At 70.6% G+C, this 57,671-nt stretch carries 39 protein-coding genes, 2 tRNA genes and 2 pseudogenes (1 of these 43 running past the window's edge); 22 read left to right on the top strand and 21 right to left on the bottom strand.

Annotated features, from left to right (window positions below):
• Window positions 1–95: 95 nt before the first annotated feature.
• A pseudogene (locus AB0K09_RS00735) lies at window positions 96–1,448 on the top strand (amidohydrolase family protein); the annotation flags it as partial.
• A 215-nt stretch (window positions 1,449–1,663) separates the two neighbouring features.
• Window positions 1,664–3,211 (top strand): APC family permease, encoded by a 1,548-nt coding sequence (locus AB0K09_RS00740; RefSeq protein ID WP_366063011.1) that lies wholly within the window; start codon window positions 1,664–1,666, stop codon window positions 3,209–3,211.
• A gap of 6 nt (window positions 3,212–3,217) precedes the next feature.
• On the opposite strand, the gene AB0K09_RS00745 is transcribed toward AB0K09_RS00740, so the two are convergent.
• A complete protein-coding gene (locus tag AB0K09_RS00745) occupies window positions 3,218–4,717 on the bottom strand; it encodes a CehA/McbA family metallohydrolase (protein WP_366063047.1) in 1,500 nt (499 codons plus the stop codon).
• A 191-nt stretch (window positions 4,718–4,908) separates the two neighbouring features.
• On the opposite strand from AB0K09_RS00745, the gene AB0K09_RS00750 reads away from it, so the two are divergent.
• The 3 genes from AB0K09_RS00750 (at window position 4,909) to AB0K09_RS00760 (ending at window position 9,706) form a co-directional block, all read left to right on the top strand.
• Window positions 4,909–5,766 (top strand): TIGR03619 family F420-dependent LLM class oxidoreductase, encoded by an 858-nt coding sequence (locus AB0K09_RS00750; RefSeq protein WP_366063012.1) that lies wholly within the window; start codon window positions 4,909–4,911, stop codon window positions 5,764–5,766.
• 111 nt (window positions 5,767–5,877) lie between these two features.
• On the top strand, window positions 5,878–8,493 hold the full coding sequence (locus AB0K09_RS00755) for a bifunctional FO biosynthesis protein CofGH (protein WP_366063013.1): 2,616 nt from the start codon (window positions 5,878–5,880) through the stop codon (window positions 8,491–8,493).
• 70 nt (window positions 8,494–8,563) lie between these two features.
• Window positions 8,564–9,706, top strand: coding sequence for a hypothetical protein (locus tag AB0K09_RS00760; RefSeq protein ID WP_366063014.1), 1,143 nt, complete (start codon window positions 8,564–8,566; stop codon window positions 9,704–9,706).
• Window positions 9,707–9,837: 131 nt separating this feature from the next.
• Here the strand turns inward: AB0K09_RS00760 and AB0K09_RS00765 are convergent, their stop codons facing one another.
• The 3 genes from AB0K09_RS00765 to AB0K09_RS00775 form a co-directional block, all read right to left on the bottom strand.
• Window positions 9,838–10,041, bottom strand: coding sequence for a DUF397 domain-containing protein (locus AB0K09_RS00765; RefSeq protein WP_366063015.1), 204 nt, complete (start codon window positions 10,039–10,041; stop codon window positions 9,838–9,840).
• Between the two features lie 172 nt (window positions 10,042–10,213).
• Window positions 10,214–11,071 (bottom strand): helix-turn-helix transcriptional regulator, encoded by an 858-nt coding sequence (locus AB0K09_RS00770; RefSeq protein ID WP_366063048.1) that lies wholly within the window; start codon window positions 11,069–11,071, stop codon window positions 10,214–10,216.
• Between the two features lie 302 nt (window positions 11,072–11,373).
• The gene (locus AB0K09_RS00775; protein WP_366063016.1) at window positions 11,374–12,141 is read right to left on the bottom strand and encodes a GPP34 family phosphoprotein; all 768 of its coding nucleotides are present in this window, start codon (window positions 12,139–12,141) and stop codon (window positions 11,374–11,376) included.
• A gap of 417 nt (window positions 12,142–12,558) precedes the next feature.
• Between AB0K09_RS00775 and AB0K09_RS00780 the strand changes: the two genes are divergently transcribed.
• From AB0K09_RS00780 to AB0K09_RS00795, 4 genes are all read left to right on the top strand, one after another.
• Window positions 12,559–14,898, top strand: a complete 2,340-nt coding sequence (locus AB0K09_RS00780; protein WP_366063017.1) for a D-alanyl-D-alanine carboxypeptidase — start codon at window positions 12,559–12,561, stop codon at window positions 14,896–14,898.
• Window positions 14,899–15,275: 377 nt separating this feature from the next.
• Window positions 15,276–16,994: an MFS transporter gene (locus AB0K09_RS00785; protein ID WP_366063049.1), complete on the top strand. Its 1,719-nt coding sequence runs from the start codon at window positions 15,276–15,278 to the stop codon at window positions 16,992–16,994.
• Window positions 16,995–17,181: 187 nt separating this feature from the next.
• The gene (locus AB0K09_RS00790; protein ID WP_366063018.1) at window positions 17,182–17,787 is read left to right on the top strand and encodes a hypothetical protein; all 606 of its coding nucleotides are present in this window, start codon (window positions 17,182–17,184) and stop codon (window positions 17,785–17,787) included.
• A 69-nt stretch (window positions 17,788–17,856) separates the two neighbouring features.
• Complete coding sequence (locus AB0K09_RS00795; protein ID WP_366063019.1) at window positions 17,857–18,603, top strand: class F sortase; 747 nt, start codon at window positions 17,857–17,859, stop codon at window positions 18,601–18,603.
• Between the two features lie 39 nt (window positions 18,604–18,642).
• Here the strand turns inward: AB0K09_RS00795 and AB0K09_RS00800 are convergent, their stop codons facing one another.
• Both AB0K09_RS00800 and AB0K09_RS00805 read right to left on the bottom strand, forming a co-directional pair.
• A complete protein-coding gene (locus tag AB0K09_RS00800; RefSeq protein WP_366063020.1) occupies window positions 18,643–18,960 on the bottom strand; it encodes a hypothetical protein in 318 nt (105 codons plus the stop codon).
• Window positions 18,961–19,041: 81 nt separating this feature from the next.
• Window positions 19,042–25,038, bottom strand: coding sequence for an RHS repeat-associated core domain-containing protein (locus AB0K09_RS00805; RefSeq protein ID WP_366063021.1), 5,997 nt, complete (start codon window positions 25,036–25,038; stop codon window positions 19,042–19,044).
• Between the two features lie 954 nt (window positions 25,039–25,992).
• Here AB0K09_RS00805 and AB0K09_RS00810 point away from each other — a divergent pair.
• Window positions 25,993–28,731: a VCBS repeat-containing protein gene (locus AB0K09_RS00810; RefSeq protein ID WP_366063022.1), complete on the top strand. Its 2,739-nt coding sequence runs from the start codon at window positions 25,993–25,995 to the stop codon at window positions 28,729–28,731.
• 57 nt (window positions 28,732–28,788) lie between these two features.
• Here the strand turns inward: AB0K09_RS00810 and AB0K09_RS00815 are convergent, their stop codons facing one another.
• The gene (locus tag AB0K09_RS00815; RefSeq protein ID WP_366063023.1) at window positions 28,789–29,277 is read right to left on the bottom strand and encodes a MarR family transcriptional regulator; all 489 of its coding nucleotides are present in this window, start codon (window positions 29,275–29,277) and stop codon (window positions 28,789–28,791) included.
• Window positions 29,278–29,330: 53 nt separating this feature from the next.
• Between AB0K09_RS00815 and AB0K09_RS00820 the strand changes: the two genes are divergently transcribed.
• Window positions 29,331–30,461: a hypothetical protein gene (locus tag AB0K09_RS00820; protein ID WP_366063024.1), complete on the top strand. Its 1,131-nt coding sequence runs from the start codon at window positions 29,331–29,333 to the stop codon at window positions 30,459–30,461.
• Here the strand turns inward: AB0K09_RS00820 and recQ are convergent.
• Both recQ and AB0K09_RS00830 read right to left on the bottom strand, forming a co-directional pair.
• Window positions 30,418–32,337 carry a DNA helicase RecQ gene (gene recQ, locus AB0K09_RS00825; RefSeq protein WP_366063025.1) on the bottom strand — a complete coding sequence of 640 codons (1,920 nt, stop codon included), beginning with the start codon at window positions 32,335–32,337 and terminating at the stop codon, window positions 30,418–30,420. The two genes, AB0K09_RS00820 and recQ, sit on opposite strands and share 44 nt — an antisense overlap.
• Window positions 32,338–32,397: 60 nt before the next feature.
• Window positions 32,398–34,437 carry a restriction endonuclease gene (locus AB0K09_RS00830; RefSeq protein WP_366063026.1) on the bottom strand — a complete coding sequence of 680 codons (2,040 nt, stop codon included), beginning with the start codon at window positions 34,435–34,437 and terminating at the stop codon, window positions 32,398–32,400.
• Between the two features lie 345 nt (window positions 34,438–34,782).
• Between AB0K09_RS00830 and AB0K09_RS00835 the strand changes: the two genes are divergently transcribed.
• Complete coding sequence (locus AB0K09_RS00835) at window positions 34,783–35,976, top strand: helix-turn-helix transcriptional regulator (protein ID WP_366063050.1); 1,194 nt, start codon at window positions 34,783–34,785, stop codon at window positions 35,974–35,976.
• A 160-nt stretch (window positions 35,977–36,136) separates the two neighbouring features.
• Entirely contained in the window at window positions 36,137–36,595 is a 459-nt protein-coding gene (locus AB0K09_RS00840) for a hypothetical protein (RefSeq protein WP_366063027.1), read from the top strand.
• 282 nt (window positions 36,596–36,877) lie between these two features.
• Here the strand turns inward: AB0K09_RS00840 and AB0K09_RS00845 are convergent, their stop codons facing one another.
• A complete protein-coding gene (locus AB0K09_RS00845) occupies window positions 36,878–38,011 on the bottom strand; it encodes a phage tail sheath subtilisin-like domain-containing protein (protein WP_366063028.1) in 1,134 nt (377 codons plus the stop codon).
• A gap of 155 nt (window positions 38,012–38,166) precedes the next feature.
• Between AB0K09_RS00845 and AB0K09_RS00850 the strand changes: the two genes are divergently transcribed.
• The 3 genes from AB0K09_RS00850 to AB0K09_RS00860 all read left to right on the top strand — a co-directional run bounded on the left by AB0K09_RS00850 (window position 38,167) and on the right by AB0K09_RS00860 (window position 40,565).
• Window positions 38,167–38,604, top strand: a complete 438-nt coding sequence (locus tag AB0K09_RS00850; RefSeq protein ID WP_366063029.1) for a GNAT family N-acetyltransferase — start codon at window positions 38,167–38,169, stop codon at window positions 38,602–38,604.
• Between the two features lie 74 nt (window positions 38,605–38,678).
• Window positions 38,679–40,067, top strand: a complete 1,389-nt coding sequence (locus AB0K09_RS00855) for an FAD-binding oxidoreductase (RefSeq protein WP_366063030.1) — start codon at window positions 38,679–38,681, stop codon at window positions 40,065–40,067.
• 90 nt (window positions 40,068–40,157) lie between these two features.
• Window positions 40,158–40,565 (top strand): ATP-binding protein, encoded by a 408-nt coding sequence (locus tag AB0K09_RS00860; RefSeq protein WP_366063031.1) that lies wholly within the window; start codon window positions 40,158–40,160, stop codon window positions 40,563–40,565.
• A 19-nt stretch (window positions 40,566–40,584) separates the two neighbouring features.
• Here AB0K09_RS00860 and AB0K09_RS00865 read toward each other — a convergent pair whose 3' ends face one another.
• A complete protein-coding gene (locus AB0K09_RS00865) occupies window positions 40,585–41,862 on the bottom strand; it encodes a serine hydrolase domain-containing protein (protein WP_366063032.1) in 1,278 nt (425 codons plus the stop codon).
• A gap of 155 nt (window positions 41,863–42,017) precedes the next feature.
• Between AB0K09_RS00865 and AB0K09_RS00870 the strand changes: the two genes are divergently transcribed.
• A complete protein-coding gene (locus AB0K09_RS00870) occupies window positions 42,018–42,659 on the top strand; it encodes a hypothetical protein (protein ID WP_366063033.1) in 642 nt (213 codons plus the stop codon).
• A 65-nt stretch (window positions 42,660–42,724) separates the two neighbouring features.
• On the opposite strand, the gene AB0K09_RS00875 is transcribed toward AB0K09_RS00870, so the two are convergent.
• Window positions 42,725–42,802: transfer RNA gene (locus AB0K09_RS00875), tRNA-Arg, on the bottom strand.
• Window positions 42,803–44,023: 1,221 nt separating this feature from the next.
• Between AB0K09_RS00875 and AB0K09_RS00880 the strand changes: the two genes are divergently transcribed.
• Entirely contained in the window at window positions 44,024–46,189 is a 2,166-nt protein-coding gene (locus AB0K09_RS00880; protein WP_366063034.1) for a hypothetical protein, read from the top strand.
• 98 nt (window positions 46,190–46,287) lie between these two features.
• Here the strand turns inward: AB0K09_RS00880 and AB0K09_RS00885 are convergent, their stop codons facing one another.
• The 5 genes and pseudogenes from AB0K09_RS00885 to AB0K09_RS00905 all read right to left on the bottom strand — a co-directional run bounded on the left by AB0K09_RS00885 (window position 46,288) and on the right by AB0K09_RS00905 (window position 49,669).
• Window positions 46,288–46,899, bottom strand: coding sequence for a DUF4145 domain-containing protein (locus AB0K09_RS00885; protein ID WP_366063035.1), 612 nt, complete (start codon window positions 46,897–46,899; stop codon window positions 46,288–46,290).
• Window positions 46,900–47,212: 313 nt separating this feature from the next.
• Complete coding sequence (locus tag AB0K09_RS00890; RefSeq protein WP_366063036.1) at window positions 47,213–47,593, bottom strand: hypothetical protein; 381 nt, start codon at window positions 47,591–47,593, stop codon at window positions 47,213–47,215.
• Between the two features lie 13 nt (window positions 47,594–47,606).
• Window positions 47,607–47,955, bottom strand: a pseudogene (locus AB0K09_RS00895) (ATP-binding protein); the annotation flags it as partial.
• 346 nt (window positions 47,956–48,301) lie between these two features.
• A tRNA-Arg gene (locus AB0K09_RS00900) sits at window positions 48,302–48,374 on the bottom strand.
• Between the two features lie 11 nt (window positions 48,375–48,385).
• Window positions 48,386–49,669 carry a M6 family metalloprotease domain-containing protein gene (locus AB0K09_RS00905; protein ID WP_366063037.1) on the bottom strand — a complete coding sequence of 428 codons (1,284 nt, stop codon included), beginning with the start codon at window positions 49,667–49,669 and terminating at the stop codon, window positions 48,386–48,388.
• Between the two features lie 167 nt (window positions 49,670–49,836).
• Between AB0K09_RS00905 and AB0K09_RS00910 the strand changes: the two genes are divergently transcribed.
• Together AB0K09_RS00910 and AB0K09_RS00915 are read left to right on the top strand one after the other, a co-directional pair.
• Window positions 49,837–50,478 (top strand): helix-turn-helix domain-containing protein, encoded by a 642-nt coding sequence (locus AB0K09_RS00910; protein ID WP_366063038.1) that lies wholly within the window; start codon window positions 49,837–49,839, stop codon window positions 50,476–50,478.
• A 157-nt stretch (window positions 50,479–50,635) separates the two neighbouring features.
• On the top strand, window positions 50,636–52,144 hold the full coding sequence (locus AB0K09_RS00915; protein ID WP_366063039.1) for an MFS transporter: 1,509 nt from the start codon (window positions 50,636–50,638) through the stop codon (window positions 52,142–52,144).
• Between the two features lie 158 nt (window positions 52,145–52,302).
• On the opposite strand, the gene AB0K09_RS00920 is transcribed toward AB0K09_RS00915, so the two are convergent.
• Window positions 52,303–52,836 carry a MarR family transcriptional regulator gene (locus AB0K09_RS00920; RefSeq protein WP_366063040.1) on the bottom strand — a complete coding sequence of 178 codons (534 nt, stop codon included), beginning with the start codon at window positions 52,834–52,836 and terminating at the stop codon, window positions 52,303–52,305.
• Window positions 52,837–52,948: 112 nt separating this feature from the next.
• Here AB0K09_RS00920 and AB0K09_RS00925 point away from each other — a divergent pair, with 112 nt between their 5' ends.
• The gene (locus AB0K09_RS00925; RefSeq protein WP_366063051.1) at window positions 52,949–53,704 is read left to right on the top strand and encodes a class III extradiol ring-cleavage dioxygenase; all 756 of its coding nucleotides are present in this window, start codon (window positions 52,949–52,951) and stop codon (window positions 53,702–53,704) included.
• 38 nt (window positions 53,705–53,742) lie between these two features.
• Here AB0K09_RS00925 and AB0K09_RS00930 read toward each other — a convergent pair whose 3' ends face one another.
• Window positions 53,743–54,804 carry a questin oxidase family protein gene (locus AB0K09_RS00930; RefSeq protein WP_366063041.1) on the bottom strand — a complete coding sequence of 354 codons (1,062 nt, stop codon included), beginning with the start codon at window positions 54,802–54,804 and terminating at the stop codon, window positions 53,743–53,745.
• A gap of 501 nt (window positions 54,805–55,305) precedes the next feature.
• Window positions 55,306–55,749 (bottom strand): hypothetical protein, encoded by a 444-nt coding sequence (locus AB0K09_RS00935; RefSeq protein WP_366063042.1) that lies wholly within the window; start codon window positions 55,747–55,749, stop codon window positions 55,306–55,308.
• Between the two features lie 437 nt (window positions 55,750–56,186).
• Here AB0K09_RS00935 and AB0K09_RS00940 point away from each other — a divergent pair, with 437 nt between their 5' ends.
• Complete coding sequence (locus AB0K09_RS00940) at window positions 56,187–57,224, top strand: sigma-70 family RNA polymerase sigma factor (protein ID WP_366063043.1); 1,038 nt, start codon at window positions 56,187–56,189, stop codon at window positions 57,222–57,224.
• Window positions 57,225–57,328: 104 nt separating this feature from the next.
• Here AB0K09_RS00940 and AB0K09_RS00945 read toward each other — a convergent pair whose 3' ends face one another.
• Window positions 57,329–57,671: the 3' end of a YafY family protein gene (locus tag AB0K09_RS00945; RefSeq protein ID WP_366063044.1), read on the bottom strand. Its footprint extends 635 nt past the window's final position; only the last 343 of its 978 coding nucleotides appear in the window; its start codon lies beyond the right edge, outside the window; it ends in the stop codon at window positions 57,329–57,331.

A 57,671-nucleotide genomic window follows, 5' to 3' on the forward strand; every position in this document is an offset into this window, starting at 1 on the left:
CGCCGGGGTGGCCGCCTGCCGCTGCGGGTGCCGCTGCTGTGCGCCGGAGTGGGACCGGCCACGCTGGGCACGTGGGGCGGCTGGCTGCCGGCCGTGCGCCCTGGGACTGGCGCTCCTTCGGCGACTACCTCGACGCGCTGGAGGGGCGCGTCGCCGTCAACGCCGGCTTCATGGCCGGCCACTGCGCCCTGCGCCGCCACGTCATGGGGCCGGACGCCATCGGCGGCACCCCGGACGAGGAGCAGTTGCGCGCCATGACCGCGCTGCTGCACGAGGCGATGGAGGCGGGCGCCTGGGGCCTGTCCACGACCCGCTCGGACACCCACTCCGACGGCGACGGCAACCCCGTCGCCTCCCGGCACGCCCACCCCGGCGAATTCCTCGCCCTCGCGCGCGCGGTCGGCGAGCACGAGGGCACCCAGCTGGAGGCGATCGTGCCGGGCTGCCTCGACCGGTTCAGCGAGGAGGAGATCGGCCTGCTGGCCCGGCTCTCGGTCACGGCCGGGCGCCCGCTGAACTGGAACGTCTTCACCATCGACTCCGCCGTCCCGGAACGCGTGCCGAACCAGCTCGCCGCCAGCGAGCGCGCCCGTGCCGCGGGCGGCCGCGTCGTCGCGCTCACGATGCCCATCCTGACGCCCATGAACATGTCGCTCGGCACGTTCTGCGCGCTCAATCTGCTGCCCGGCTGGGGCGAGATCCTCTCCCTGCCCGTCCCCGCGCGCATCGACCGGCTGCGCGACCCCGCCGTCCGGGAACGGCTGCTGCGCGGCGCGCACAGCGAGGAGGCGGGCACCTTCCGGCGGCTGACCGACTTCGCGCACTACGTCATCGGCGACACCTACGCCAAGGAGAACGACGGCCTCACCGGCCGCACCGTCGCCGACATCGCCGCCGAGCGCGGCACGGACCCCTTCGCGTGCCTGGTCGACATCTGCGCGGCCGACGAACTGCGGACCGTCCTGTGGCCCACACCGACCGACGACGACCCGGCCAGCTGGGAGCTGCGCCGGCGCACCTGGGAGCACGAGGACGTGCTGCTCGGCGGCTCGGACGCGGGCGCCCACCTCGATCGCATGTGCGGCGCGCCCTACACCACGCGCTTCCTGGGCGACTGCCTGCGCGGCCGCCGGCTGGTCACCCTGGAGCGGGCGGTGCGGATGCTGACCGACGACCCGGCCCGGCTGTTCGGCCTGCGCGACCGCGGCCGCGTCACCGAGGGCCACCACGCCGACCTGGTCCTCTTCGACCCCGAACGGATCGACGCCGGCCCGGCCACGCTCGTCCATGACCTGCCGGGCGGGGGCCCCCGCCTGGACTCGCGGGCGGTGGGCGTGGTGAGCGTACGGGTGAACGGCGTGGAGACCGTGCGGCACGACGTGGTGACGGGAGCCCTCCCGGGCACCGTGCTGCGGTCGGGGCGGGACACCGAGACGGTGGGGACCTGAGGCCACGGGAAAATTTCGAACCGGGACAAAAGGGGCGGGGCTACGGTTCTCGCAGCGCCCGCCACGCCCCGTACACCCACGGTGTTACCTGGCGTAACCGTCGAAACGCCTTCGATCGACAGTTCAACACTCGTCGGGCAGGCTGGAATTCAAGATTCGAGGCGGCGGAGCCGGATCCACCGGCTGCGGAAACAGCAGAACCTAACGTCCTGCCCATGGTTGAGGCGGACCCGCGGCCCAGGGCCGGAGGAACGACAGGGCGCGTCGCGCCGGGCGACGGCGGCGACCTGCGCGCGAAGGGGCTCGGCGGCGATTCCGTCGGCCTGCTCGGCAGTGCCGTCATCGGCGTCTCCACCGTCGCGCCCGTCTACTGCCTGACCTCCACCCTCGGCCCCACCGTCGGCCAGGTGGGCGTGCGCACCCCCGCCGTCTTCCTGGCCGGCTTCCTGCCGATGCTGCTGGTGGCCTTCGCCTACCGCGAGCTGAACCGGGCCGTGCCCGACTGCGGCACGTCCTTCACCTGGTCCGTACGGGCCTTCGGGCCCCGCGTCGGCTGGATGTGCGGCTGGGGACTCGTCATCGCCACCATCATCGTCCTGTCGAACCTCGCGGGCGTCGCCACCTCCTTCCTCTATCTGCTCCTCGCCCGGCTCACCGGCAGCGACGCCGTCGCCGCCCTCGACGGGAACCGGCCCGTGCACGTCGCGACGTGCCTGCTCCTCATCGCCGTCGCCACGGCCGTCAGCTACCGGGGCATGACCGCGACCAAGGGCCTGCAGTACGCGCTCGTCGGGCTCCAGCTCGCCGTCCTCGCCGCGTTCGTCGCCCTGGCGATCGCCAAGGCGCGCTCGGGCGCCGTCCCCACCGCGATCGGCTTCTCCTGGTCCTGGCTCAACCCCCTCGGGGTCGGATCCCTCAGCGCCTTCACCGCCGGACTGTCCCTGTCGATCTTCATCTTCTGGGGCTGGGACGCCTGCCTGACGGTCAACGAGGAGACGGCCGGCAGCGAGCGCACGCCCGGCCGTGCGGCGCTCCTCGCCATGGCCGTCCTCATCGGCTCCTACCTGCTGACCGCGATCGCCGCCCAGATGTACTCCGGCACCGGCGAGGAGGGCCTCGGCCTCGGCAACCCCGGCACCGCCGGCAACGTCTTCGCCGCCCTGGCCGGCCCGGTCATGGGCCGCGCCCTGGGCATCCTGCTCTTCGTCGCCGTGCTGGCCTCGGCCGCCGCCAGCCTCCAGACCACGTTCCTGCCGGTGGCCCGCACGGTCCTCGCCATGAGCACCTACGAGGCCCTGCCGCCGTCCTTCGCCCGCGTCCACCCGCGCTTCAAGTCCCCCGCCCGGGCCACCGTCTGGGCTGGCGCGGCCACCGGCGTCTTCTACGCGGCGATGAGCTTCCTGAGCGAGAACGTCCTCATCGACACGGTCTACGCCCTCGGTCTGATGATCTGCTTCTACTACTCGATCACGGCGTTCGCGTGCGCGTGGTTCTTCCGCGCTGACCTGCGGAGGTCGGCACGGGACGCGCTCTTCAAGGGCGTCTTCCCGGTCCTGGGCGGCCTGCTGCTGGCGGCGGTCTTCGCCAAGACGCTCGTCGACATGTGGGACCCGTCCTACGGGAGCGGAAGCTCCGTGCTGGGGGTCGGGTCGGTGTTCGTGATCGGGGTGGGGCTGCTGGTGCTCGGCGGCGCGCTCATGCTGGCGATGCGGCGGCGCAGCCCGGCGTTCTTCCGGGGCGAGGTGCTGCCCCGGTCGCGCTGAGAGCCCCTACCCCTTCCCCAGGAACACCGGGTTCGTCAGCGCGACCATGGCGCCGTCCGGCTTCCGCACCTCCGCCCGTACGTACGCCGCGTACGACGGCGTCGTGCGCCACTCCAGCCGTCCGCCGGCGGGGAGGGGTGCGGTGAAGAGGCGGCCCTGGTCGGTGATGAAGGAGGCCGTGCAGTCCTTCGGTACACCCGAGACCTCCAGGCGCGCGGTGACCGCCGCGTCGGGCGCGGCGCGCAGCCGGTCGCCGATGCCCGCGTGGCCGCCCCGGCCGTCCACCGTCGTGAAGGACAGGGACACCGCCGAGGACTCCGCGATCCAGCTGCGGCCCGCCCGCAGGGCGGCGAGGAGGGCCGGGCGGGAGAGGTCGTCGGCGAGGACGACCGTCTGGGGGAGGCCCACGACCTGCGGCTCGCGGTGGGCGTCGCTGTTGCCCATGGCCGGCAGCCAGCGCCCGTTCCCGCCCCGCACGGCGGCGACGAGCAGCGCGTCCCAGGCGGCGACGGCCATCTCGTCGTCGGGAGTGTAGGGGCCGTTCCAGACCTCGACCAGGTCCGCGTCGTCGAAGCCGAACTTCCAGTTGCAGCCGACACAGGTGGCGAAGGGGTGGGCCGGGACGACCAGGCCGCCCGCGGCGCGGACGCGGCGCGCGAAGCGGGGGAAGACACCGTCGCGGGCGCGGTAGCGCCAGTCGACGAGGACGCCGGGGTCGGTGCCGAGGGCGAGGACGTGGCCGTTGCGGGTGGTGATCTCCTCACCGGTGAGGATCAGCAGTTCGCCGTCGGGGTGGGGGCCCCAGAGCCCCTGCCAGGCGCCGTGCGCCGAGGTGGTGTTGTGCTCGGTGGTGGTGATCCAGTCGAGCCCGGCGGCGCGGGCGGCGGCCGCGATCTCGGCGGGGGTGCGTCTGCCGTCCGAGTGGACGCTGTGGAGGTGATTGTCGCCGCGGTACCAGGCGCGGCCCCGGCCCTTGGCGCGCTGGGGCGGGTAGACGGGCCTCGGGGTGGTGCCCCGGGGCCCGTACCGCAGGGTGACGGTGACCTCGTAGGCCATGCCCTGCGGCGCCACCGTGTACGGGCCGAGGACGACGTGCCAGGTGCCGGGTCCGATCGGGCCCGCGAGATAGCCGGGCGTCGCCCGCTCGGCGCTCAGGGCGAACTCCGTGCGCGCCCCGCCGGACCAGCCGCGGAAGCCCTCGCCGCCCAGCTGCGTGCCGCGCTCGTCGAAGATGCCGATGTCACAGGCGTTGCCCTGGGTGCCGGGCGGCACGTCGGGCCGGTCGTAGGTGTAGGAGACGGCGATCTCGCGGACCCCCGGCGGCACTTCCACCGGCAGGTGGACGAAGTCCGGTGCGCCGGTCGGCAGCCGTCCGGTGACCTTGCGGGTCTCCTCATGGCCCGGGCCGCCGGCCGCGCCGGCGTGTGCGAACGTCACGGGTTCGAGGGTAAGCACCCCCGCCGCCCCCGCGACGGCGGTCAGCCTGAGCATGTCGCGCCGGTGCATCCACGCCCCCCAACGGGTCGGAATCACGGGTCGGAAGTGTCGCGATGGCAGTGTTGTACCCCCGGGTGGCGGCGAGGGGAACGCCGTCTTTCGTTCGTCTGTTGTGTGTCGGCCGGTTGTCGAGTGGCGCATTACGGCGCGTCAGGGCCTACCGTGGACCAGGGTCACATGCGACGACGAGGAGCCCCCGCATGCGCATCGCCACCACGATCTTCCTGACCGACGAGACGATCAGTCCGGTCCGGCTCGCCCGGGAGCTGGAACAGCGGGGGTTCGCCGGGCTCTTCCTGCCGCAGCACACCCATATCCCGGTCAGCCGTGCGACCCCGGCACCGATGGGCGAGCCGCTGCCGCGCGAGTACGGGCGCTGCCTCGACCCGTTCCTCGCGCTGGCGCAGGCCGCGGCCGTCACGCACCGGATCGGGATCGGGACGGGCGTCACGCTCGTCGCGCAGCAGGACCCGATCGTGCTGGCCAAGCAGGTGGCGACGCTCGACTTCCTCAGCGGCGGCCGCTTCACCTTCGGCATCGGCCACGGCTGGAACGTCGAGGAGGCGGCCGACCACGGCGTCGAATGGCGCACCCGGCGCCGGCTCGTCCGGGACCGGATGGCGCTGATGCGCGCCCTGTGGGCGAAGGAACCGACGGCCTACGAGGGTGAGTTCGGTTCCGTCCAGGAGAGCTGGGCGTTCCCCAAGCCGGTGCACCCGCCGCGGGAGCGCAAGGACGCCGAGCCGCTGCTGGGCCCGCGCACGCTGCTGGGCGGATCGCCCGGGCCGCGGCTGTTCGCCGAGATCGCGGAGTTCGGGGACGGCTGGCTGCCGATCGGCGGCGGGGGACTGCGGGAGTCGGTGCCCGCCCTGCGGCGGGCCTGGGAGGAGGCGGGCCGGCCGGGCGAGCCGGTCGTCGTGCCCTACGCCGTGCACCCCTCGGCGGAAAAGCTCGCCCACCTCGCGGACCAGGGCATCGAGGAGGTCGTGGTGGGGCTGCCGTCGGCCGGCGAGGCCGAGGTCCTGCGGGCGCTGGACGCCCACGCGGAGTTTCTGTAGAGCCTGCCCCCGAATCGTCCGGAGGCTGCCTCCGTCTGACGTGACGAGAGGCACACGGACCTGGAGCTTCCGGTAACTGGCGCCGTCGGCGTCCGCTCGTATGCTCGGACAATGACTTCGAGCGCACCACGACCCGAGCAGCCGGCAGCCCCGACCGCCAGCGCCATGCGGCGCGCGCTCCGCCGTGCCCGCGACGGCGTCGCGCTGGACGTCGCGGAGGCCGCCGTGCTGCTGCGGGCGCGCGGCGCGGACCTGGAGGACCTCTGCGCCTCCGCCGCCCGCGTGCGCGACGCCGGCCTTCGGGCCGCAGGCCGCCCCGGCGTCATCACCTATTCGAAGAGCGTCTTCATCCCCCTCACCCGCCTCTGCCGCGACAAGTGCCACTACTGCACCTTCGCCACCGTCCCCGGCAAGCTGCGCCGCGCGGGCGAGGGGATGTTCATGTCCCCGGACGAGGTCCTCGCCGTCGCCCGGCGCGGCGCGGAACTGGGCTGCAAGGAAGCACTGATCACGCTCGGCGACAAGCCGGAGGACCGCTGGCCCGAGGCCCGCGAGTGGCTGGACGCGCACGGGTACGACGACACCATCGCCTACGTCCGCGCCGTCTCCATCCGCATCCTGGAGGAGACGGGGCTGCTGCCGCACCTCAACCCGGGCGTGATGTCGTGGACGGACTTCCAGCGCCTCAAGCCGGTCTCCCCGTCCATGGGCCTGATGCTGGAGACCACCGCCGAGCGGCTGTGGAGCGAACCCGGCATGCCGCACCACGGCTCCCCCGACAAGGAGCCCGCGGTCCGCCTGCGGCACCTGGAGGACGCCGGCCGCAGCTCCGTCCCGCTCACCAGCGGACTCCTCATCGGCATCGGGGAGACGCCCGAGGAGAGGGCCGAGTCGCTGTTCGCGCTGCGCCGTGTCGCCCGCGCCTACCACGGCATCCAGGAACTGATCATCCAGAACTTCCGCGCCAAGTCGGACACGGCGATGCGCCGCATGCCGGACGCGACCCTCGACGACCTGGTCGCCACCGTCGCCGTGGCCCGCCTGATCATGGGGCCCGGTGCCTGCCTCCAGGCCCCGCCCAACCTGGTCGAGGGAGAGTTCGCGCGGCTCATCGGGGCCGGCATCGACGACTGGGGCGGCGTCTCCCCGGTCACCCCCGACCATGTCAACCCCGAGCGGCCCTGGCCCCGGATCGAGGCGCTCGCCGAGCACTCGGCCGCCGCCGGCTTCACCCTGAAGGAACGTCTCGCCGTCTACCCGGAGTTCGTCCAGCGCGGCGAGCCCTGGCTGGACCCCCGGCTGCTGCCGCACGTCCGCGCCCTCGCCGATCCCGAGACGGGCCTGGCGAACGAGCGGGCGGAGGTGCGCGGCCTGCCCTGGCAGGAGCCCGAGGACGTCTTCGTCCCCACCGGCCGCACCGAGCTGCACCGCACCATCGACACCGAGGGCCGCACCGCCGACCGGCGCGACGACTTCGACGACGTGTACGGCGACTGGGACGCCCTGCGCGAGGCGGCGGCGCCCGGCATGGCCCCCGAACGCATCGACGGCGACGTCCGCGAGGCACTGCGCACGGCCGCCGCCGACCCCACCCGGTTGACGGACGACCAGGCGCTCGCCCTGCTGCACGCCGACGGCCCCGCGCTGGACGCCCTGTGCCGGATCGCCGACGACCTGCGCCGCGCGACCGTCGGCGACGACGTCACCTACATCGTCACCCGCAACATCAACTTCACCAACGTCTGCTACACCGGCTGCCGCTTCTGCGCCTTCGCCCAGCGGCGCACCGACGCCGACGCGTTCACGCTCTCGCTGGAGCAGGTCGCCGACCGCGCCCAGCAGGCGTGGGACGTGGGCGCCGTCGAGGTGTGCATGCAGGGCGGCATCCATCCCGACCTGCCGGGCACCGCCTACTTCGACATCGCCCGCGCGGTGAAGAAGCGCGTGCCGGGCATGCACGTGCACGCCTTCTCCCCGATGGAGGTCGTCAACGGCGCCACCCGCACCGGCCTGTCGATCCGTGAGTGGCTGACCGCCGCCAAGGAGGCCGGGCTCGACACCATCCCCGGCACGGCGGCCGAGATCCTCGACGACGAGGTCCGCTGGGTCCTCACCAAGGGCAAGCTGCCGACGTCCACCTGGGTCGAGGTCGTGAAGACCGCGCACGAGCTCGGCATCCGCAGCTCCTCGACGATGATGTACGGACACGTCGACCAGCCGCGGCACTGGCTGGGCCATCTGCGGCTGCTGGCCGAGATCCAGCAGGCCGCGCTGTCCAAGGGCGTCGGGGGCTTCACCGAGTTCGTGACCCTGCCCTTCGTGCACACCAACGCCCCCGTCTACCTGGCCGGCATCGCCCGCCCCGGCCCGACCACCCGCGACAACCGCGCGGTCACGGCGATGGCACGGCTGCTGCTGCACCCGCACATCACCAACATCCAGACGAGCTGGGTCAAGCTGGGTGCGGAGGGCGCGGCCGAGATGCTGCGCTCCGGCGCCAACGACCTGGGCGGCACGCTCATGGAGGAGACCATCTCCCGCATGGCGGGCTCCTCCTACGGCTCCTACCGCTCCATCCGCGACCTCGTCGCCATAGCGGAGGCGGCGGGCCGGCCGTCCCGGCCGCGTACCACGCTGTACGGGCCGGTGCCCGAGGAGCGGCAGCGGGCGGCGCTCGCCTCGGACGGCCATCTGCCGGACCTGCTGCCGGTGCTGGGCAACGGCTGAGGGGAGAGTGTTGCGGATCTGTCGCCGGACCCCGACGGCCCGGCGACGATGACCGCATAAGGTGTCCGGCATGTCTTGGCCCCAGCACCCTCAAGAGCCCCAGCAGCCGCAGCAGTCCCCGCAGCAGCCGCAGAGCCCGCCGCCGCCACCGCCGCCCGGCGGAGGCTTCGGACCCGCTCCGACCTGGGGCCCGGAGGGCACGGGCCACGCCCAGCCGACCGTCTTCGCCCAGCCGGCCGTCGCCCCGCCGCCGGGCGGTCCGGGTGGCCCGGCAGGGCCCGGCGGTCCGGGTGCGCCTGTTCCGCCCCCGCCGCCCCACCCGTACGGGGCCGCACCGGCCTACGTGCCGCAGCCGCCGCTGCCGCCCCAGCCGCCGCAGGGCGGCAGCGGCGGCGGGAACAAGAAGACCCTGGCGATCGTGGGTGGTGTCGTCGCCCTGGCCCTCGTCGGCGGCGGGCTCGCCTACGCGTTCACCAGCGGCGGCGGCAAGGACAAGAAGGACGACCAGGCCGGCAAGGCCAAGAACGGCTCGGCCGGCGCCCCCGCACAGCCCGGCGGCGGTGCGGGCGGCGACGGTGCGGGTGGCGACGACGCGAAGGCGCCGGGCGACCGGCCGATGGTCGCCGGCTGGCAGACGCAGACCCGTCAGGAGCACTCCTTCCGCTTCGACGTGCCGGGCAAGGCCGACAACTGGAAGGTCTTCGACCCGGACACGGCCATCTCCTACACCGACAACGGCAAGCCCATCGTGGTGATGACCGGCACCGCCAACTACAAGGAGGGCGGCTGCGCCTCCAGCGCCAACCCCGACTCGATCGGCGAGGCGGGCAAGGGCCAGCTCGCCACCACCGGCACCACGGGCGGCGGCACGGACGGCGACCTCAAAACGAACGCCCGTAACTGGGCGGGCAACTGGGGCGTCATGGCGTACGGCGGCCTGGGGCACAAGCCGCAGATCCAGATCACCGACGAGAAGCCCTGGAAGCACAACGGCATCGACGGCTGGACGGCCACCGCCAAGGTCACCGTCACCAACCGGCCCAGCCCCTGTGTGCCGCCCACCGCGATCGTGAAGAGCATCGCCCAGAAGATGCCCGACGGCACCTTCCACGGCTGGGTCATCTACGCCGACCAGGGCGTGCCCGACGCGCTGAGCGAGGCGCAGATCGACAAAATCATGGGCACGGTTCGCGTGGCCAAGGGCGACGGCTGACGGCCCACCGCATGCGAAAGGGCCCTCCCGGCCGGGGCGACGGGCCGGCCGGGAGGGCTCTGTGGGGGGTACGTCGGTACCGGCGGTCCGATACGGCGTTGTATCGCTATGCCGGGAGCTCGGTCTCCGTATCAGCTGCCGTGGGTGCCGTCGGTGACGGTCGAGACGAAGGCGGTCCAGGCCTCCGGGGAGAAGCCGAGGGCGGGGCGCTGCGGCTCCTTGGAGTCACGGACCGCGATGGACCGGGGCCGGAAGGAGGCGACCTCCACACAATCGCCGTGCGCGAGCGAGTAGGAGGACTTCCGCCACGTGGTCATTCCCTGCTGAATCGCCATGATTACTCCGATGCCTGTGAGTATGCCTGTCAGATCAGAACGCCGGTTTCCCGAGGTGCGGTCGACGTTACGCGCCAACATCACTCGGTGAATGGGTCGTTCACTCGACCGGATGGCATATTCCAGGCGGCCCTTCCCCGTGCGGTGGGAAGAGGTGTACCGTTCCGCCTCCTCAGTCGGCCCAGTCCTCCGCGACCCGCTTGATGAACCGCCGGGTGTCCTCCGCGTTGAGGGCCTGCATGCGCAAATGCTCGTACATCACGCTGTACGCCTGCACGTCATTCGGCTTCTCCAGATAGAGATCGCTGGTGATGCCCTCCAGATAGACCGTGCTCGCGTCCTGCGGGTCGTGGAATTCCAGAATGGAGAACTTGCCGTACATGCCCGGATGCGCACCGACGTCATAGGGCAGCACCTGCACCGTGATGTGCGGCCGCATGCTGAACTCCACGAGGTGTTCCATCTGTTCGCGCATGATGGCGCGGCTGCCGACGATGCGGCGCAGCGCCGACTCGTCGATCACGGCCCACAGCCGCAGCGGGTTCTCCGGGTCGGTGATCCGTTCCTGCCGGCGCATGCGGACCTGTACCCGCCGCTCGACGTCGGCCGACGTGGCCTCCGGCCAGGAGCCCTCGGTCACGGCGCTGGCGTAGTTCGGCGTCTGCAACAGGCCGGGCACCAGGGAGCCTTCGTACACCCGCAGCGAGGCGGCGTCGGTCTCCAGACCGATGTAGACGCTGTAGGGAATGTCGCCGAAGGCGTGCCACCAGCCCTGCTGGCGCGACTCCTTGGCCATCTGCATCAGTGAGTCGACGATCCGGTGGTCCTCGACGCCGTACACCCCGCACAGATCGCGGACGTCGCGCTGGCTGATGCTGCGACGGCCGTTCTCCAGGCGGCTGATCTTCGACTGCGAGACCAGTAGCCGCTCGGCGACCTCTTCGGCCGTCATGCCCTTGAGCTCACGGAGCTTGCGCAGCTCCTGCCCCAATCGGCGCCGCCTTACGGTGGGGTTGACACTGGACGCCACGGGACGCACCTCCGGCTCCGTCATGCTGCTGTCTCCTGCTCGCAGCCTGCCACCACTCGCCGGGGCGGCGCTGGGAAATGCCGACACATAATCCGCTTGTGATGACCATGACGGCGCCGCCGTTCCGGGAGCACGCGCGAGGAGCGGCGGGCCCGGCAGTCCAAGGGACTGCCGGGCCCGCCACCCCGCGTCGGGAACCGGAGGGGTGCGTGTGGGTCGGGGTCGAAGGGTGCGGAGGTGTACTGCGGTGTGCTGGGTGGGCACGGGCGGCGCCCGCGCTCACGGATGGTTGATGAACCGTTTCACGTGGCGCCCGCGCGGGCCATGACGCCTGCGCGACGTGTCGACGACTGCGCCGGGACGCCGCCGGACTCGACACCGGTCCGTACGGTCGTGCGGCGCGAGGCGCCGCCGCCGGCCGCGGCCGCGGCGCGCCGGGGCTGCGCGGCGACGCCGTTCTGCACGTCCATCACCGCGTGCGCCACGAGCCCGCCCATCGGGTCGTGCCGGATGAGGTCCCGCAGCCGGGACCGCGAGGACCGGCCCTCGTTGCCGGGGTAGAGATGCTTGCCGAGGCCGACCGCGTGGGCCAGCGCGGCGAGCGCCGCCGTCCGGGGGTCCGGCGGGACGCCGGTGCGGATCGCGCTGTCCAGCCGGGTCCTGATCTCCCGGCTGATGGCCGTGTCCGTGGCCTGGTAGCGCGTGGTCGGCAGCACTCCGCACATCTGGCCGGCCACGGCATGCACCATGCCGCACCGCTCCAGGTGCGTGAGATACGTCTGGCGCAACCCCAGCCGGGGCCCGCCGATCCAGTGGACGGCCCGCACCGGGCTGCCGCGGCGCCGCAGCAGTTCGAGCGCGGTGTCCAGGGTCGGATCACCGGTCGGCCGTGGATGCACCACGGCGATACGATCCCCGTCAGGGGCTATCCGTCCGGCCAGAGCCAGCTCCACTAGCTGCGCTCCGGCGAGACCGAGGTCGAGCGACTGCGGCTGCGCCGTGGTCCCCGTCGCCGGGTCCAGGGCGAGCAGCAGAAGCTCCTCCGGAATTGTTCTGCGGCTCCTGCCCATCCATGCCTCCCCGCGTGGATGTCTGACAGGGTGACCCCTCTCACATTGGTCTGTCGAGAGTGCGTGGTGGCTTCGTGCGGGAACCGGTAGGTATGTCGTCTCGTCTAGCACGTGGGTGAAGCCGGCAGAAGTCCTCTGAGGTACGGTCGCGCGCCGACAGGGCATGGACAGTGGACACTGTTGGACATTGGGTTCGTTCAGCGGGGCGTGCGCGCCCCGCCTCGGCATATGGCGCGGGAATTCGAGGAGGCATCGGTGGCGGGCGAGTCCCCCGGCAAGTCGGAGCAGCGGAAGTCGTCGGGGGAGACGACTGTCGGCGAACGCGACCCCAGGCTCGGGATCATTCGTGATTCGGGCCCGACGGCGCGCCCTGCCGCGCGCAATTCCGATCCCGAGCAGGAGGGCGCGGAGGCGCCCGTGAAATCTCCGACGACGGACGGTGACGAGCGCGACGACCGTCTGAAGGCGGCGGTCGCGTCGTGGGTGTCCGGCACGGAGGCCTCCGAGGGCGGCGAGGACGACACGGACGGCGACGCGACTGCGGCTGCCTCCGGCGGTGAGGCCGGCAAGGGTGCCGCTGCGGGTGCCGCCGGCAGCGGGGATGCGGACGCCGGTGGGTCCGGCGACCGTGCGACTGCCGTGTTCGGCGCTGTGCGCCCGGGCGGCGGCAGTGCTGCCGCTGGCAAGGCTGCCGCCGACGCCGGGAAGCCGGCCGCTTCCGGCGATGACGCCGGCTCCGGCGAAGGGGCCGCTAAGCCTGTCGATCGTGCGACTGCTGTGTTCGGCGCGGTCCGTCCGAACGGTGACGGTGCTGCCGCTGGCAAGGCTGCCGCCGACGACGAGAAGCCGGCCGCTTCCGGCGACGACGCCGGCAAGCCCGCCGATCGTGCGACTGCTGTGTTCCGTGCGGTGCGTCCGGGCGGCGACGGTGCTGCTCCTGGCAAGGGAGCGGCCGGCGCCGAGAAGCCCGCCGACCCGGCGGAGAAGCCGGACTCCGCTTCCGGCGATCAGCCGACCGCCGTGTTCGGCGCCGTGCGTCCGAACGCCGGCAAGGACGCCGCCCCCGCGCCGGCCAAGCCGGCGAACGGTGACAAGCCCGTCGACCGGTCGACCGCCGTCTTCGGCGCCGTACGGCCCAAGAGTGACGGTTCTGCGCCCGGCAAGGGCAAGGGCACGGACTCCGCCGACCAGCCCACCGAGCTCATGAAGGCCCCCGAGGCCCCCAAGAGCGCGCCGAGCCAGTTCGTGCCGCTGAAGAAGGACGAGGACGCCGCGAAGCCGGCGTCCAAGCCCGAGCCCAAGGCGGCCAAGCCTGCCGCGGCCAAGCCGAGCGCGGCGCAGCCGGCCGCTGCTGCCAAGCCCGCCATCCCGGTCTCGGTCACCCCCCCGACCGGCACGCGCGTCCCGCCCGTCCCGCCCGCCGGCCAGGCCCCCGCGCCCGGCCAGGCCCCCGCCCCGCTCGATCTGCTCGCCCAGCTGACGAACACGCCGCCCCCGCCGGAGACCCCGGTGCGCACCGCCGTGCGCCGGGTGAAGATCTACGCGCCGCTGGTCGTGCTGCTCGGGATCATCTTCGTCGTCGTGCAGGCGTTCCGCCCGCTGCCGGACCCGAAGCTCGGCCTGGGCCCGAAGAAGGCCTACACGTTCGAGGGCGGCAAGGCCGCCTTCGTCTGGCCCGAAGAGGGCCAGTCCGCCGTGAAGGTCGTCGGCGCCGGTGACGTCGGTACCTCCGGCGAGCAGAAGCCCGTCCCGACGGCGAGCGTCGCCAAGGTGATGACGGCGTACGTGATCCTGAAGAACCACCCCCTCAAGGACGGGGACCGGACCAGCAACAAGGTCACCATCGACGAGCAGTCGGAGAAGGAGGCCGGCGCCCAGGACGAGTCGCGGGTCCCGGTCCGCACGGGCCAGGAGTTCTCCGAGTACGACATGCTCCGCATGCTGCTCATCCCCTCCGGCAACAACATCGCCCGCCAGCTGGCCCGCTGGGACGCGCAGTCCGAGGACGCGTTCGTCAAGAAGATGAACGACACGGCCAAGGACCTCGGGATGACGAACACCACGTACACCGACCCGAGCGGTCTCACCGCGACGACCAAGAGCACGGCGGCGGACCAGGTGAAGCTCGCCGAGGAGGCGATCAAGAACCCGGTCATCCGGGACATCACCCAGCAGCCCAACGCCGACATCCCGGGTCTCTCGCCGAGCCGCATCAACAACAACAACGACACGCTGCTCGTGAAGCACACCGGCGTGCTGGGCATCAAGACCGGCTCCAGCACCCAGGCCGGCGGCACGCTGATGTGGGCGGCCCGCAAGACGATCGACAACAAGGAGTACCTGATCGTCGGCGCGACGATGGACCAGCACTTCAAGGGCGGTCCGGACCCGAACGCCGAGAACAGCCTCACCAAGGTCAAGAACAAGAGCTACGAGCAGCTCACGGCCGTGCAGCAGGCCCTGCGCACCGCCACCGTCGTCAAGAAGGGCGACGTCGTCGGCTACGTCGACGACGGCCTGGACGGCCGCACCCCGGTCGTCGCGACGAAGGACGTCGTCGCCGTCGGCTGGCCCGGCTTCTCGACGAAGTTCGCGCTGGAGACGACCGGCAAGAAGCTCCCGCACACGGCGAAGGCCGGCACCGAGGTCGGGCAGCTGACCGTGGGCAGCGGCCCGAGCGCGGTGAAGGTGCCGGTGGCGCTGCAGAAGGCGCTGGCCGAGCCCTCCTTCGGGGCCAAGCTGGGCCGTCTGGGCTAGCCGGGACCGGCACCGGGCTCCCGGTCCGCACCCATGCGTGCGGACCGGGAGCCCTTTCGGCCCGTCCGGCCGGATTCGTGCGGCGTGCTAGCGTCGCGGGGGTTTGCTTTCGGCGGGCCGAGCATGCGTGGAGCGAGCATGCGTGAAGATGGGGGAGATGACCTCGGGGGAAGACGGGGAGTACCGCAGTGACCACCGTGGGGCCGGCGCGTGCCGGGCAGCCGGGCGACGAGAATGACCAGCGCGACGAGCGCGCCGACGTCCCGCCCGGCCCACCCAGAACGGAGACCCGCGCCGGAGCCGACGGTTCCGCGCTGCGGCGCCTGCCGAGCTGGGCCGCCGTCGCGGACCGGCGCGCGGACGGCCGCTGGGCGGCCCTGACCCGGCCGGTCCCCTTCACCCTGCTCGTCGCGGCGGTGCTGCACCTGGTGTGGGTGCTGGTCTTCGCCAACAGCGGCGGCGACCTCGCCGCGCAGGACGCCTGGGCCGAGTTCGCCCTCCAGCACCCGGCGTCGGCGTACAACCTCGCCTGGTACGGCGGCATGCACCCCGTCTCGTACAGCGTGATCTCGCCGTACCTGATGGCGCTGGTCGGCGTGCGCACCACGATGATGATCGCGGGCACGCTCTCGGCCGGGCTGATCGCCCTGCTGCTGGAGCGCAGCAGGGTCGTCAAACGGCCGCTGTGGCCGGCCCTGTACGGAACGTTCGCGCTCACCTGCAACGCGATCTCGGGCCGGGTGACCTTCGGCCTCGGCATGATGTTCGGTCTCGCCGCCGTGGCGACGATCTTCGCGTGGCCGATGCGGTGGCGCTCCGAGGGCCGCTACCGCTGGGGCCGGGCCGCGCTGGCCGCGCTGCTGGCGGGGCTGTCGACGGCCTCCAGCCCGGTGGCCGGCCTGTTCGTCGGCATCGTGGCGGCCGCGCTCTGGCTGGGCAGGCGCCGCCCGGCGGCGTACGCGCTGGGCGTGACGCCGGTGCTGGTGGTGGCGGTGTCGGCGTGGCTGTTCCCGTTCTCCGGGCGGCAGCCGATGGCCTTTCCGTCGGCGATCCTGCCGCTGTGCGCGGGCGCCTTCGGCCTGTTCCTGACGCCGAAGACGTGGCGCACGGTCCGCATGGCGTCCGCCCTGTATCTGCTGGGCGTGACCCTGGTCTGGCTGATCCCCTCCCAGATCGGCACCAACATCTCCCGGCTGGGCATGGTCTTCGGCGGGGTGGTGCTGGTCGCCGTGCTGACGAACGGCAAGGGCGTGCCGCCGCGCGCCCAGTGGCTGCGCGGCGCCCGGGTCTGGACCGCGACCGTTCTCGGGATCGCGACCTGCACGGTCTGGCAGTCCGTGAACTCCATCAGCGACATCATCCACACCACGCCGGCCGCCTCCTGGGCGCGCGAGCTCGCACCGCTCGTCGACCAGCTCCAGCGCGTGGACGCCGGGCGCGGCCGCGTCGAGGTCGTGCCCGCCCGCAGCCACCGCGAGGCCTCGGCGCTCGCCCCGTACGTCAACCTGGCGCGCGGCTGGAACCGGCAGGCCGACCTCAAGCGCAACCCGCTCTTCTACGAGGACGGCAAGCTCACCACCGACAGCTACCGCACCTGGCTCGACCGCTGGGCCGTGCACTACGTGGTGCTGCCGACCGGCGAGCCGGACAACGCGGCCGTGGCCGAGGCCGCGCTGGTCTCCCGGGGCCAGCCGTATCTGACCCAGGTGTGGTCCGACGAGAACTGGCGGCTGTACGCCGTCAAGGACCCGACCCCGCTGGCCGCCCCGCCGGCCGTCGTGGAGCGGGCGGACGCCGACGAGCTGACGATCACCGTCCAGCAGCCCGGCCCGGTGCTGATCCGCATCCCGTACTCGCCCTGGCTCGGTCTGCTCGACCAGCACGGCAAGGCGGTCCAGCCGCCGAAGGCCGGACCGAACGGCGAGCCGCCGGTCAACCTCGACGGCTGTCTGACCAAGGAGGTCCAGCAGCCGAAGGGCGACCAGCCCCAGGACGACTGGACGCTGCTGCACGCCCCGCACGCCGGGACGTACCGCATCGCCGCCCCGTACAAGCTGCCGCGCGGCACGGGCTGCCCGGACGATCTCGCCCGCTAGCCATCCTCCGAACGGGTGAGCGGATCCTGTGTCCGCTCACCCGTTCGGCATGTGACGGCAGGGCGTTCGGGTGATACGGGGTGCGGGCCCCGCCGAAGGCGGTTTGGCTCGACTCGGAGGGGCGCGGAATTCCCACGTCCGCTGCGGCACATCGGTGTGCCGCGTCCGCGCTCACGGAGGAAGACGCATGCGTACTGCACGAATGCTCGCCGGGGCCGCCCTGACCATAACCGCCCTCGGCCTGGCCGGTGCCCCGGCGCTCGCGGGGGACTACGGCAAGCTGGAGATCAGCCCCGGCACCTCCTCGCCCGGCGCCACCGTCACCGTGAACACCATGGCCTGCGGCCCGGGCGGACACGGCACGGGCGATGCCAGCGCGGTCGGCGGCCCCGCGGCGTTCGAGCTGAAGGCGGGCACGGGCCAGGAGGCCGTGGCCGGCGAGTTCAAGGTGCCCGACTCGGCCAAGCCCGGTACGTACGGCATCGGCATGCGCTGCGACAACGGCAAGGAGGCCACGGGCGACCTCGTCGTCGCCGGTGGTGACTGGTCCAAGCCGTCACCCTCCATGTCCATGAGCCCGAGCATGGCCCCGAGCATGAGCATGTCCCCGAGCATGGGCATGAGCATGGCTCCCGCGAAGCCGCCCAAGGGCGGCATGAAGACCGGTGTCGGCGGTACGAGCGACGGCTCGGGCACCGCGGAGATCGTGGCCGGAGCGACGGTCCTGGCCGTGGCGGCGATCGGCGGCACCTGGTACCTGCGGCGGCGCGGCAACGGCGGCAGCCGGGCCTGACGGCCGGCCGGTCGGCCCGCCCCGCCCGCCGGGGCGGGCCGGACCAGGTGAACGGTTCGGAGGACTCCGATGCCCAGGGGCCGCGACACCCGCCTGCACGCTCTGCACAGGCTGCACGAGACCCGCCGGCACTACGGCCGGCTGCGTGACACCGTCCGCTGGACCCGCTCCCGCGCCGCCGCCGCGACGGCCCTCGGCACCGCCGTGTGCGCCGGCTGCTGGCTGATCGACTCCGGCGCGCACGTCCAGGGCTCGCCCCCGCAGCCGTCCGCCGCCCAGGCGTTCACCACGGGCCCCGCCTTCGCCCGCTTCCAGGAACTCGTCCCGCCGCTCTCGCCCGCCGCGCCGACGCGGGTGCGCATCCCCGAGATCGACGTCGACGCGCCCCTCGTACCGCTCGGCCTCCAACCGGACGGCACCCTCACCAGCCCGCCCGAGGAGGACCGCAACCTCGCCGGCTGGTACGCCGCCGGCACCCCACCGGGCGCGGCCGGCACCGCCGTCATCGCGGGCCACGTCGACACGGCCGCCGGCCCCGCCGTCTTCTACAACGTCGGCATCCTGAAGAAGGGCGACGCGATGGAGATCGCCCGCGTCGACGGCCGCACGGCGGTCTTCACCATCGACGCCATCGAGGTCTACACCCGAGCCGACTTCCCCTCCCGCAAGGTCTACGGCCCGACGGGCCGCGCCGAGCTCCGCCTGATCACCTGCGGCGGCGGCTTCTCGGAGGAGACGTCCGAGTACCTGGGCAACGTGGTGGTCTACGCCCACCTGACGGCGGTCCGCGACGCCGCGACCCGGCGGGGGGCGTGACGGAACGGGCCGGATCACTCACGCAGGCGGCGAGGGGAATCAGGAGGACCGGCTCTCGAAAGCGAGGGACCTGTCGATCCAGCTTCGCAGTGCGTCGAGAAGCGAGTGCAGCTCTTGTTCGTCCTCCGGGCCCACGTCGTCCGGCGTGTTCCAGGGAGAGTTCCTGAGGTCGTGGTGCCTGCTCAGTTCCGCTGCGAAGTCATTCGCCTGGTCAATCACCGAGGGGTCCACCGGACTCATGGCGCCGGGGATTCCGCGTACCGCTTCGGAGAGCATGTCCAGGCCGACCTGGCCTGCTTCGTACTCGGCGAGATATTCGGAAATGCGCTTCCACATGCGTTCCTTGTCCTCACTCATGCGCGAGAAGGTCTCATATCCGTGAAACGAGTGCAAGCCGCACCGTTTGCACAGTGCGGCTTGCCTCTGAAGGGTGTTCCGTTACCGCTTGTTCGGGACTCCGTTGATGGATCCGTCCCTGATGAATCGCTGGTGCGAGACGACCTGTGTGCCGTCGACGACCTCAATGATCCATTCGTAACGGCCGGTCTTCCCGTTCATGCCGCCCGGCATCTGCACCAGCGTTCGAGGCTTTTTGTCGCCGCCCACGAACTGGAAAACGGTTCCGCGTTCCGCGATCTGGTCGACCACCTGGTCCGGGGCTCGGTGTTCGGCATCCTTTTTCATCCCCGAGCCGTACCGGGGAAGGCGCTTGACAGCCTCCTGAGCCTCCTCCGGCGTGTCGACTGCCTTGCTGAGGTTCTTGGCTCCCTTCGCAGCGTCCTCTCCAGCTTCTGCAGCCTTTTCGAGCCGCTTGGCCTGCCTCAGGCTTTTGAGCCAATCGCCGAACGGGAGGAACCCGACCACCCCGACCACGATGCCCGTCGTGTCGCCCTCCTCCGCGGACTGCGCCAGATCGGCGGCGTCGCAGCCGGCACCCACGACGGGTATCCAGCTGCATACCGTCATGGCGATCCTGTCGGCCACGGTTGGCTTGTGGCGCACCTTGCTGAGGTCGGGCAGCGGTTTCAGCTTCTGCTTCGGTGCACTGCACAGCCTGTCCTGGCACCGATTGATGCCCATGCTGCCGCCACCACGATAGGAGGCGCTGCTGTAGGTCGCCTTGTAGCTGCGGCTCCAGGAACTGCTCGGTCTGGTCACGACCTCTTGGAAATAGTCGACGAAGTCCCTGGCCATTTCGATGATGGCGTTGCCGATGTCGAGCAGGCCACCGAAGAACTTTCCGCTCGGGTCGCTGTGGACGAGCGGGTTGTTGTTGCCGTAGCTGTAACCGTGTAGTTGCTGCGGATCAGTGAGGTCCGCGATGGGGTCGACGCTGACGAACCGCGCCAGTGCGGGGTCGTACTCGCGCGCGCCGAGGTGGACGAGGCCCGTGGCCTTGTCGTCGACGCCGCCCACGAAGCCGCGCTCACCGGGCCAGGTGGCCGGCTGGTCGCCGCGGGGGGCACCGAAGATGTCGGTCCTGCGCGCCGTCACGGCCAGGCCGGCCGCGTCCACGGTCGTGGTGGCCGTCCCGTGGTGGTCCGAGAGCAGATAGGAGAGCTTGCCCCCGGTACGCACCGCGACGGTCTTGCCCCCGTGGTCGTAGTAACGGGTGCCCGCCTGCGTCTTGCCGTCCGCCTTGAGCAGGACCTCGTTGCCTCCGGGGAGGTAGAGGGTGGTGCCGTCGGCGTCGCGGCGCAGGAGCCGGTTGCCTTCGGTGTCGTAGACGAAACTGCTGGTCTTCCCGTTCTCGACGACCTTGGCCAGATGACCCTCGGCGTCCCAGGACAGTTGCTGGTCCTTGCCGGCGACCTTGCGCCGCGTGGTGTTGCCGAGCTCGTCGTAGGCGAAGGCGTCGGGCTCTCCCGCGTCCCGGTCACCGACACGCGTGGTGACGGAAGCCAGGGCGCGCGGCTGCGGCTTGCCGTCGCCGGGGTAGGAGTAGGTGCGCTTGATGTCCTTTCCGGTGTTGCCCGTCACGTCGTGCCGGGTCTCGGTGGTCCTGCTGCCGACGGCGTCGTAGGTGTACGAGTTCCAGTAGGCGTCCGGACCGCCGACCCGGGGAGTGGCTCCGGCTTCCGGCCTTGCGGTGCAGCCGTCGGTGGCGCTCCACGCATGGGTGATGCGCTGCAGTGCGTCGGTGCTGAAGCACTGGGTGTCGGTGACCGCTGCGGCGTCCTGACCGCTGACAGTGCTCAGCCGGGTGATGTTGCCGGCCGGGTCGTAGTCGTACCGGGTGTCGTCGATGCGCTGCGGTGCCGCCTCGCGGTCGTTGACGACCCTGGTCAGCCGCCCGGTCTGCTCCTCGTACTCGGACGTGGTGTACAGGCGCTTGCCCATGGGGCCGTACTGGTCGCGGATGGAGCGCCCGAAGGCGTCGTAGGTGGTGTCCGAGACCAGGAGCTGGCCACCGGCCGAGGTCTCCTTGGGCAGGTCGGCGGCGTTGTAGCGGGTGGTGACCCGCTCGGCCGGGAGGCCGCCGAGGGAGGGCTGCGTGGTCGACTCGAGCAGGCCCGTCTTCGGGTTGTGCAGGAAGGACCACTTGTAGGTGCCGGCCAGCGCTCCTTCCGAGGCCGGGATGGTCACCTGCGAGGACTTCGCGTTGTAGAAGTCGTCGTAGGCGGTGGTTTCGGCCACGTAGACGTTGCCGTCGACGTACCGCTTCGCGGCGGCCGGCTGTCCCTTCGCGACGGTGTCGTACGTCCACTCCGACAGCAGGGTGCTTCCCTGCTTGAGAGTGGTCCGGCGGCCGAGCGCGTCGTAGCCGGACGTCAGGGTGTGCTTGCCGGCGTCCGTGAGGGAGACCAGCCGGTCGGCGTCGTCATAGGTGAGGGTGGAGGCCCCCTTGTCGGGGTCGTCCACACCGACCTTGCGGCCACGCGCGTCGTATGTGTAGGCCCACTTCGCGCCCGTCGGGTCGACGACCTGGGCGAGCTGTCCCCGCTTGTCGTAGGAGTAACGCGTGGACTGGGAAGCGGTCCGGTCCGCGTTGGTGTACTGGATCAGTTCGACGGTCCGGCCCAGGGCGTCGTTCACGGTCGTGGTGGCCGTGCCGCCCTTCGGGGGGATGACGGTGGTGCGGTCGCCCTCGTACACAGTGGTGTGCCGCAGGGTCTCGTCGCCGTACTTGCGGCCGATCGAGGCGGTGACCCGGCCGGCGCCGTCGTGGACGTACTCGGTGATGTTCGGGACCTTGGTGTCGTCGGCCTTGACCAGGGTGTCCGAGGGGTCACCGTCGGCGTAGTAGCCACCGTACGACTTCACGACCAGGCCGCGGGTGTCGTAGTACGACTCGCTGATCATCCGTCCCTTGCCGGTCGGCGAGGGCGCCTGGGCCTGCCGCATGCGCAGCAGCCCGTCATAGAGGGTGTAGGTCGTCGCCAGGGTGCCGTCGCCGTGCAGCGCAGTGGTCTTCACGCTGACCGGCGCCGTCTTGGACAGCTTGTACGTGTGCGCGATGTTCGGCGAGTCCGGGTAGGTCTTCTTGTCCCGCCCGGGCTGCCAGACCTTGGCAAGCCGGCCGAAGGCGTCGTACTCGGAGTCGGTGCGTTTGCCGTTGGCGTCGACGACCGCCGTGGCCTGGCCGCGGCCGGGGTCCAGCTCGGTGGTCAGGGTGTGCCCGAGGGGGTTGGTGACGACCGTCTTGACCGGTGCCTCACCTGTGGCCGGGGTGAAGGCCGTGGTCGTCTTGTTCTTCAGGACGTCGACGGAGGTCACCTGGCGGCCGTACTTGTCGTAGTCGCCGGTCTCCGTGGTGAGGAAACCGGTGCCCTTGCCGTCGTTCTCGTCGGTCCGGGTGACCCTGCCCGCGCCCTTCTCGGGCAGTTCGCCCAGGGTGCTGGAGCCGTCGTAGTAGGAGCGCTTCTCGGATATCAGGTCGCCGGAGGCGTCCTCGCCGTCACCGCAGGGTGCCGCGAGCCTCTTCTGGGAGGCGACCGCGTTGAGGATGTGGTTCTTCGGGTTGCGCGCGTAGGCCGTGACGGTGCACACCTCGTCGCCGGTCTTCGCCACGTCGCCGAGGTCCGACTCGCTGGTGACCATGCCGAAGTCGTCGAAGGACCGCTCGGTCCTCGTCCGTCGCCAGCCGTCCCCGACCGCCGTGCGGGTCTGTTCCGCCTTCACACCGAGGACATGGGCCTCCAGCGCGGGCAGTTCCGGCCTGGCACGAGAAGCCGTGGGACCCTTGTGCCAGGGTTCGTACGTAGTGGCGTGCAGCAGCTTGCCGCCGTCGCCGTCATACGTGGCCTGCTCCCGGGGCATGCCGGCGTACGCCTCGTGGTCGTCGGCCTTGTTCCCCTCTCCGTCGGCGACCTTGGCACCGGGGACGCCTCGGAAGAACCGGCTCTCGCTCAGCGTGCGCTTGTCGCTTCCGGCGCCGGTGCGGGTGAGCACCCGCTCGTATCCGCGGAAGACACTGTTGATCCGGTACTCCGGCTTGATCAGCTCGTCCTGGCTCTTGCCCCAGGCGGCGCCGCCGAGGTACTCGTAGTCCGTCTGCTTGGCGGGAGCGCCACCGGTGTTGTCGGTTTCCAGGACCTGCGTCACCACGTAGGTGTGGAACCAGTCCTTGATCTCCTTGCCGTCCGCTGCGGGAGAGTCCTTGGAGGACCAGTAGACCGGGTAACAGCGGCGGGAATTCGAGGACTCGTCCGGAAGGTTGCCGGCCTTGCAGTCGGGCGCAGAGTACGTGACGCCGATGGTGCCACCGGTCTCCGTCTCGATGCCGTAGACGCGGTAGCGGACCAGCGGCGGGATCGGATCGGTGTCCCGCTCCACGCGGTTGGCCATCTGGACGCCGGAGAAGGTAACGGGCGGCAGCGATTCGGACTTGCCACCCGTGTGGCCCGTGCGGGTCAGGGAGGCCAGCCACAGGGCCGGGGCCGAGCCGTCACCGGTGGACGGGAACTGGTGGTCGAGCTCCCAGGAGTCCACCGGCAGGTAGTTGCCGCCGGACAGCACTTCGGTGTCCACCTTCTTCAGGCGCTTGCGCGTCCAGAAAGTGGGTGAGTACTGGTCCTTGCACTCCTTGTCATCCGCCTTGCAGTACTGGTCGAACGGAACGTCGGGCCATTGCTTGGCGTTGTCCTTGGTGAACTTGTCCTCGGCGCAGTTGAAGTCCGAGGACGTCAGGCAGCGCTCGGCGTCGGTGAAATTCACCTTCCCGGCAGCCGCGTTGGCACCGTAGACGTTGTCGGTGCGCAGGCCGTACTCGATGCGCTTGAGGTAGCCGCCGCGGGCGTACTCGGTGGGGGTGCCCTTGCCGGTCGTCATGCTGACGTTGCGCGCGTAGCGGTTCGTCTCGGCGGCGTAGTAGAACGCCATGGCGTTGTCGTTGGGATCGACGACATAGTCGAGGTTCCAGCGCCATGCCTGGTTGCAGGAGGAGTCGCCGAAGGCGTCCTTGTGGCAGGGCTCACCGGCGTGGTTGCCGTAGACCGGGACGTTCCAGGTGGAGTTCGTCTCGGTCTTGCCGGACGACCATCCGGGAAGGCGGTTGTAGCCGAAGTAGTACTGGGTGCCGTCCGGAGTCGTGACGCGCCAGTATTCGCCGTCGTTGTCGCCGTTGCCCCGACCGGTGTCCGTCAGACGGACGATGGTGGTCCCGTCGTCCCGGCGAAGCTTCCAGGCGCCGGTCTTGTCGTCCTTGACGAGCTCGTTCGACTTGCCGTTCAGGGAGATCGTGGCGTTGTCGGTGCCCCAGCAGAGGTCACCGTTCTTGGCCTTGTTGTTGCCGTCCTTCATGTCGTCGACGCACGACTTGTACTTGCGCTCGATGAAGTTCTCGGCCAGGGACCAGCCGTCACCGACCCAGTTCGCCTGGTTGTTGGTGGCGGCGGTGCGGCCGTCGACGGACTGGGAGGAGTAGGCCAGGTCCAGCTGGGGCTGGAGCCCGCCGGGCACGGCGGGCACGCTCATCGGGTAGGACCAGGAGAACGACCCCGACGAGCCACCGGCTTCCCACACACCGGATGGGGAGAGGGACGTCGCCTTGTAATCGCCCGACGCGCCGGAGACACCGGCGGTGGCGGCGAGCAGCATGGGGGCCGCCATGAGCGAGCGCTTCTGCCGGCTTCCCGCGGTGGGAGCCGAGCTCATTGGCATGGCCAACTTGGCCTTGAGCGTGCCCTCCTGGACGTCGTTGCGGACACCCGGCAGCGGCTTGCCCGCCTTGCACGACGCCTTGTCAGGGTCCGTCAGAGCGCAGGACGGAAGCTGGACGAGAGTGAGACGCGAGGCCCAGTCGCCACCGTAGGCATAGCGGAACGCGGAGTAGTCCAGCTCGACGTCGAAGGTCTTGCCCTCGGCGGCCCGGTCACCGGCACCCACCTTGAGGAGGACGCCGTTGACGCCCGCCTTCTTGGCGGCAGAACGGTCAAGGGTCTCGACAGTGACCTTGCTGGAGGTGCCGGGCTTCGGTGCGGACGCGTCCGTCACCGAAAGCGGCAGGCCGCCGGCGCGCACCTTGCGCGGTTCGGGCTTCTGCCCGGAATTCTTGGGCGTTACCAGTTCCGTAGTGGTCTTGCCCGGCTTGGGCCAGCTAGCGGACGGAGCCCTTTTCCAGGCCTTCTTGCCGGCCTGATCGGCCTTCTGGTTCTTCTGGCCTCCGACCTTGCTGACCGGAACCGGTTTGACGCTGTTTTTGAGAGGTCGAGGTGACTTGCTGTCCGCAAACGCTGTCGCAGATGCTCCGGACAGGGTGCCACCGGTGATGGCGAGAGCCAAAGAGGCCGCAAGCGTGCGCCTCCATGGTCTGCTTCTTGGTCTGGGAGAAGAAGAAAATACCGCGGCTTCGCCGCGGTTGAAGGAACGCAGCACGCCGCCCCCATATCGGTGATCTTACCGTCGGAACATTAACTCCCCTTTACGTAGATGCGATAGGACGTTGGTCCCGAAACGGACAGGTATAAGGTCCCGAGATGTGCGAGTCGGCTGCTTCTTGGTCGTCCTGATGCCGACTCAAGTAGGCGCAGTCTTCTCTTGAGGGCCCTGCATTACTCTCGTTTGGCGCATGCTTTAAGCTCTTTGCTTCAGGCGTCGCGAATCCAGACTCTTCCGTTCCATCGAAGGATCGTCATGCCTGCACCGCCGTCCCGTCACAGACCGCGCGCACGCCGGCGTTTTCTCCTCGTCGGCGCCCTTGCCGGTGGAGTTCTCGCCACCACTATCGTTCCGCCGCTTGCCGCAGCTGCTCCACTTTCCGAAAGCAGGCAGGACCTGCCGCAGGCATCCGCCGTCGGACGCGCTGCCGCACAGGCCAAGGAGACGGGCGAGCCCGTTGAGGTGATATCTCGGCGGACCGAGTCGTCCGCTGTCTTCGCAAACCCCTCGGGCACATTTACCGAGGAGCGTTATGTCGTTCCCCAGCGCGTCCGCAAGGGCGGCAAGCTGGTGGACATAGACGCCACCCTCCAGAAGACCAAGGGCGGCCGTCTCTCCCCGAAGGCGACGGCCGTCGGTGTCGAGTTCTCCGGCGGCGGCAGCGGGCCGCTGGCGACCGTCACGCGAAACGGGCGCAGCATCGCGCTGTCGTGGCCGAAGGCGCTGCCGAAGCCCGCCGTCGAAGGTGATACGGCGACCTATCCGAACGTCCTGCCCGACGTGGACCTGATGCTGCGCGCCGGCTCGGACGGGTTCGCCCAGCTGCTGGTGGTCAAGACTCCGCAGGCGGCGGCCAACCCCGAGCTGAAGACCGTCAAGCTCGGCATGGCCGCCGACGGCGTGAAGGTGTCAACCGACGAGCACGGGAACTTGAGCGCCACCAACCCCGCCGGGCAGGAGGTCTTCCAGGCTCCCACCCCGCGCATGTGGGACAGCTCCACTCCCCGGTCGTCCGCTCCACGTGCCGCGCGCTCGATGGCCCGCGCGGCCTCCCCCCAAGGCTCCTCCGAGGTCTCCCCGGAAAACGTGTTCCAGCCCGGCGCCGGAGCCAAGGAGTCGGCGGTGCCGATCGAGGCGGGGCAGCGGCACCTCGCGCTGACTCCCGATCAGAAGCTGCTCACCGGAAAAGACACCCACTACCCGGTCTACATCGACCCGTACATCTCCGGCAGCCGGCAGGCCTGGGCGCTGGCCTACAAGAAGTACCCCAACAGCGCCTTCCTCAACGGATCCGGCTGGGGAGGATCCGGCAAGACGACCAACGACGCGCGGATCGGCTACGAGAACGAGACCGACGGGCTGGGACGCTCCTTCTTCCAGATGGACACCAAGGGCCTGTGGGACAGCGACAAGCAGATCGTGAGGTCCACGTTCCGCATCAAGAACACCTGGTCGTGGTCCTGCCAGGCCCGCGAGGTCCAGATCTGGGACACGGGAACCATCAGTTCGAAGACGTCCTGGAACAACCAGCCCAACTGGTACACCAAGATCGACTCGGTCAAGGAGTCGAAGGGCTGGGGCAGCTCGTGCCCGGGCGGCAACCTGGCCTTCGACGTGACCGCCGCGACGAAGCAGGCTCAGCAGAGCAAGTGGTCGAACTGGACGCTCGGGCTCCGGGCGGCGGACGAGTCGGACACGTTCGGCTGGAAGAAGTTCGACGCCAGGACCGCCAGTCTCTCGACCGAGTACGAGGCGCCGCCCAACACGCCTACCGATGTCGGTACCAACCCGTCGGTGACCTGTCAGGCCGGCGCGCTGACGACCGTCGGCGACACGGACGTCCAGCTGTTCGCGAAGATCAGTGACCCTGACGGCGGAACGGTCAAGGCCCGCTTCAACATGTGGAACACCGACGGGTCTCCATCCGTCTTCGACCAGACCGTCTCCGTCACCAGCGGAACCGTCGCCCGGGTCACGGTGCCGAGGTCGGTGCTCAAGGACGGCGCCCTGCACTCGTGGCAGGTGCGTGCGGGCGACGGACGGTCCTTGTCCCCCTGGGCGCCGGCCGAACCGTGCCGCTTCACGGTCGACAAGTCCCGCCCGAGCAATCCCCCTGCCGTCTCCTCCGCGGAGTACCCCGACGGAAGCAACGGCTGGCCCGCCGAGACCGGCACCGTCAGAACGCCCGGAACCTTCACCTTCAGCGCCGGCGGCGTGAAGGACGTGGAGAAGTACGAGTACTGGAACGACTGGAACTCAACGGTCAACACAGCCAAGCCGGACACACCGGGCGGTCCGGCCACGGCGAAGATCGCGCCGATGGCCGCAGGCCCCCACAAGATCTACGTCCGTAGCGTCGACCGGGCGGGCAATCGCTCGGACCTCACCGCCTACCTCTTCTACGCCGCCGGCCTGAAGGCCAAGGACAAGCCCGGCGACCTGAACGGCGACGGCACTCCGGACATGTACGGGGTGCGCACCAACGGGGACCTGCGCATCTACGCGGGGCTCGGCGACGGCAGCGTAGGCCCCGGCGTCCTGGCCACCGGCCAGAACTTCAAGGACTCGCTCATCACGCACCGTGGTGACTGGACGGACGACGGCTACGAGGACCTCGTCGAGCGCCGCTTCGACCCCGTCGACAAGGTCAACAAGCTGTACGTCCGCCCCAACGACGGCCGGGGCGAGCTCGCGGACGCCCCGCCCCGTGAACTCCGCCTCTACGACGAGCAGAACAACCACTGGCAGAAGGCCGCGCAGATCCTTGCGATCGGCGATGTCGACGGCCCCGTCGACCTCGACGGGGACGGAACCATCGGTGAGGGCGACCGCCCCGGCTACCCGGACCTCCTGGTCAAGGAGGGCGACCAGCTGTGGCTGTACTTCGGATCGCCCAGCGGATACCTGGACGAGAACATCGACCAGCCGCCGGTCCTCGTCGGTGACGGCGGCTGGAGCGGCTACGACCTCGCTGCCGCCGGCGACGTCACCGGCAACAAGCACGCCGACCTGATCGCACGCGAACGGTCCGCGGGAGCGCTCTTCCTCTACCAGGGCACCGGCCCGGCGGGTGAGGGACTCGGATCCCTCTCCGGCCGCGTCCAGATCGGGCGCAACTGGTGGCCGACGACGCGACCCCTGATCACCTCCGGCGGCGACGGCGACAACGACGGCACGCCTGATCTGTGGGCGACGACGGACAACGAGAACGCCGGGCTGCTCTTCTACCCGAAGGTCACCCCGAGCGGACACGGAGACCCGCGCGCGATCGGGACAGGCGGCTGGTCCGCATTCCAGTCGCTCAGCTGAGGCGAGACGGCCGTACCCTGTGGGGGTGCGGCCGTCGGACGTATCCGCGGAGTGGCCTCAGGACCGGGCGGCCTCCCGGGCCCACGCCGTCAGGCCCGCTATGAAGCCCGCCCGGTCGCGGGGCGACAGGCTGTCCAGGGCGCGGAGCAGCGGTGCCGAGCGGGCGGCGATGAACTGCTCGACCAGCGGGCGGTGTTCCGGGGTGAGGCTGAGCAGCGTGCGGCGGCGGTTCGCCGGGTCCTCGCGGCGGTCGACGAGGCCGGCGCGGTTGAGGGCGCCGACGAGCTCGCTGACCGTCGAGAGCGACAGCCCCAGGCGGGCCGCGAGCTCGCTCACCGTCAGCGGCTCCTCGGCGAGCAGCCGCGGCAGCACGGCGCCATGACGGGCCGTCAGTCCATGAGCGTCGAAAGCCGCGCGCAGCGCGCCCGGCATCTGGGCCGAGGCCTGCCGCATGTACGGCGAGAGCAGCGGGACGAGGCCGATGGCCTCGGTCTCCTCGGGCGTCGGCAGCCTGGACGGCTTCCCGGCGTGGGCATCGTGCGGCATACTGCGAGTCTAGATGCTTCGGATATCCGAACTGTTTGGAGAGCCGGATAATTATGCCCGCAACCGGTTACACCGACGCCCTCAACGACGCCCTGGACCGCCTCGCCGACCTCGGATACGAGCGCGGCGTCGGCGCGGACCTCGCCAACCACGGCCCCATGGGGGCCGAAGCCCTCGCCGCCACCGGCCACGGCGACGCCGTCGCCGACTGGGTCGAGGGCTACCGCCACGCCATGCCGCACCACGAGGTGCCCGCGCCCCGCTTCCCGCTCGACCCCGCCGACGAGTCCTCCTGGCGGCCCGCCCTCGGCGACTTCTCCCGGGCCGGCGACTGGGAGGCCCTCTTCGCCCGCGAACTCGCGGACGCGCACTGGCGCGACGTCCTCACCCGCTGGTGGCCCCGCCTGACACCCGGGCTCCTCGCCGGGCTCACGCACGGCCTCATCCGCACCGCGCACGCCGTGCGCTCGCTGTCCGTCGTCCCGGACCGGCCCACCCCCGCCCAGCTCACCGAGCTGGCCAGGGGCCTGGGCTACTGGGCCGCCCGCTTCGCCCACCTCCCCGGCGAGGCGCGCCTGAGCGGCACGCACGACCTGGGCGCCGCCATCGCCTCCGTACGCCGCACCCCCTACCCCGAGGGTTCGCGCGGCCGGCAGGCCGCCGGGCGCCGGCTGGCGCACCCGGAGGAGCTGCCCGGCTACGCCGACGCCCTCACCGCACCGGCGCCCGGCCGGGCGCAGTGGCTGCTGAGCGAGATGACCACCGAATTCGCGGGCGTCTACCTCGCGCACCCCGAGGTCTTCCCTGTGCCCCTGATCCACGGCGTCACCGCGCCCGCCGCCGCGCGACTGGTGCTGCCGCACCTGCCGGCCGAGCTGCACGAGCCGACGGTGGCCGCGCTCTGGCACGTACAGGCCACGCTGCTGCTGACCTTCACGCAGGACCGCGCGGAGGAAGCGGACGCGGTGCGCGTCGCACGCGAGACCGAGGTGGAGGCGCCACCGTTCGACGAGCTCGTCGCCCGCGCGGTCGAGCACGGCGACGAGCACGTCATCAAGTTCACCGAGGCGTGCCGCCGCGAGCACGCCCTGCGCCCCGACCCGCGCTACGCGGCCGCCGTCACGGCGGCGCAGCAGCGGATCAGGCCGAGGCCGGCTCGGCTGAAGGGCCGATCGCACCACTGAGCACGCCGAGGATGGGCTCGCCGTACTTGGCCAGCTTGTTCTCGCCGACCCCGCTGATGGTGCCGAGCTCGTCGAGCGAGCCCGGCAGGGCCGTCGCGATCTCGCGGAGCGTCGCGTCGTGGAAGATCACGTACGCGGGAACGCCCTGCTCACGCGCGGTCGCGGCGCGCCAGGCGCGCAGCTCCTCGAAGACCGGCACCGCCTGCTCGGGCAGATCGGCGACGGCGGCGGCACTCCGCTTGCCGCCGCTCTTGCCCGCGGCGCCGCTCTTCGCGGAGCGCCCCGGCTTCTCCGGCTCGCGCCGCAACGGCACCTGCCGCCGCTGCCCCAGCACCTCGCCGCTCGCCTCGGTGAGCACCAGCGTCCCGTACTCGCCCTCGACCGCCAGCAGCCCCTGCGCCAGCAACTGCCGCACCACGCCCCGCCATTCGGCGACGCTCAGCTCCGTGCCGATGCCGAAGACCGTGAGCGCGTCGTGGTCGTGCTGGATGACCTTCGCGGTCTTCTTCCCCAGCAGGATGTCGATGATCTGCCCCGCCCCGAACTTCTGCCGCCGCTCCCGGGCCAGCCGGAAGACCGCGGACAGGAACTTCTGCGCGGCGATCGTGCCGTCCCAGGTGACCGGCGGGGTCAGACAGGTGTCGCAGTTGCCGCAGGCGCCGGCGCCGCGCTGCCCGAAGTAGGCCAGGAGCTGGGTGCGGCGGCACTCGACCGTCTCGCACAGCGCCAGCATCGCCTCCAGGTGCGCGGCGAGCCGCCGCCGGTGCGCGTCGTCGCCCTCGGAGCCGTCGATCAGCTTCCGCTGCTGGACGACGTCCTGCAGCCCGTACGCAAGCCAGGCCGTCGACGGCAGCCCGTCACGCCCGGCGCGGCCGGTCTCCTGGTAGTAGCCCTCGACGGACTTCGGCAGGTCGAGGTGGGCGACGAAGCGCACGTCCGGCTTGTCGATGCCCATGCCGAAGGCGATCGTCGCGACCATCACGACGCCGTCCTCGCGCAGGAAGCGCGACTGGTTCGCGGCGCGCGTCGCCGCGTCCAGCCCGGCGTGGTACGGCAGGGCCTCGATCCCGTGCCCCGCCAGGAACGCGGCCGTGTCCTCGACGCCCTTGCGGGACAGGCAGTAGACGACGCCCGCGTCCCCCGCGTGCTCCGTGCGCAACAGCTCCAGCAGCTGGTTCTTCGGGTCGTTCTTCGGCACGATCCGGTACTGGATGTTGGGCCGGTCGAAGCTCGCGACGAAATGCCGCGCCCCCTCCAGCCGCAGCCGCGTGGCGATCTCCGCGCGGGTGGCCTCCGTGGCCGTCGCCGTCAGGGCGATGCGCGGCACGTCCGGCCAGCGCTCGTGCAGCGCGGAGAGCGCGAGGTAGTCGGGTCGGAAGTCGTGGCCCCACTGGGCCACGCAGTGCGCCTCGTCGATCGCGAACAGCGAGATCTTCCCGCGCTCCAGCAGCCGCAGCGTCGCGTCCACGCGCAGCCGCTCCGGGGCGAGGTAGAGCAGATCCAGCTCGCCGGCCAGGAACTCCGCCTCGACCATGCGGCGCTCGTCCGGATCCTGCGTCGAGTTCAGGAAGCCGGCCCGTACGCCCAGCGCGCGCAGCGCGTCCACCTGGTCCTGCATGAGCGCGATCAGCGGCGAGACCACGATCCCGACGCCCGGCCGCACCAGCGCCGGGATCTGGTAGCACAGCGACTTGCCGCCGCCCGTCGGCATCAGGACGAGCGCGTCGCCGCCGGCCACGACATGCTCGATGATCTCTTCCTGCTCGCCCCGGAACGCGTCGTAGCCGAAGACGCGCCGCAGACAGCGCAGGGCATCGCCGGCCTCGGCGATCTCCGCGGCGTCGGTTTCCTGGGGGGTCTGCGTGGACTGGGCCATTCCAGGAGTCTATGGGCCCCCACCGACAGCGGGGGCCGGAACGGTCCGGATCAAGGACCCTCAGGCGACCTCGATCCCGTACTCCTGCACCAGCGCCTCCAGCCCCCCGGCGTACCCCCGGCCGCCGATCACGAAGTCCCAGTCGCCGTTCGGCCGCCGCCGGAAGGAGCCGAGGACCAGCGCCGTCTCGCCGGGCCGCCCGTCGGAGACCTCCAGCTGCCCCAGCTGTGCCCCGGAGGCATCCGCGAGCCGGATCCGGGCGTCCGTGAACTCCGACAGATCGGCGTCCGGATTGACCGCCGGATCTATGGCCGCCGCCAGCACCAGCCGGTCCGCGTCGGCCGGCAGCGCGTCGAAGGCCACCTGGAGCGCGGCCTTGTCCGCGGCGGACGGCGCGGCGGCGCGCACCGAGCCGTCCGGGGTGCGCTGGTTGTTGTAGAAGACGAAGTGATCGTCGCTGAGCACGCGCGAGCCCCGGCAGACCAGCGCGCACACGTCGAGCGCGACCCGGCCGGACCAGGACATGCCCAGCACGTTGTGCGCGCCGGCGGGTGCCCCCGCGCCGCTGTCCGCCCGCCGGGGGGCGCCGCCCCCGAGCCGCCCCCGCAGCCCGTGCTGCGCGAGCAGCTCCACCAGCTCCTCGCCCGAGACCAGCGTGAGCGGCTTGCCGTTCGCGAACGCGTACGAGCCCGGGCCGAAACCGGACGTCGTCACCAGCACGCCCTTGTTGGCCCCGGCCCCCTGCACCGTCCCGTACAGATCCCGCACCGCCGTCGGCGGCACGGTCTTGCGGTACCGCTTGACCTGCACGATGATCCGGCCGCCGCTGATCGGGTCCGGGTCCAGCGCCTCGACGTCCACACCGCCGTCGTTCGACCGCTGCGTCATCACCGCGCGCATCCCGCGCGCCCGGAACAGCTCCGCGACCAGCGCCTCGAACTCGACCGGGTCCATCTCGAACAGATCGGGATCGTCCCCGCCGCCGTGCGACACCACCCCGCGCCCGACCTCGTCCGGCTGCCGCGCGGGACGCACGGCCACGCGCTGGTCCGGCTTGGCGGACAGCTGACCGCCGAGCCCGCCGGTCAGGCACTCCACCGCGCTGACCTGTTCCAGATGCAACTGCGCGAACGTACTCCGGTCGACCCCCACCGAGGCCAGCACGATGTGCGTCCGCCGCCCGGTGGCCGGATCGTGGTCGTCCACGAAACCGTTGAGCGCGACCGACTCCAGGATCCCGAACTCGTCCGCCGCGAACAGCTCCCGCACCGCCAGCAGCACGCACTGCGCCAGCACGTCCCGGTAGACCGCCCGCCGCTGCGTGAGCGGCCGCGCCGTCTCCTTCTCCTCGTCGGCGGTCGGCAGGTACCGCACCGACTTCGTCTCCGGCACGACCTCGAACCCGGGCAGCTCCCAGTTCAGCACCAGCTGCCGGGCCCCGGGGTCGTAGGCGGCGGCGATCTGGTGCGGGAACTCGTCCGGCCACGCCGGCGAGGCGTACAGCGCGGCCGAGAAGTACTCCACGACCGCGTCCGGATCCCCCTCCCGCAGCGCGCCGACCATCTCCCGGATCCCCGCGTTGTGCTGCCGGATCTCGGCCAGCGTGCCGGCCGCCCACTGGTCGTACTGCTGCCGGTACGCGGCCAGTTGCTGCTGCCGGTGCGCCTCGGCCGCCTGCGCGGCCTGCCAGTCGTGCTCGAACTGCGCGCGGTTGCCGAAGCCGCGGTAGCGGCTGGGATCGGGCATCGGCACCGGCTGCCCCAGGTGCCCCGGGTGGAACGGCTCCAGCTGCTCGGCCCGCTCCAGCGCCCGCGTCCGGAACCCGGGCGCCCGGCAGCCGGCCACCAGCAGCCCCTGCAACTCCTCGACCTGCCGCTCCATCTCCTCGGTCCGCTGCCGCGCCTCGGCCTCGCGCGCCTGCCGGTACGCTTGCCGCGCCTCGCGATCGGCCCGGGCCCGTTCCCGCTCCAGCGCCCGCTGCTCCTTCTCCCGCTCGCGCTGCTCCCGCACCACGGCCCGCTGCCGCGCCTCCTGCTGCCGCTGCTGCTGCCGCTGCGCCTCGGCCCAGAGCCCTATCAGTCCACTGGAGCGCCGACTCATACGGATCCCTGCCCCTCCCCTTGCCGGGGCGTCTTCCCGATGGACCCCGGCCGCGCACGTACCGACATGCCGTCCACCCGGCCGCGCCCCCGGGGCGCGGGTGGGGTGACCAGCGGTGACGGATCAACTTTAGTGGGCGGGGGTGGGGGAATGATCACCTGTGCGGGGGAATCGGGGCCGGGCCTCGGCGGCCGTGCCATGCCTTCCGGCGTCATGCGTTCGGCGAAATCCGGGGAGCGAGCCGTCCCCTACCCTGACGGGGACAGGCTCTTCAGAGAGGGGCTCGATGTGTCACCCGAAGCCGATCACGGCCCGAACGCCGACTCGCTGGTCTTCGGCCAGCGCATGCAACTCCTCCGCACCCGAAGGGGAATTCCCCGCACCGTCCTCGCCGGCCTGCTCGGCAAGTCCCCCTCGTGGGTGAAGCAGATCGAGAACGGAAGGCTGCAGACGCCGAAGCTCGACGTGATCCTGCGGATCGCCGAGATCCTCCGCGTGCGCGACCTCGCCGAACTGACCGGCGACCAGAGCACGAGCGTCGATCTGTTCGCAGGCCCCGGACACGCACGGTTGCCCGCCGTCCGCGAAGCGGTCGACGCTTTCCCGCAGACGACGTCGGCCCCGGCTCCGCCCGTCGCCGAGCTGCGGTCCCGCCTGGCCTACGCCTGGCGCGCACGCCACTCCGCACCGCACCACCGCGACGTCATCGGTGCCCTGCTGCCCGATCTCATCCGTGACGCCCAACTCGCCGCCCGCGAGGCCGACACGGCGGCCGACCGCCGCACGGCCCAGGCCGCCCTCGCGGAGGCGTACAGCCTCAGCCAGTTCTTCCTCGCCTACCAGCCTGACCCCGCCCTGCTCTGGCGGGTGGCCGAGCGCACCATGGTCGCCGCCCAGGAATCCGAGGACGCGCACATCATCGGTATCGCGGCATGGCTCACGACACAGGCGCACCGCGACTCCGGCTACGCACACTTCGACGCCGCCGACGCCGTCAACCTCGCGACCCTCCGTTACCTCGAACCTCTCCTGCCCGGCGCCTCCGACGACGTCCTCGCCATCACGGGCGCTCTCACCTTCGAGGCCGGATACACCGCAGCCCGGCGGGGCGACAGCGGCACCGCATGGCGCCACTGGGACACCGCCCGCGCCATGGCCGACCGTCTGCCGGGTGACTACTACCACCCCGTGACGTCGTTCTCCCGTGCCGTCATGGGGGCGCATGCGGTGACCGTTGCGGTGGAGCTGCACGCGGGCGGCGAATCCGTACGCCAGGCGGCGGCAGCCGACGCGGCGACCATCCCCTCCCGCCCCCGCCGGGCCCGGCACCGCATCGAGGAGGCCCGCGCCTACCAGCTGGCCGGGCAGCCGGAAACCGCGCTCACCACACTGGACAAGGCTTTCGAAGCCGCCCCCGAAACCATTCGCTACAACGGGTTCGCACGGAAGATCATCCTTGAGGAGTCGGAGTCAAAGAGCCCGAACCGCCGCCGTCAGGCAGCTCAACTGGGCGTGAGGCTCGGTCTCCTGGCTGCCTGACACCGCTGGTGTGAGGGGGCACAATCCGTGCCCTCTCGGCAACGTGCGGCGACCTACGGTCGTGTCCGGACCCTTCTCGGACGATGACCTGGGGGAGAGACGTGCACGTCAAGCGATACGAGTGTGCCGCCGCGAGGCGGCCCGGCTGCGGGGCGGGCCGATGACCGACATGGCGCGCTGGCTGGCGCAGGCGGCTGCGGATCCGAATGCTGCCTTGAGCGAGTGGGGGTTGGGTCGTTCGGCTCAGTTGGTGGTGGGGCGGCGGTGGGATCTGGTGGAGACGGGCTTCTGGTTGTCGCGTCTGGCGAGGACGTGGCTGCGGGAGAACGGCTGCCATGTCGGGGTGTATTTGGTGGCTGGTGCGGAGCACAGTACGTGGTGGCCGGTGCCGTTGGGGACGGGGTACCGGCTGGTGGGGGTGTTCGGGGCGACGGTTCATCCGGCGGGGTGGGAGTTGCGGGCGCCGGCGCCCTGCAAGTACCTGGCGGACCGGCTGTGGATCCTGCCGTTCGAGAACCCCGGCCAGTGCACGACCCTCACCGCGGCCGCGGACCTGCGCGCCGCGCTGCAGGCTGCGGAGGAGCAATTGCAGGGACGGGCGGAACATGTTCTGACGTGAGCTGCTCGTGGCAGCCGGTTGTGGGACATGCTGGGTGCGTTGGGCGGATACGCAGTGGGCGATGCTCAGGGCGTCTCTGGGGTAGGGAGGCGGAGAGGTCCGTTATGTCGCGGTCGGTGAGAGTGATGAAAACGCCGGGGATGCGGTGAGGAAGTCGCAGGTCACGGAGTCTGCTCCCCGCGCACGCGGGGAGGGCCGCCTGGGCCTGACCGCCTCGGTGAGCGTAGGCGGCTGCTCTCCGCGCACGATCGAATCGCGGGGAGGCGGGGGTGAGCGCCGCGCCTACAGCTCCTCCGCCTGTCCTGCCGCCTGGCTGACGTCGAAGCGCACGAACTCCGCCGGACGCATCGGCGCCACCCCAATACTGGCGATCACGTCGCCCCGGTCGGTGCTGTTGTTCGTGCGGTCGCAGGTGACGTAGAACGCCTCCTCTGCCGTCCTGCCGTGCAGGGCCCCCGCTTGCCACTGCTCCGTGAGGAAGCCTTCGACGGCCGTACGCATCGCATCCCACAGCTGCTCGTTGTTCGGCTCGAAGACGGCCCAGCCCGTGCTCTGCACGATCGAGTCGCGCAGGAAGTTCACGTAGCGCCGGACGTTGAGATGGCGCATGTGGGGGTCGCGCGAGAGCGTACTGGCGCCCCACACCGTGGGCGTCCGCTGCGGGAAGGCCCGCAGGACGTTGACGGACGCCTCGGTCAGGGTCGTCAGCTCCTTCTCGCTGAGCTCGCGCTCCAGGCCGAGCGTCCCTACGAGCGACTCGTTGGCGGGAGCCTTGTGCACGCCGCGCCCCGCGTCGGTGCGGGCCCAGGCGCCGGCGACGTGTCCGACGGGTGGGGCGCAGGTGGGGGTGTCCCCGGGGCCCGGCACCCGCACCCACGGGTAGTAGACAGCCGTGAACTCGCGGGCCCGGTCGCCGAGACCGAGCCGCTCGGGAACGGCGGCGGCCTCCCCCACGCTCAGGCCCTCCGGGGTGTGGAGCAGCGCCACGCGGTTGCCCATGGCGACGCAGTGGTCGGCGACCTGCTGGGCGATGTCCGGGGCGGCCTCCGGGACGCTCCACAGGTCGGGGACGGCGATGACGTGGACGTCGGAGTGGGATTCGAGAGCCGCCAGCGCGCTCTGCAGGTCGAGGTTGTCCGCATCCGCGTCGGGCGGGGCGACGTTCACGACGTAGCAGGGGCCGCCCCCGTTGGCGAAGTGGCCGTTGACGCAGTCGCGCGTGGTGGAGGGCCCCTTCTCGGGAAAGGCGGCGTCGAAGGCGGCCCGGTCGCGGACGAGCACCGGATCCTCCGGCCCGCCGGGCAGGGAGCCGAGGAAGGCGGGCGTGGACGTAGCGGCGCCCTCGATCATGCGGACGCCGCCGGCGACCTCCTGGACGAAGACACCTGGGGCCATCACACGCTTCTCGGAGGTCATGGGCGGGGCTGCTCCTTCGCTCCGGCAGGGCCGGCGGGTCCGGGACGGGCATCCCGAGCGTCCCCGGGACGCGGGCGGCCCATTCGGCAGGGGCGCACGGTTAATCCGTTCGGGCAGCAAAATTCGATCTCCGCGCCGGTGCGCTAGTTGCTTGGATGGGTGGCATGGACACGCTGCACATCCGTTCCGCCGTTCCCGCCGACCTGGAGGCGGTCCTCGCCTTCTGGGCGGTGGCGGCGGAAGGCACGAGCATCAGCGACGACCCGAACGGGGTCAGCCGGCTGATCGAACGGGACCCCGAGGCGCTGCTGCTCGCCGAGTGCGAGGGCGAGCTGGTCGGCACGGTGATCGCCGGCTTCGACGGCTGGCGCTGCCACCTCTACCGCCTCGCCGTGCACCCTGCCCACCGCCGCCGGGGCGTGGCGAGGGCCCTGCTGGCCGCCGCCGAGGAGCGGTTCGTCGCCCTGGGCGGGCGACGCGGCGACGCCATGGTGCTGGACCGCAACAAGCTCGCCCACCAGGCGTGGGACGCGGCCGGCTACGCACCCGAGCCGCAGTGGAGCCGCTGGGTCAAGCACCTCGAACGCGCCTGAATTGCACCCCTCACCCACCGGCGGGACCCTGGAACTGCCAGCTCCTCGTCCCGCTGGGGGCGGCCATGACCAGCATGGACAGCGCAACCCTCGCCGCGGCAAGCGAAGCGCTCCGCGGCCCCGTCATCGGTCCGCAGGACCCCGCCTACGACGGCGCCCGGACCGTCTACAACGCGATGATCGACAAACGGCCCGGGGCGATCGTCCGGTGCGCGGACGCCGTCGACGTTGTCGACGCCGTCCGCTTCGCCCGTGATCACGGGCTGGACCTCGCCGTACGCGGCGGCGGGCACAGTGGGCCCGGGCTCGGGCTCGTGGACGGGGGGATGACGGTCGACCTCGCGCCGATGCGGTGGGTGCGGGTGGCACCCGCGGCGAGGATCGCCCAAGTGGGAGGCGGCAGCCTGCTCGGGGACCTGGATCACGCCGCGGGCGGCTTCGGGCTCGGCACGCCCGCCGGGATCGTCTCGACGACCGGCGTCGGCGGCCTCACGCTCGGCGGCGGGCACGGGTACCTCACCCGCCGGTACGGGCTGACCATCGACAATCTGCTCGGCGCCGACGTCGTGCTCGCCGACGGCAGCCTGGTCAGCGCCAGCGAGGTCAGCCACCCGGAGCTGTTCTGGGCGCTACGCGGGGGAGGCGGGAACTTCGGGGTCGTCACCTCCTTCACCTTCCATCTGCACCCGGTGGGGACCGTCGGCCTCGCCCTCACCCTCTGGCCCCTCGAACGGCTCCATGACGTGCTGCGCTGGTACCGCGAGTTCCTCCCGCAGGCGCCGGACGACGTGTACGGGTTCTTCGCCGTGCTCACCGTGCCGCCCGCGCCGCCGTTCCCGGAGAAGATCCACGGGCGGAAGATGTGCGGCGTCGTGTGGTGCCGCACCGGCGATCAGGACCGCATCGAGGACGGCGTCCGGGACGTGCTCGCCGCGGCGGACGAGCCGGGACGGCCGGCCTTCGGGTTCGGTGCGCCGATGCCGTACACCGCGGTGCAGAGCATGTTCGACGAGCTGCTTCCGCCAGGGCTCCAGTGGTACTGGCGCGGCGACTTCTTCGACGAGATCCCGGACGCCGCGCTCGATGTGCACCGCACGTACGCCGAGGCGCTGCCCACCCCGCTGTCGACCATGCACCTCTACCCCGTCGACGGGGCCGCCCACCGGCTCGGCCGCGGCGACACCGCGTGGAGCTACCGGGACGCCCGGTGGTCCGGCGTGTTCGCCGGTATCGACCCCGACCCGGCCAACGCCGGCGCCGTCCGGCAGTGGTGCGTCGACTACTGGCAGGAGATGCACCCCTACTCCATGGGCGGCGCGTACGTGAACTTCATGGGCGCGGGCGAGGGCGAGGAGCGCGTACGGGCGACCTACCGCGACCACTACGACCGGCTCGCGCGCGTCAAGCGGACGTACGACCCGGAGAACGTCTTCCACGTCAACCAGAACATCCGGCCCGCCTGAAGCCCGACGGGCGACGTGTCCCGTTCGCCCACCCGATCGTTCTCGTCGCAGGAGCCCAACCGTCATCACCGGATCACTGGAGGAGCCCTGATGCGACGAGTCCTCGCTGCGGCCACGCTGGCCGCCGCCGCCCTGACCGTGGGGGCCGCGGGATCGGCCGGTGCGGCCCAGACGGCGGCCGGTCTGCCGAGGCTCCCGGACCTCGGCGCGCTGACCGCCGTCGACCCCGGCGCCCTGGGCGACACGGTGGACGGGGCCGCGCAGCAGACGACGGGGCTGGTCGGCGAGGCCGGTGGCAGGGCGGTCAGGAAGGCGGTGCCGACGGTGGGCCGTACGGGCGGCACGGCCGTCCGCACGACGGCGGTCGGCGCGCGGCGGATCACCCGTGACACGGCCGGTTCGGCCGCCGCCATCCTGGGCGAGACGGCACGCTCGGCCGACAGCGGCGGGCTGCCGACGCATGTGCTGCCGAAGCGGCTCCCCGCCGTCACCGGCTGACGGCGGGGAGCCCGGCGGCTCAGATGCGGCTGTCCTCGACGGCCGGAACGGTGCCGCGCGTGCCGCCGCCACCCGCGGTGAACGAGGTGGCGGGCTGCTTGCCGCAGAACGCGGGCTCCAGCGTGCCCATCAGGCCCTGCGTGACGGCGCCGTTGTTGGACGCGTTGGCGAAGGCCACGACCGTCCGCTTGCCGTCCTTGGTCGCGAACGACTGCGTCTGGAAGCCCTGGACGATGCCGCCGTGCCCGTACACCTTGCCGCAGGACAGGGCGATCTCGCGGACGCCCAGCCCGTAGCTGATCTTCGCCGTGGGGGTCGGGATCGCGGTCGTCATCTGCCGCAGCGAGTCGTCCGAGACCAGGCCGCCGGCGCTGCCGGCGACCAGGGCGGTCAGAAAGCGGTCGAGGTCGGCGGCGCTGGAGATCACCGCGCCGGCGGTCCCGACCCACGAGCCGGTCTGCTCGGTCGAGTCCAGCAGCGGCTTGCTGCGGTCGTCGTTCGTCAGGTAGCCGGTGACGTGCGGACCGGCGATGCGCTTGTCCGGCACGACGTACGAGGTCCGGCGCAGCTTCAGCGGCTCGATGACCTGCTCGCGCAGCACGTCGGCGTACGGGCGGCCGGTGAGGTGCTCGACGGCCATGCCGAGCAGTGTGAAGTCGGTGTTCGAGTAGGCGTAGGCGGTGCCCGGCGGGTATTGGATGCCGTGCTTCACCGACATCGCCACGAGGGCCTTGGGGTCGTAGACGTTGTTGCGGATGCGCTGCTCGTAGACCTGGGTGGTCTCCTCGCCGGGCTGTTCGAGGAGGTCGTTGGTGTGGTCGTAGACACCGGCGCGGTGCTCCATCACCTGACGGACCGTCATAGCCCAGTCGCTCGGCAGCGTTCCGGCCGGCAGGTAGTCGCGCATCGGCCTGTCCAGGTCGATGCGGTGCTGCTCGGCGAGGCGCATCACCAGGACCGAGGTGAACATCTTGGTGTTGCTGCCCACCCGGAACCGCCAGCCGGCGTTCATGGGCGTGCCGGTCTTGAGGTCGGCCTTGCCCAGGCTCAGCGTCTGGTCGGCGCCGGGGTTGCGGTGGTCCTTGATCACGGCGAACGCGCCCGGCGCGCCCGCGTCCAGCGTGCGCTGCAACGCGGCGCGCACGCCCGCGCTGTCCGGCGCGACCGCCCCCTGGGCACCCTGTGCGCCCCGCGCGCCCTCCCGCCCCGCGGCGGACGCGTCGACCGCGCCCCCCGCCACCATCACCGCGACGACCGCGGCCGCGGCGGCCGTGCGTACCAATCCGGATCTCGCCATACGGAGCTCCCCTGCTCTCGTGACCAGACACCATGCGAAGCGTGATCGTATCGGTCGGAAGGTGTCATTCCGGCTATATGGAAAGTCCGGCTGCATGGAGAGATCGATGACGCTTGTCACTGCCGAGACGCGTAACGTGCGGCGAGGCTGGCGGCGTGTCCTTTGCGAAAGTCCCCGACGACGATCACATGTCCGTGGGCGCGGTGAACCCGCGCCGCAGTTCCGCTGCCGCCTGGAGTGCGGAGATGTTGCGCGATCTGGCCTTGTGGTCGGGGCGCCGTCCGTTGGAGCCGGCGGACGGGCAGCGGTTCATCCCTCATTCCGCCGACGCGCGGATGGTGGTCTGGGCCGTGGCTGCCACCGACCTCGTCACCGGCCTGCCCATCGACACGATCGTTCCGACGGCGCTCCGCGCGCTCCACATCCTGTGGACGGTCGTCCTCCTCGTGCTCTCGCTCGGGTTCTGCGCGATGACCGTGCGCACGCCGCACATGATCGACGGTCCGGTGCTGCGCATCCGTACGGGGCCCTTCAGGGAGCTGGCGATCCCGCTCACGGCCGTGCGCTCGGCACGGCGCGCGCACGGTTCCGCGCCGGGGCACGGGCTGCGGCGTGTACCGGACGACGAAACGGCCGTGGCCTGCTCGGTGACGAGCGCGACCAGTGTCGTGCTCGAACTCGACCGGCCGGTTCCGGTGCGGCTGCGCCGCGGGGGAGTGGTGACGGCCGAGCGCGTCCACTGGGCCGCTGACGACCCGGCGGCGGCCGTACGACTGGTCAATGCCGCGGTGACGTAGGGCGCGAAGTGACGCCGGACGACGCGAACGGCCCCGGACCATGATCGGTCCGGGGCCGTTCCTGCTGGTGCCCCCGGGCAGATTCGAACTGCCGACACCCGCTTTAGGAGAGCGGCTGGGGTGTCCTACTACTGACCTGGGGCTTCGATACCTGATGCGTTGGCTGACAACTCGACCGCTCTCAACCGCTGTTGACCGTAGCTGACCCCTGGATCTGGCACGGTCATGGGACGAACCTTGGCCGACGACAGTCAGCCACGACGGAGGGCGCGCCGACCGACCACGCACCCGTGTGCCTCGCTGCACCCCCACCGGCCTCAGCCACGCTGCCATGCCGTCGTCCAGAGCAAGCCGTGCCGGCGGAAGCGTAGCGGTGAGACCTTGGGTGATGCCCTCTTCGTCCCGAAGCAAATTGGGTGAGGGCCCTGCCTGGGGCTGGGACAGCTCTCACCTGTGCTGATGGTCCGCGGACGTCCGCGCTTGTTCGCTGTTGTGCGTGGGCGTTGTCGCGCAGTTAGACACTCACACAGCGGACGTGGCATGCGCTTCAGTCGCCCGCGAACCACAAGTAACTGCCTGGGGTGGCTGCGCACTCCTCCAGCATCGTTGCGAGGTTCCCAGTGCGGCTAGCTGACGTTCATCGTCACATCTCTGCCTTAGGCCGTGGATCTCCTGGAGGGCGGCTGCGGCCTCCTGCTCGTTCATCAACATGCCCCCGTACGGATCTACGGCAGTGAGCCTCCCCAGCACTCCAAGGAGCTGGAGCGAGCCGAGCGCATCGGCCAGCGCGTCGCCGTGCTCGTAGGAACTCCGCAGGAGTGTCACGCGGGACTTGCGCCAGTTGTTGTGAGCCGGCCGTGACGAGTGCAGCTCCAGATCGATCCCCATGCCTCATGATGCACACGCTGTGCCGCTGGACAGCCGCCCGTGACCTGCGGCCACACGTGGTCAAAGCTCCCCGCTCGCCGGTGTCTTCTTGCCCTGGGTGTTGTCGGGGAGCTTGGTGAGCTGGGTTTTCGCTGGCCAGGGGCAGTGGGCACGGGTGCCTGCTTGGTCGTCATTGGCCACTGTCGAGCGACCTCGGACGGCCCGGGGGCGGCCAGCCTTGCCGCCCTCGGCGACGGCGGACACCCTTGCTGCGTCCCCTCTGCACCTCAGCCGACGACAGTCAGCCACGACGGCGGGGACGCCGACCGACCCAGGCGCACGTGTGCCTCACTGCACCCCCCACCGGCCTCCACCACGTTGCCGGTGTCGTCGACCTCGTAGTCAACCCAGGCAGGCAAAAGAATGGATCCGAGGACAGGAGGCGGCTTGGCATGTTATGCATGTGAGTTCACGTGATCTGCGGGTGGGGAGAAGGCGTGCTTCTTAGTGATCTGGCTAATCTTTGCGGTGTGCAAGGATCCTGGGTCGGTTTGATCTCAGACTCAAAGGGTGTACGAGAGGAACGCAAACCGAAGGAAAACTATGTCATTCCTGAGATTCGCATTACGCATGACAGTGCCCCGGTGACTCCCTCGCTCATCCTGATCACGGCGCCAGCTGCCGTAGGAAAAACAACAGCAGCGCGCTACTTGAGTAACACACTTAAGGCACCCATCGTCGACCTTTCGACACTTCACGTAGGAAGCAACGCACTCGAAGGGGCGTTGTGGAAGTCAATGGGTCCAGGAAAAGCTGGAAAATTTGTCGAAGAAATGAAGGGTGGCTGCGCGACCCTGATCATTGATGCGCTTGACGAGGCGGAGATCCGATCCGGCCAAGCGAACTTCCAGGCCTTTCTCCGGGACGTGGCCGAAACCGCATCCGATATGTCGGATAACCCTGCAATGATCATGCTCTCCCGAGCTGAAAGCGCGCGGTCCTTGACCGAGCTATTCAAGGAGCGGAGTCTCCAGTACTCCCACTTCGAGATTCTTCCCTTCGGGCGCGCCCAAGCGGAAACGTACTTGGATGCTCGAATGGTCGAGGTGTACGCAGCTTCGGGGAAAGAACCTGTGCACCGCCGCTACCTTGCTCCCTATGAAAAAGCTCGCGATACCCTGTTCTCTCTCTTGGCTTCTGTCATCTCTAGCCGAAGCTCAGATATCTGGGAAGATCCATCTGTCCGAGATTTCCTCGGATATGCACCGGTCTTGGACGTCGCTGCAGAATTTCTGGCGGTGGACAATTTCACATCGCTGCATCGAGACTTCTCGTCATCGGAAGCGGCAGAGGGAACAGCGCATTGGCACCTAGTCGCGCAGGTAATTGACCATCTCCTGGTTCGAGAACAAGATAAGTTTGTAACTCAGTTCGTTGAAACTATGGAGTTCGAATCATTTGGGGATCGTCGGCTGTCGGCTGCCCTGTATGCCCCCGAGGAGCAGTGCACACGCCTCCTTGACTATGTAGAAAACATTCCGACATCGGTAGAGCTGCCGGCCCATCTGCCTGAGCGGCTTCGGGACCCCTACGAAGCGGCTGTTACAGCGCAGCTGGTAAACCACCCCTTCTTGCGCGGTTCTGAATGGTTCAACGTAATCTTTCGTGATTACGTGACGGCGCGATCTCTAGCTAGCGTCACGACTGCAGGTGATGCTGGGGTGTCAATTCGAAGTCGGCTACTCTCTTCTGAGTGGAAGCATTCGCCGATGTTTGCGTATTTCACGCATGCTCTTACGCGAGTTAAGGGGGTTTCGGTCAGCACTTGCCACTCTGAACTATTCGGCGCCCTCTACGAATCCTTCAAGTCGATGTGTGTTGCAGGTGACACCCTGCACTTCACGGCAGGGAGGACTGGCAACAGACTGCTAGCGTCTTACGCCGTATCGTCAAAGCCGCAAGATGAGATGATTTTTACTATGGGGCCCCTTGACTTTGCGTCGTACGAGGGCAGCCTGACACTGACGTTTCCGCGCGAGTTGAGTAACGCGGAGATTTACGAGGTGCCGGAGGTGATGCTCGGGGGCGAGGGAAGTTCCTTCAAATTCGGGCCGAGTGTCAACGTCGTCTGCCACGACCTGCTCGTCGTGGCTAAAGACGTCCAGGTGTTCGGCACAGGGAATGAAGCCGAAATGCCGGTCCTGCTCAACGCTGCCAATCTCATCAGCGAGAATGTGAAGATCCGGGTCGAGTCCGCACAACTCCACGTGCTCTGTGATGACTTGTATTACCCCTGGACGCAATATCAGAAGAAGCTGAACCCTTCCAAGCCGCACTCAAATGCCCGCGAGGCGTCGGCCTTGTATCTGGAATTGCGGCGCATTGTGTTGCGATTCAAAGACGCCAAAAAGGGGGAAGCCGCCCTCTTCCAGCCATTCGTTGACAACCTTATTATCGGTGAGAACCGGCGGGCACGTACTGCACTCGACTTTCTGCAAAGCATTGGCTGCGTGGAAGTGCGAAACAGTATGTATCTGCTCGATCTCGCGGAGTTCGCCAAGCTGGGTATTTCGCGACCTCAGCTTCGGGAGCTTGAAATGTCTGAGGCCGTGGCAGCCGTCAGTCAGAGGCTCGTCGAATTTGCGTCGCGAAGAGGGCGATAGTTTTCGGGTTCAAGTCGTCGCCCTTGCGCGGGTGAAGTGGGCCCTGCTGCCTCATAGCGCAACAGGGCCATTAATTCGCGCCTTAAGTCGAGTTGCCCTTACTTTGTGCCGTTCTTCGCTAGCTCGTCAAGTTCACCCGGCACCTCGAAGAGGTTTCGGAGAAGTTGGGTTGTGAAGCGAAGCGCCCGCTCTGCCGTTTCTTGGTCCACTCGTTCATCACTCGCATGGGCGCCCACATTGCCGATGGATCTGATGTGATGCAGAAGTGGCCCGAACGATTGCGTGACATGGCCGTCGGCGATCAGCTTTTCGATGCTCTTCATGAGAATCTTTTCTCTGATCTCGTAGTGGGCTGCGGCGGCTTCCAGCGTGCGCCTGAGTTGGACGGCGGCGGCGTCTGGCACGCCAACGCGAAGCACGAGTAGGGCATCGTTGTAGTAGCGCGCTACGTCCTCTGGCAGGTGGCTGATGTCCGTCTTGGCGTGAGAGGAGGTCGGCACTACCTCGTACACTTTGGTGTCGTCGCTGTCGGGGGCGCCGTGACGCACCAGAACGGCGTTTCCGCATGCTGGGCATCCGAGCGTTGCCCAAAACTTACGCTCACTCCACTTGTCAACCACTTGCTGGTCGACGTTGATGGTAGTCAGCCGGGTATTCGTGAGACCACACCACGGGCAGTCTCGGAATGAGTATCGTTCGTCCCAAGGCATGAGAAGAGACTAGCCAGGTGGCGAGAGCCAGAGAACCTTTTTCGAAAAGGTCGGTGGAGCGGCTTTGGGGGGAGCTGCTTCGGCGCAGTGATCATGGCCCCGTAAGCTTCCGGCGCCTCGGGCAGTCTGTGGACCTGCCCGGTGAAGCACGAGGTTGGCGCTGTGATCTTCGAGGCTCGCGCCAAAGTGGCTCCGTAAAGCCGCGGAGCCGACCGCCCCAGCCACGATGTACCCCTTCTCTGGCATCAGGTGGCTATTTGCTGCGCGCGGCGAGCGGAGCGAGCCGACTTGAACCCGTAGAGAAAGTTGTAACTCAGTCTGTCGGGCGGGGATGGAAGTTGTACGCGCACGCTGGGAGTTCGACTGCCTGGTGGTGTGCGAGTGGCAGGAGGAGCACCGGTCGGATCGTCCAGGTGACGCGGGTCTTGGCGTGCGTCACTGACACCGTGCACGGCTCGGCGCGCAGCAGGGCTCGCCGGGTCTCGATGCGGCCCCCGTACAGCCACTCCCACGCTTCATCCGAGGCGTCCGCATCCAGCGCAGGTGAGATCGTGCGTAGTGCGACCGCTACCCAACGGTCAGCCTGCGCTGCCGAGTACGCGTCGAACGATGCCAGCAGTGCCGGCCCTCGCTGCTCGGTCAGATCCTCGGTCCAGCACTCGCACCAGTAGCCCCACTGGGGCGGCTTCAGCATGGGGGCCTTCCAGACGGCCGTCGGCGTACAGCTCCGCGGTGACCGTGTGGCCCTGGTCGCTGTCGTGGACGACGACCCGGTGGGCGATGACGCTGACCATGCCCAGTCCCCGCCCGCGCTCGGCGTCCTGGTCCTGGTGCTCGGCCTTCGGGGCCGTGGCCGTACCGCCGTCGTCCGTGACCGACACCGCCACCACCTGAGCCGAGACGGCGACTGCCAGGTCAGCTCGCTCACGATCAGTTCGGCGTCTTCGGCTAACGGGGAGCCGCGCAGGATGGTCCAGCGGCGGGCCCGGCTCAATTCCTCGGGGAATCCTGGGCAACTCAGTCCCCAGCCCGGGCTGTACTCGTATACCCGTGCATACAAGTTCCTTCGTGCTGGTAGGCCGCCATGTGCAGCGGGTTCGGGCTAGACGAGTTTCGCGCCGTCGTGGGCGCGAATGGCCGGCGGGGGCCGGGGCGAGCACCTAATGACCCGCATGGGCCACAGCAGCTCGCGCGCCGTGCTGATCTATCAGCACATGACCAGCGACCGGGATCGAGCCATCGCTGACCGGCTCGGCGTCATGATCGGGGGCGGTGGGGGGCGGTCCCCGACCCCTCCGAGAAGGACCCTGCGGGCCCGTAGTGGCACGTCTGTGGCATGACCTCGGAAACGCCGAAGGGCCAGCCTGGGAGGAAAACCCTCCTGGGCTGGCCCTTCTCTCTGTGCCCCCGGGCAGATTCGAACTGCCGACACCCGCTTTAGGAGAGCGGTGCTCTATCCCCTGAGCTACGGAGGCAGGGGCAGCGGTCAGTGTAGCGGGTGGGAGGGCGCCGCAGGCAGGGCGGCGGTGGGGCGGGGTGCGTGGCGTGTGAGGGCCACGCGCCAGTCGCCGGACGGGGTGGGGCCCAGGACGCGGACCGTCGCGCCCTGCGTGGTGAACGTCTGGCCCGTCGTGTACGGGGCGTCGCTGAGGGGGGCGTTGACGTTCGGGTCGGTGGTGTAGCAGCCGGGGCTGTCCGGGGTGGCGTCCTCGGTGCGGACGGGGCCCGTGCCGGTGGGGCGGTCGGTGGCGACGGTGGTGATGAGGACGCCGGGGCGGCAGACCGCGTGGTCCAGGGGGCCGGGGGTGCGGGCCTCCAGGGTGAGGGCGCGGGTGGGGGAGAGGGGGACGACGGCCAGTTTGGTGCCGCCGGGGCGGGACGTGGGAGTGAGGGTGATCGTGCGGGTGCCCGGGCGGGCGAGGCAGTGGACCTCCGTGGGGGCGAGCCAGCCCAGTTTCCACTTGTGCCAGGCCAGGAAGTCGTTGGACGGGCCCCAGTCCTCGTCCATGGGGTCCCAGTGGCCGACCGGGCCGTCGTCGGTGCGGCCGGACGCGTAGTAGAGGTCGGGGAGGCCGAAGCTGTGGGCGTTCTCGTGGGCGAGGACGCGGTAGGGGCTGTCGCCGGTCTGGCGGCTCCATATGAAGGAGACGTTCTTCAGGGGCGTGCCGGCGCCGGCGAAGGTCACCGAGCGGACGTCCTCGGTGGCGGGCGGTCCGGCGTCCGGGGCGGCCAGGACGTTCACGAGGTCGAAGCGGCCGGGGTCCACGGTGCGGCCGAGGGCCGCGAGGATCTCGCGGGAGAGCGCGTGGTAGCCGTCGTCGCGGCGCGGGTCGAAGGCCGAGCCGCGCGTGATCCGGTACGCGGCGTACGGGCGCGCCATGCGGATCCAGCGCGGCACCGGCGTGGAGCGGTAGTCCAGCCGCCCGTAGGAGCTCGCCCGGTAGTAGTCGGCGACGGCCGGGAAGAACTCGGCGTACCGCTGTTGCGGGGTGATGCGGGCCGGGGCGTCGGGGAAGTCGATGAAGAGGGTGAGGGCGCGCACCGTGCCGGCCGAGCGGCTGAAGCCGTGCGGGGTGCGGGTGCTCTCGGAGACGTGGTCGGTGCGGGGGTGGAGGGCGCAGGGGCCCGAGGGGTGCCGGCCGGCGGGGGCGCCCGGGCGGGCCGGCGGCGCCTCGGGGACGGCGCGGGAGAACGGCGGGGCGGTGAGTGCCAGCGCGGTCGCCGTCAGGGTGGTGAGGGCGGTGAGGGCCAGGGGCCGCTTCGGGGCCACGGGATCAGGCTGGGGCGGGCGCTTCTTGATCGCTCCCGGAGCGCCACCGGTCGTGTGACGAGCGTCACGACGGAATCCGAAATTTCCGGGGACGTCCTCCCCGTTTATCTGACAGTCACACTCATTCGGGGAAGTGGTCCCCGGTTATTCCGTTTGAGGAGAACCCCGTGCCGGCAGCCCCGCAGCCCCGCCTGAGGGCGGACGCCCTGCGCAATCGCGAGCGGATCATCGCCGCCGCCCGCGAGGTGCTGGTCGAACACGGGTCCGAATCGTCGTTCGATGAAATCGCTCGACGCGCCGGGGTCGGCAATGCCACCCTGTATCGGCACTTCGCGGACCGCCGCGAGCTGATCCACCATGTCGCCCTGTCCGTGATGACCCGTGTCGCGGATCACGCGGAGGCGGCGAGAGCTGAGGAGCCCGATGCTTTCCTGGCGCTGAGGCGCTTCGTCCACGCCATGGCGGACGAGCGGGTCGGGGCGCTGTGCCCGCTGCTCTCCGAGGGCGTCGACAAGAGCCATCCGGAACTCCTCGAGCAGCGTGACCGGTTGGAGCGGGAGACCGAGGCCCTCATGGCCGCCGCCCGCGCGTCCGGCCGGCTCCGCGCGGACGTCGCCATCGGCGATCTGATGGTGGCCGTCACCCAGCTCACCCGGCCGCTGCCGGACAGCGGTTGTGTGAACTTCGACCAGTTCGTGCACAGGCACCTGCAGCTCTTCCTGGACGGGCTGATGGCCCCGGCCAGGTCCGAACTGCGCGGCACCGCCACGACCTTGGAGGACCTTCGCCGCATCGGAAGCGGCGGCTGAACGACGCGACCACGCGACCCGATCCGGCGACCGAGCCACGTCCCTCCGGTCCTTGGCGACCGCACCGCACCTCACCTCACCGCACCTCACCTCCCCGATTTCCGAACCACTCCTCACGAGCAGTCCCGCACTCCGCAACCGCTAGGTAGGCCCCTTCATGTCACTTCCCGAGCTCAAGCCGGACCCCGCGCGCTGGAAAGCGCTCATATTCATCGCCCTCGCGCAGCTGATGGTCGTCCTCGACGCGACCATCGTGAACATCGCCCTCCCCTCCGCCCAGGCCGACCTGCACATCTCGGACGGCAACCGGCAGTGGGTCATCACCGCCTACGCGCTCGCCTTCGGTGGTCTGCTGCTCTTCGGCGGCCGGCTGGCCGACCTGATGGGCCGTAAGCGCACGTTCGTCACCGGTCTGATCGGCTTCGCGGCCGCGTCCGCGATCGGCGGCGCCGCCGTCAACCAGCCGATGCTGATGGGCGCCCGCGCGCTGCAGGGCGTCTTCGGCGCGCTGCTCGCCCCGGCCGCCCTGTCGCTGCTCGCGGTGATGTTCACCGAGGCGAAGGAGCGCGCCAAGGCGTTCGGCATCTTCGGTGCCATCGCCGGTGGTGGCGGTGCCGTCGGTCTCATCCTCGGTGGTGTGTTCACCGAGTACCTCAACTGGCGCTGGACGTTCTTCGTGAACATCCCGTTCGCCATCGTCGCCGCCGCCGGTGCGATCGCGGTCATCCACGAGCCGGCCGGTGCCCGCAACCCGTCCAAGCTCGACATTCCCGGCGTCGTCCTGGCCACCCTCGGCCTGGTCTCGCTGGTGTACGGCTTCACCCGCGCCGAGACCGACGGCTGGACCGCCGGTCTCACCCTCGGCATGTTCGCCGCGGCCGCCGTGCTGCTGCTCGCCTTCGTGCTCGTCGAGTCCAAGGTCAAGTCGCCGCTGCTGCCGCTGCGCGTGGTCACCGACCGCAACCGCGGCGGTGTCTACGGCTCCCTCGGCCTCGCCGCGATCGGCATGTTCGGCCTGTTCCTCTTCCTGACCTACTACCTCCAGGTGGTCAAGGGCTACAGCCCGGTCAGCACCGGTCTGGCGTTCCTGCCGATGATCGCCACGATGATCGCCGGTTCGACGCAGGTCGGCGCCCGGCTGATGACCCGCGTCCCGCCGCGCTGGCTGATGGGCCCGGGCTTCCTGCTGGCCGCCGTCGGCATGCTGCTGCTGACCCGTATCGACATGGACACCTCGTACGCGTCGGGCATCCTGCCCGCGCTGCTGCTGATGGGTCTGGGCATGGGTACGGCCTTCATGCCGGCCATGAGCCTGGCCACGCACGGCGTCCAGCCGCGTGACGCCGGTGTCGCCTCCGCGATGGTCAACACCTCGCAGCAGGTCGGCGGTGCGATCGGTACGGCCCTGCTGAACACCATCGCCGCCAGCGCCACCACCGACTACTTCAAGTCGCACATGACCCCGGCTGCCGCGGGCAACCCCAAGCTGCTGCAGTTCCAGTCGATGGTGCACGGCTACACCACCGCCATCTGGTGGGCGGCCGGCATCCTGACCCTGTCGGCACTCATCGCCGCCGTCTTCGTCAACACCGGCCCGCAGAGCGGCCCCGCCGCCGCCGGTGAGGGCGACCAGGCCGAGGACGCGATCCCGGTCATGGCCCACTGAGCCGACGGCCACCGATCGGTTCTGCGGCTTGCGGAGTACGTACGGAGTACGCACGGAGTACGCGCGGACGAAGGCCCCCGCCTCCCTCGTGGAGGCGGGGGCCTTCGCCGTGTGCGGCCCGGGGCCGTGTGCGGCCCGGGGCCGTGTACGGCCCCGGCTCAGCGCAGCCAGGGGACGTCCGCGCCGGCCGGCTCCAGGCCGGAGGCGATGATCCGGCACATCTCCCCGAACTGGGCCGCCTGTTCCGGCGTGAGACGGTCGAAGACGGCGGCCCGGACGGCCGCGACATGGCCCGGCGCGGACCCGCGCAGCATCGCGAAGCCCTCGTCGGTGAGGACCGCGAGCTGGCCGCGCTTGTCGGAGGGGCAGTCCTCGCGGCGCACCCAGCCGTTCTTCTCCAGGCGGGCGATCGCGTGCGACAGCCGGGAACGGGTGATCTTGGCGGACTCGGCGAGCTCGGTCATCCGCATGCGGCGCCGTGGCACCTCGGAGAGCTGGACGAGCAGGCCGTAGTAGATGTGCGGCATCCCGGCGTCGCGCTGGAGCTGGCGGTCGAGGTGGTCCTCCAGGAGCGTCGAGGCGTGCCGGTAGGCCCGCCAGGTCTCCTGCTCCTGGGCGGTCAGCCAGCGGGGCGCCGGCTGCCCTTCGCCTTCCGCACGGTCGTCGGGGTCCGGCGCGGGTCGGTTCGTCATGGCATCCACTGTTCCACTCGCGGTCCATTCACCTGAATGCTTGAAGTTTAAAGAAAGTAGGGCTACGGTCGATACCGTGCAGGCTCCAGACATACACCCCGTTTCCGGGCGGATGCCCGCCCTCTACCTCTCCCACGGCGCGCCCCCGCTCGCGGACGACGCCCTCTGGCCCGGCCAGCTGGCGGCCTGGTCGGCCGGGCTGCCCCGGCCCACCGCGATCCTGATGGTCTCCGCCCACTGGGAGGAGGCCCCGCTCGCCCTGGGGGCCACCGAGACCGTGCCGCTGGTCCACGACTTCTGGGGCTTCCCCGAGCACTACTACCGCGTGCGGTACGCCGCTCCCGGCGCTCCCGGCCTGGCCGAGCGCGTCCGCAGGACGCTGCGCGGCGCGGGCACGCCCGTGCAGGACATGCCGGACCGGGGGCTCGACCACGGCGCGTACGTGCCGCTCGTCGAGATGTACCCGGACGCGGACGTGCCCGTGCTCCAGATGTCACTGCCCACGCTCGACCCGGCCCGGCTCATGGAGACCGGGCGCCGGCTCGCGCCGCTGCGCGACGAGGGCGTGCTGATCGTCGGCAGCGGCTTCTTCACCCACAACCTCGCCGCGCTGCGGCATTCCGGTGTGCCCGGCTGGTCGGCGGAGTTCGACGCGTGGGGGCGTGAGGCGCTCGACGCCCAGGACGTCGACGCGCTGCTGGACTTCGCCCACAAGTCCCCCGCGGGCGCGCTCGCCCACCCCCGCACCGAGCACTTCGCGCCGCTGTTCGTGACCCTCGGCGCGGCCGAGGACGAACTGGACAGCCAGCGCAGCGTCATCGACGGCTTCTGGATGGGTCTGGCGAAGCGGTCCGTTCAGTTCGGCTGATCGTCCGGCCGATTGCCCGGCTGATTGTTCGGGGTTTGTCAGGTCAGCGGCTCGATCAGCTCGCAGGCGCGCGCCACGGCGGCGCACGCGGCGGGGCCGCCGACGTCCAGCGCGGTGTCCGCCAGCTTGATCACGTGCTCGTCGCCGTGTGCGGCGGCCCGCTCGAAGGCGTCCTCGGCGCTCGCCGGCGCGCCCGTCACGGGCGGCAGCGGCTCGGCCGGCACGTATGCGGCGGTCACCGCCGCGCTCGCCTCCCACGCCGCCGCCAGGCTCGGCGCCCACAGCTCGCGGGGCAGCGCCGGGAGGGTGCGCAGCACGCCGTTCGGCGCGGTCGCCGTGTGGACGAGCATCACGGCGTCGCCGTGCGCGTAGTCCGGGTAGCGCCGGGTCGCCGCCCGGACGAGCTCCGCGAGCAGCTCCCGGGCGTCCTCCGGGCCGGCCGGGGGACGGAGGGTGCTCGCGTCGGCGGGCCAGCCGGGCACGCGGGGCAGGCGGGCGAACCGGGCGCGGATGCCGCCCTCCTCGTCCGGGTCGGCGAGCGCCGGTACGGCCGCCAGCGCCGGCTCCGGCGCGTCGCCCCGGCCGGTTCGCGCGAGCGAGACCGGCACGGCGAGGGGCTGGTGGCGGGCGGCCCAGTAGCCGAGCGCGTGCGCCAGCTCGGCGGTACGGGGCGCGGTCTCCCGGCCGGCGAGCAGGGTGCGGACGGCGTGCCCGACGCGGATCACGGGATGCGTGGATCCGCCGCAGATCCCGGGCAGCAGGCGCGGCCACCAGGTGACGAGGACGTCGCGCCAGGGCCGCTCGGCGACCTCGTCCGCGAAGTAGGCGATCCAGTCGCCCAGCCGGGCCGGATCGCCGAGCGCTTCCCGCCAGTTGGCGCCGGTGACGCGGGTGGTGGGGGAGGTGCCGGGCAGCTCTTCGAGGCGCCGGCGGTAGACGTCCAGCCAGGGGTGGACGCCGCTCGTGCGCCCTCTGCGCACGAGCGCTTCCACGGCCATCGGGGCGTGATTGGTCAACCACCCCTGAAACTCGGGCCCGGCGCGGTGCACGCGTTGCAGGGCCTCGTCCAGGGTGCCGCTGGGGTCGATGTCCTGAGCCATGCCGCTCACGCTAGGTGGAACGGGGGTACGGGGGGAACGGGGCGCGGGGTTCCTTCCCCACCCACCCGCCCTTCCCCGCTGCCGCGAGCCGCCCCGGCGGGGGCCGGCCCACTCGCCCCCGCGGCGGTGTTCGGCCACCGGCTACGTGTTCGGCGGCGCCGTTCCGGCGGGGGCGCCGGGCCGGGCCCGGCCCGGCACCGCCGGGCTGGGCGGCGGTGGTTGCTCGCCGTTGCGGCGGGAGGGATGGGCGTTCGGGTCGGACTCTGGTCGGTGGGGGCGCCGGGATGCGGCCCGGGCTGGACCTGGTTCGGCGTCGCCGGGCTGGGCGGCGGTGGTTGCTCGCCGTTGCGGCGGGAGGGGAGGGTGTTCGGGTCGGACTCTGGTCGGTGGGGGCGCCGGGATGCGGTCCGGGCTGGGCCTGGTCCGGCGTCGCCGGGCTGGGCGGCGGTGGTTGCTCGCCGTTGCGGCGGGAGGGAAAGGCGTTCGGGCGCGCCGCAGGCGTCAAGGTGTAGCCGTCGGGTGGTCGTGGTTGTAGAAGACGTAGTAGCACGCCACCGCCAGGCACGCGCCCAGCAGCAGGCCGATGCTGCCGGCCCGCAGGACGGAGACGTCGCTGAGGCTGTAGAGGAAGCCCATCGCCGCGCCGAACAGCGCGCCGTTGGCGATCGCGGCCACTTCGGCGATCATGCGGTGGCGTTCGCGGATGAGGACGTGGCCCAGCCCGCCGGTGACCAGGGCGGCGACCAGGCCCTCCAGCCATGCGTGGCCCGCGGAGGCGCCGTTCTCGCCGCTGAGGAAGACCGTGTAGAGGCCGAAGGCGACGCCGCCGACCACGGGGATCACCCGAGCCGCGCGGGAACGGTGGTGGAGGACGCCGCGGGAGACCGGGCCGGGACCCTCGTGCGCGTGGCGGTGGCGCCCGGACGTGATCGCGTGTGACGGCATGACGGGGCTCCTCTCTGTCACCCCCCAGACCAGCGCACACCCGCCCCCGGACCCGGGCAAATCGATCACGCGCCGCCGAGCGGGCGCTCGTCGGTCCGGGCCGTCCTCGCAACCATCAGCCGGTGCGGGCCGTCTTGGGAGGGGGAGCGGAGCGAACGGGGTGACGTCGCATGTGACGGCCGTCTCAGGGGCGTAGCGGCGGTGGATCTCGACGAGCTCCGCCGGCTCGGCCTCGTACCCGGTCTGACCTGCGCTTCCGCCGGGATCCGCACCGTGCCGCCCCCCCTGTGTGGCCGGACAGGGTACTGCATGATCAGAAAAAAGAAGACGACTCCTGGGAATTCTGTCCGGATTACGGTCGTTCTTTCCTTCGGACGGGGCACCCGTGACAGGAAGCTCTCTCCATCCCGCGACCGTCTCATCGCAAGGGAGTACGCATGGCAACCCGTGCCGTCGCCCGTCGTCAGACCGCAGCCAAGGGGTCCGAAGCCCAGACGGCTCCGGCGGCTCCGGCACCCGACGAGGCAAGCAGTGTTCGCGCGGCAGGCGGGGAGATCGCCGATCGCGACCTGGTCGGCATGTACCTCGACGAGATCGCGCGTACGCCCCTCCTCGACGCCGCCAAGGAAGTCGAGCTGTCGCAGACCATCGAGGCGGGCGTCTACGCCCAGCAGATCCTCGACGGCCTGGAGGACGGCGGGGCCAAGGCCGGCGAGGCCTCGCGCGAGGAGCTGGAGGCGATAGCCGCCGAGGGCGCCCGCGCCAAGGACGTCTTCATCAAGTCCAATCTGCGCCTGGTCGTCGCCGTCGCCCGCCGTTACCCGCGCAGCGGACTGCCGCTGCTCGACCTGATCCAGGAGGGCAACGCCGGCCTGGTGCGCGCGGTCGAGAAGTTCGACTACACCAAGGGATTCAAGTTCTCCACGTACGCGACGTGGTGGATCCGGCAGGCGATCACCCGCTCGATCGCCGACCAGTCCCGGACGATCCGGCTGCCCGTCCACCTGGTGGAGGAGCTCGGCCGCATCCGGCGTGTGCAGCGCGAGTTCAACCGGGAGCACGGCCGTGAGCCGGAGCACGCGGAGATCGCCGTCGAGCTGGACACCACGCCCGAGCGCGTCGGCGACGTCCTCGACTGGGCCCGCGACCCGGTCAGCCTGAACATGTCCGTGGACGACGAGGGCGAGACCCAGTTCGGCGACCTGCTGGAGGACACCTCCGCGGTCTCGCCGGAGCAGTCCGTGCTCGCGCTGCTGCGCAGCGAGGAGCTGGAGAGTCTCATCGGCCGGCTCGACCACCGCACCGCGTCGATCATCAAGGCGCGCTACGGCATCGAGGACGGCCGTGAGCGCACCCTCACCGAGGTGGGCAAGCAGCACGGCCTCACCCGGGAGCGGATCCGGCAGATCGAGAAGCACGCGCTGCTGGAGCTCAAGAAGATGGCCCACGACACCGGGTTCGACGCGGCGGCGTAACAGGGCATACCATCGGATACCGGACCCTCGGCGCTTCCCCCCCCTGCGCCGGGGGTCCTTCTCCGCGTCCGGGCCCGGATTCCGGCCCGGCTTCCCGCCCGGAGTCAGCGGGCCTCGGCGCCGGCGGCCCGGGTGAGGCGGCTGCCCAGGCCGTGGAGGTGGGTGATCAGCTCCGGCGGCTCGTGGACCGTGAAGTCGCAGTCGAGCATCGCCAGCCGGAAGGCCATCCACTCCAGGGAGTCCGCCGTGGTGACCTCCAGGCGGCAGGTGGTGTCGTCGACGGGGACGGGCGTGCCGACCGCCTGCGGGAGGCGGGCGGCGACCGTGGCGGCCGGGGCGTGCAGGGTGGCGACGACGCGGTACGTCGGCTGGAGACGGGACATGGAGCGGCTCATGAACTCCGCCGCGTCGGCGGCCGGCAGCTCGCGCGGGGTGAAGCGCGCGCCC

Origin of the sequence: Streptomyces sp. NPDC049577 (genome assembly GCF_040675635.1) — a bacterium.
Classification (GTDB): domain Bacteria; phylum Actinomycetota; class Actinomycetes; order Streptomycetales; family Streptomycetaceae; genus Streptomyces.

Bases quoted from the DNA above. Each gene is read 5' to 3' on its own strand.
- AB0K09_RS00740 (WP_366063011.1), top strand. From the start codon at position 1,664: ATGGTTGAGGCGGACCCGCGGCCCAGGGCCGGAGGAACGACAGGGCGC.
- AB0K09_RS00745 (WP_366063047.1), bottom strand. From the start codon at position 4,717: ATGCACCGGCGCGACATGCTCAGGCTGACCGCCGTCGCGGGGGCGGCG.
- AB0K09_RS00750 (WP_366063012.1), top strand. From the start codon at position 4,909: ATGCGCATCGCCACCACGATCTTCCTGACCGACGAGACGATCAGTCCG.
- AB0K09_RS00755 (WP_366063013.1), top strand. From the start codon at position 5,878: ATGACTTCGAGCGCACCACGACCCGAGCAGCCGGCAGCCCCGACCGCC.
- AB0K09_RS00760 (WP_366063014.1), top strand. From the start codon at position 8,564: ATGTCTTGGCCCCAGCACCCTCAAGAGCCCCAGCAGCCGCAGCAGTCC.
- AB0K09_RS00765 (WP_366063015.1), bottom strand. From the start codon at position 10,041: ATGGCGATTCAGCAGGGAATGACCACGTGGCGGAAGTCCTCCTACTCG.
- AB0K09_RS00775 (WP_366063016.1), bottom strand. From the start codon at position 12,141: ATGGGCAGGAGCCGCAGAACAATTCCGGAGGAGCTTCTGCTGCTCGCC.
- AB0K09_RS00790 (WP_366063018.1), top strand. From the start codon at position 17,182: ATGCGTACTGCACGAATGCTCGCCGGGGCCGCCCTGACCATAACCGCC.
- AB0K09_RS00795 (WP_366063019.1), top strand. From the start codon at position 17,857: ATGCCCAGGGGCCGCGACACCCGCCTGCACGCTCTGCACAGGCTGCAC.
- AB0K09_RS00800 (WP_366063020.1), bottom strand. From the start codon at position 18,960: ATGAGTGAGGACAAGGAACGCATGTGGAAGCGCATTTCCGAATATCTC.
- AB0K09_RS00815 (WP_366063023.1), bottom strand. From the start codon at position 29,277: ATGCCGCACGATGCCCACGCCGGGAAGCCGTCCAGGCTGCCGACGCCC.
- AB0K09_RS00820 (WP_366063024.1), top strand. From the start codon at position 29,331: ATGCCCGCAACCGGTTACACCGACGCCCTCAACGACGCCCTGGACCGC.
- recQ (WP_366063025.1), bottom strand. From the start codon at position 32,337: ATGGCCCAGTCCACGCAGACCCCCCAGGAAACCGACGCCGCGGAGATC.
- AB0K09_RS00830 (WP_366063026.1), bottom strand. From the start codon at position 34,437: ATGAGTCGGCGCTCCAGTGGACTGATAGGGCTCTGGGCCGAGGCGCAG.
- AB0K09_RS00835 (WP_366063050.1), top strand. From the start codon at position 34,783: ATGCAACTCCTCCGCACCCGAAGGGGAATTCCCCGCACCGTCCTCGCC.
- AB0K09_RS00840 (WP_366063027.1), top strand. From the start codon at position 36,137: ATGACCGACATGGCGCGCTGGCTGGCGCAGGCGGCTGCGGATCCGAAT.
- AB0K09_RS00845 (WP_366063028.1), bottom strand. From the start codon at position 38,011: ATGACCTCCGAGAAGCGTGTGATGGCCCCAGGTGTCTTCGTCCAGGAG.
- AB0K09_RS00850 (WP_366063029.1), top strand. From the start codon at position 38,167: ATGGGTGGCATGGACACGCTGCACATCCGTTCCGCCGTTCCCGCCGAC.
- AB0K09_RS00855 (WP_366063030.1), top strand. From the start codon at position 38,679: ATGGACAGCGCAACCCTCGCCGCGGCAAGCGAAGCGCTCCGCGGCCCC.
- AB0K09_RS00860 (WP_366063031.1), top strand. From the start codon at position 40,158: ATGCGACGAGTCCTCGCTGCGGCCACGCTGGCCGCCGCCGCCCTGACC.
- AB0K09_RS00865 (WP_366063032.1), bottom strand. From the start codon at position 41,862: ATGGCGAGATCCGGATTGGTACGCACGGCCGCCGCGGCCGCGGTCGTC.
- AB0K09_RS00885 (WP_366063035.1), bottom strand. From the start codon at position 46,899: ATGCCTTGGGACGAACGATACTCATTCCGAGACTGCCCGTGGTGTGGT.
- AB0K09_RS00890 (WP_366063036.1), bottom strand. From the start codon at position 47,593: ATGCTGAAGCCGCCCCAGTGGGGCTACTGGTGCGAGTGCTGGACCGAG.
- AB0K09_RS00915 (WP_366063039.1), top strand. From the start codon at position 50,636: ATGTCACTTCCCGAGCTCAAGCCGGACCCCGCGCGCTGGAAAGCGCTC.
- AB0K09_RS00920 (WP_366063040.1), bottom strand. From the start codon at position 52,836: ATGACGAACCGACCCGCGCCGGACCCCGACGACCGTGCGGAAGGCGAA.
- AB0K09_RS00925 (WP_366063051.1), top strand. From the start codon at position 52,949: ATGCCCGCCCTCTACCTCTCCCACGGCGCGCCCCCGCTCGCGGACGAC.
- AB0K09_RS00930 (WP_366063041.1), bottom strand. From the start codon at position 54,804: ATGGCTCAGGACATCGACCCCAGCGGCACCCTGGACGAGGCCCTGCAA.
- AB0K09_RS00935 (WP_366063042.1), bottom strand. From the start codon at position 55,749: ATGCCGTCACACGCGATCACGTCCGGGCGCCACCGCCACGCGCACGAG.
- AB0K09_RS00940 (WP_366063043.1), top strand. From the start codon at position 56,187: ATGGCAACCCGTGCCGTCGCCCGTCGTCAGACCGCAGCCAAGGGGTCC.